The sequence below is a fragment of the Nostoc sp. UHCC 0252 genome, assembly GCF_034931145.1.
Taxonomy (GTDB): Bacteria; Cyanobacteriota; Cyanobacteriia; order Cyanobacteriales; family Nostocaceae; genus Nostoc.
Map to the genome: position 1 here is coordinate 1 of NZ_JAYGHE010000060.1, position 46,233 is coordinate 46,233.

The window sequence follows — 46,233 nt, forward strand, 5'->3', positions numbered from 1 at the left end:
TACCTCTGGAAAAAGAAAAAGCTTCTGTTGGAACAATTCGGTGAGAAATCCGGGAAATGCAAGGCGGGATATCGATACTTTGACAAGATTTACAGCGTGCTGTATTAGTCACTTCAAGCGGGATGAAAATAATCGTAAATTTCTTGAGCCAAACGCGGGCCGATTCCTGGAACCTCAGCGAGTTGTGGGGTTGTTGCTTGGCGAATATAATCAACTGAGCGAAAATGCCCTAGTAGCTGCTTTTGTCGATGATGTCCTAAACCAGGAATTTCATCTAAACGCGATCGCTTTAATTTATCACTACGTTGCTGACGATGAAAAGTGACTGCAAACCGATGCGCTTCATCTCGCAACCGTCGCAACAACTGCACCCCTGGTTGTTCTGCATCAGTTGTCAAGGGTTTAGATTCTCCCGGTAAAAAAATCTCTTCTCGCTGCTTCGCTAAACTCACAACTCGCAAATCTTCTAATAAATTCATCTCTTGCAAAACGGCAATAACTGAAGATAACTGACCTTTACCGCCATCAATCATGATTAAATCAGGCCAATCTGGATTACCCAAACGTGACAACTGTGCATCTTCCGCATACTTACGGAAGCGTCGCCCAATAACTTCAGCAAGACTAGCAAAATCATCCGAATGTCCCGCCGTTACCGTGGGATTTTTAATTTTGTAGTGGCGATAATGCTGTTTAGCGGGTAAACCGTCGATAAACACAACTTGCGAAGCTACAGCATTTGACCCTTGAATGTGAGAAATATCATAACCTTCGATGCGGTGGGGTATATCTGGTAAATCGAGAATGGCTGCTAAATCTTGCATTGCTTGGTGATTGCGATCGCCAAATTTTTGCATTCTTTGCAATTCATACTGAGCATTTCGCTCTACCATCTCAATTAATTCTGCCTTCGTTTGTCGCAAAGGAGTTAAAATCGTGACTTTTTTACCTTTGCGTTGAGTTAAGACATCGGCCAATATGTCGCTATCTGGTAAATCATGCTGTACCAGAATTTCTAAAGGTATTTCCACTGAGTCAGCAGTTTGGTAATGTTCCTCCAAAGCTCGTTGTAAAATAGCTCCTGGTTCTGCGTGAGCGTCAGCCACAAAAGCTAAACGTCCTACCAATTGCCCAGCGCGAATCTGGAATAATTGAATACAAGCGTGTTCTTCGTTAGCCGCCAGTGCGATCGCATCCCGTGAAACTGTATCATCTGGTAAGGATACCTTTTGGTCAGCAGTCAGCGACTTTAACCCAGAAATTTGATCGCGAATCCGCGCTGCTGACTCAAAGTTCAAGTTTTCAGCTGCTGTATTCATCTGTTGAGTCAAAATATCAATCAATTCCTGAGTTCGCCCTTGAAAGACCATCGCTATTTTTTGCACAATTTTGCGATATTCTTCTGGTGAAGTCAGCTTTTGACACACACCCGGACAACGCCCTAAATCATAATTTAAGCACGGACGGTCTTTGAAAAGTGGTTGAGGTCGTTGTCGCTGAGGAAAGATCCGCTTGCAGATGCGGACAATCTCTCGTAATAAACCAGCATCAGTATAAGGCCCGTAAAATTTATCCTTTTCTTTGCCGAATTGACGTTTACGGGTAATAAAAATTCGCGGATATTCTTCTGACCAAGTAATGCAGAGATAGGGATATTTCTTATCATCTTTGAGCAGCACGTTGAAGTATGGCTGGTGCTGCTTGATCAAATTGGCTTCTAGCGCTAAGGCTTCCGCTTCAGTATCAGTGACGATGAATTCAATTTCTGTCACCAACTTGACCATCGTGGCGATGCGTTCAGTCTTGTTGTAGCCATCGCGGAAATAGGAACGAACACGCGATCGCAACTTCCGTGACTTACCTATATATATAATGCGATCGCTCTGATCCCGCATGAAATAAACCCCCGGTTCCGGTGGAATTTCGGCTAGACGATTTTCCAGTCGTTCCGGCTCTTTAACCAGTGGTAGTATTTGAGTAGATATTGTCACAACCAAAATTAGGTAATCTTTCTCTATTTTAAGAAAAATTCTTTTTCCGTGCCGATTTCACAGAGTAATTATCAAGTAAATATGAAGTAGGTAGCCTTTGAGTCCGTAGATGCTTCTAAGGCTACTCTACGAGTTATCCAACTGAGTACCCGTAGGGTAAGTTGGTTTACAACCTAGTACAACACCGTTACCATCTCAATTAACAAGACTTAGGTAAAAATTTCTTTGTAAAGGTAGGTAGCTTCTTTTACAGTTTACTAAACAATTTTCTACAAGGATTATAACTTTGGAGCAGACAATGGTTTATCTACCCTTAGTCTTAGTTTTCATCTGCTACTGTCAGAATAAAAACTTATCTTTTTGAATTTGCGATCAACATTTTAAAATAGATAACAATCTATTATTCAAAACTTTATTTTATTCTTTTACTAATTTTAATATCTTCTTGTTAAAAAGCAAGGGAAACCAAAAGTTTAACTTATATAAATATCAAGTAAATATATTATTAATATACAATATTTTTGAACGTTTATTGAGCTTACAATCTTAAGCGATCTAACGGATTTAGTAAGTTAATTTTACGAATATAATTGGAAATATAGTTATTTAAATAATTTACTATTAGAGCTAAACTATGAACATACAAGACTTTGAAGCCCAGTATCGGGAAGCAATGGCTGAAACTCTCAATGAACTTCAAACCGCCGTTTTGCTGTTAGAACAAGTACAAAATAAAATTTTAACAATTGGTAATTCTATACAAAATATTAGTAAGCAAGTTGAAGAGTTCATCGCTGACCAAAAATCTGAATAAAGAGATGTTTAGCAGAAAAGTTTATCTATGGCTCAAAGTTAACTCTTCTTCAATTGTAAGTATAAGATCCTTCAGCTTTAGAGGTTTGACAAAATAACGACGTGCGCCCAAACTTAGAGCTAATTCTTGATCTGCCTTAAAAGCAAAAGCTGAAACCACAATAATAGGTATTTTTGACAAATCAGGTTTTTGCTGGACTTCTTTTAAGAGTGAATAACCGTCAATGTCTGGCAATTTTAAATCTAATAACATTAATTCTGGCTGAAATTTTTCTATGGTTGAAAAAAAAGCAGAGCCTTCTGATAAGCTTTGAACGTCGTACCCACAGTAACTTAGATAATCAGTCAGCAACAACCTATTGAGATAATGGTCTTCAACTAGCAAAATTCGTTTAACTTTGTGTGACCGCAATGCTTGATCTATATCGAATAATTGTGCTGTCATTGCTACCTATTATCTAATGATATTAAATAAAAGCCACCGATTATTACCATAAACTAAAATGGTAGTGCATTAAAACTGCAAAGCCAATAAAAACTTGACTCCGATAGTTCAGTCAAAAATATTAATCTTTTTTAACTGCACTCCAATACTAATAATAGTATGCTCAAGTATAAAATTAATCAAATATTAAGATTTTCTTTACGAGCATTTCATGATTTAGATTTTTAAACAAAAAACTGATTTTAAAATTTAACTTACCAAGTTTTATAAGTGTAATTGCCTAAGTAATACTAGGCTAGTAGTCATTTGTAGAACAGTTAACATCTGGATTTGAGGGCGAATAATAAAATTATACGAAATTGCTGCTACAAATAGGTTAGTAACTTTTTTGCAAATTGCAAATATTATTAGAGATAGTATAACCTAGATGATTAAATCATCTTATTATATAGAGCTTCTATTGGATTGTGCAAAAAACCTCAGTATATATCTATTATTTCCTGTTTTATCCCTACATAAGTAATTTTATGAATCAAATCAAATTGCTATAGCTGGAAGGAAGTATTTATAAAAAAAAGGGAGCAGTTAGCTCCCTTACTTATTTGTAGTTTTGAACCTGCAACATTAAATAGATGCTTTTTTAAATTTGCGTCGGGTAGTAAACACACCAGCCACACCCAGTAGACCAAGTATTACTGATGGTTCTGGGACTGCTACGGGAGGTACACCCTTGATGGTGACTTCATAATTACCACTGTGCGATAAACCATCAGCACCTGAACCTAAATTGTTGCTTAGTCCGCTTTTTGTAGCAGAAAAGCTGTAAAGTAAATCAGTCTTGCCGTTATAGGTAACTTTAACAACTTCACTAGCTTGAAATTCATTTTTGAGAAGCTTACCCAAGTTTCCTAACAAAGGCGCATAGTAATCTTTTAAATTGTAATGACCGGCTAATCCAATTTTGATTTCGCCACTGATGTCATTTTGATTAACGTAAGAGATGTTAGGGTCGCTAGAGCGTTGGAAACCATTGATGCCTAAAAATGCATTAAAAGCTTGATTACGAGGGATAAAACTTGTTCCTAGACCAGCTGCATCATAAAATTGGTTAAACCAAGTATTTGCAAAGTTATTTGCCCCATAGCTTGTACTCATTCCTGACCCTGTACTAAACCAATCTGTTGCTGTCAGGCTGCTTAAGGTAATACTTTGACCACCAATTTGTCCCGTCAAGGTAGTGTTTTTGTAGAAATCAAAACCTGCTACTTCACTACTAGCTCGTAACTCTACGTTTCCAGTAGGATTTGCAGCATTTCCATCCAGGACTTTTTGTACATTTGCGGGGGTCTTGTCCACGATTTTGGTACTGCTACCTTGGACATCATAGACTAAATAATCATTTGCTGCTGTTCCACCGATACTAGCACCAGTAAGCGTTCCAGCTTGTGCTGGTACAGTAGCGATCGCGCTTACACCAATAGCCATTGAAGCACCAATTACAAGTTTCTGAAAAGTCATTTTCATTTTTTCAAGTCTCTGTCAGGTTTGGAAGTTAAGTTTTAAACTATTGCCGTTTATAGGCTTGGGCTGTCTTGACTACAGGCTTTTTAGCAATCCGACGGCATGAAAACGCCACCGTGCCTTTTTAGCCATCTTTGGTAGCTGAACGTACAAACCCAGTTTAAGAAACAAAGAGACCTGATTGGGTAAAGTTACTGCTGATTATAAATAAAAAGATGACTAATGTTTCTCGATTTTTATACGTCTAATTGCTTATTTTGCTAATTTTTAATAGTATTAAAAATTACATTTGATTATTTTGGGGTTCAGTAATATACGGTCATTCGCAAGGGCGCATAAATGTGCGCCCTTGCTACGTCTTACATCCATACACTTTGCGGCAAAAATCCTTGGTGTTTAGCTTAGAAAGTAATTTAATGAAGGAACTGAGCAATTTTCTCCACAGCAGTTTCCAACAAAGGTGGCTCATGTACCAAGGCAAAACGGACATACCCTTCTCCAGATTTACCAAAGCCAGCACCAGGAGAAGCGGCTACACCAGTTTGTTTGACTAGTTGGGTACAAAATTCTATCGAGTTTTGACTCCAAGCTGAGGGTAATTTTGCCCAGATGTACATTGTGGCTTTGGGAGTAGGAACATTCCAGCCAATGCGGTGCAAAGCAGTGATAAAAGCATCACGGCGCTGCTGGAAGGTAGCTACAGCAGATTTTACCCCAGCTTGAGGGCCAGTCAGGGCTGCGATCGCACCATTCAAAATTCCCCGATACTGATTAAAATCAACGGCGGCTTTTACTTGGCGTAAGGCTTTAATTAACTCGGCATTACCGATGGCGTAGCCAATACGGAAGCCGCCCATATTGTAGGACTTGGAAAGGGTAAAAAATTCAATCGAGACGCTTTTCTCTGGATCGGCTTGCAGAATCGAGGGAACTAGAGATTTTGGATTGGGAGAAGAGTTTACTTCTTCCCCAGTTTCCGCAAATACTAAATCTACGTAGGGGAAATCGTGAACTAGAGCGAGATTATGTTGTTGACAGAAGGCGACAGCTTCTTGGAAGAAAGATAAAGGAGCGATCGCGGCGGTGGGATTGTGAGGATAGCTTAATACCATCATCCGCGACTGGGCTAAAACTGGAGCCGGAATATCAGCAAACACTGGTAAAAAAGCGTTTTCTGCCCGTAATGGCATCGGGTAAATTTGACCACTAGCTAGATAAACTCCCCCGGCATGAGAGGGATAACCTGGGTCGAGCAACAGGGCAAAATCTCCGGGATTGAGCAATGCTAAGGGTAAATGGGCTGTACCTTCTTGAGAACCAATCAGAGGTAGTACCTCAGTTTGGGGATCTACCTTGATGCCAAATTTTTGTTCGTACCAGTTGGCTGCGGCTTCACGAAACCCAAAAGTACCGTTAAACAACAGATAGCCGTGGGTACTGCGATCGTGGAGAGATTGGGCGATCGCCTCGATGACGTGTGCCTCGGCTGGTAAATCAGAAGACCCCAGCGACAAATCAATTACTTGTTGTCCAGCAGCCAAAGCGACTGCCTTGGCTCTGTCCATATCAGCAAATACATTCGATTGCAGGGGTTGTAAACGCTTTGCAAATTGCATATTAGTCATTTGTCATTAGTCATTTGTCATTAGTCATTTGCTATGAACTATTGACTAATTACTATTTAAGTGCGTATCTAAGAGTTCGAGTAATTTATCTTTGCCGATAACTCCCTCAGTGGATATCAAAACTTCCTGGCCTTGAAATAGTCTTAGAGCCGGAACACCTTCCACTTGGTACTGCTTAACAGTGAGTGGATTGGGGTCAATTTCCATTTTCACGACTTTGAGGCGATCGCTATATTTGGTAGCAGCTGAGTTAATCATGGGCGACATCAATTGACAAGGCCCACACCAAGAAGCCCAAAAGTAAACTAATACAGGCTGTTCAGCTTTTAAAACTTCTGTTTCAAACTCAGCATCAGTTATGGTGATTACAGCCTTACTCATTGCAGTCTCCATCAGGTGGCGATCAAAGTTGTCACACACAATACTTTATCCCAAAGTAGCCAATATTCCATAGTCAATAATTCATAGTTATTTTGATTCTTAACTATTGACTAATGACATAAAATCCCACAACCAACAGGCGTGGGACTGGCTCATATAAGTTTTCTGACAATTTTATAATTGATCCAATTGCTTGCGTAGAGAATCCAACTCAGCATCAACCACTTCATTAGACTTAGCAGGAGTGGTTTCTTGCTGTGGTGGTAGTTGCGCTTGAGTGACTGGAGTAGCGGGTGGTAGCATTTGCGCTTTCAAAGCTGCCAATTCATCATCAACATCGCTACTACCTTCCAACCGGGCAAATTGGCTTTCTAAATCAGCACCTGCTAATTCTCCAGCAGACTGGGCCCGAGCTTCTTGCATCAAGACTTTTTCTTCCATCCGCTCGAAGGCAGACATTGCACTACTGGTATTCATGCCACTTACCATGTTTTGAAGTTGCTCTTGAGCTTTGGCAGTGGTGATTCTCGCTCTGAGCATTTCTTTCTTGGTTTTAGCCTCAGAAATCTTGCTTTCTAGCTGAATTAAGTTGCGCTTGAGGGTTTCAACTTGAGTGCTTTGGGTATCTAAACTAGCTTTGAGGGCAGTGCTGGTGTCCGTATAAGTCTTCTTACGCTCTAGGGCTTGCCGTGCTAAGTTCTCATCACCTTTTTGCAAGGCTAATTGAGCATTGCGTTGCCATTTATTAATTTCATTTTGGGCATCATTATACTGTTTCTCACTGCGTTTTTGGGCGGCGATCGCTTGGGCTACTCCCTGACGCAGCTGCACCAAGTCTTCCTGCATTTCCAGGATGGCTTGTTCTAGCATTTTTTCGGGGTCTTCGGCTTTGTTAACCAGGTCGTTGAGGTTAGAACTAACTACTCGCTTAATGCGATCGAATAATCCCATAACTTTGTTTTTCCTTGTTTGGTTTACGCTTTTTGTTGGACAGTCAGCTTTTTTACTTTTTAATAGCTACCTATTTCAATGTAATCTTTCCGGCTGGAATCAGTACCTTATAACAACTCTTAATTGTTAGGATATCTCTAAAGTGGGGTAATTAGCCGAACTTCAAGAGTCTTGAGTTTTGGGTAACTGCTGTTGAGGAGGCCGTACTGTGTTCTGCTTTTCCTCGGTAAGCAGACTGTTGTCCTGTGTGTTTTCTGCCTGATTTAAAACCTGTACCTTCATAGCTGCTAATTCAGCATCTACATTATTAGTAGATTCCAAGGAAGTAAATTGTGTTTCCAAGTCATCGCTACCGAGTTGGGCGATCGCAACTGAATGAGCCTCTATTTGTAAAACTTTTTCTTCCATACGCTCAAAGGCGCTCAGACTGCTGGTAGCAGAAACTCCCCCCAGCATTTCCTGGAGGCGAGAAGACGCTTCCGCAGAACGGGCGCGAGCAATATACATATCTTTTTTTGTTTTCGCCTCGGAAATTTTTAACTCTAGCGATCGCATATCCTTTTTTAGCCTAGCAACTATATCGTTTTGCTGCTCTATTTGGGAAAAGAGGGCTGTAGTAGTTTCTTTGTAGGCTTGGCGCTTAGTCAAAGCTTCGCGTGCTAAAGGTTCATTGCCTTGTTGTAAGGCTAGTTGGGCGCGGCGATACCATTCTTCTGTTTGAGAGTTGGCCGCCGCCGCCTGTCGCTCAGTGCGTTTTTGGGTAGCGATCGCTTGTGCTACACCTTGCCGCAACCGCACCAGGTTTTCCTGCATCTCTAGGACAGTTTGCTCTAGAATCTTTTCTGGATCTTCTGCACTACCAATCAAACTATTGAGATTAGCGCGAATTATCCGCAGAATACGCTTAATTAATCCCATGTCGGCTCTCCATTCACGAAACTCAATGCTGTTAGCGGTAGCGGGGCGTTCAGCCCATGCCTAGTTAAAGTCCTGAGAATAAAAATTTTTGTCTTAGGTGTAGTTATGAAGTGCTGAATGACTAGTTCAACTACTGAGTATAAAAATCTGGTTATGGGACTGTAAACAAACAAGATTTTGTCTCTACTATTGGGCACTCAGGACTGTAATCTCATGGTATCGTAGATTTTTGCAACTTATGGCTGCTGAACCCGTGCCTTAATCCCCCTTGACTGTAATAATTGCATGTGTTTTTGTACTTGCTCTTTAGTCTTAAAAGCACCGAGATAAATTAATTCTTTGTTGGGTGATAAATAAGCATCAGGAATTACTTGCCGTGCTGAAGCATAAGCTGCACCTTTATTATCGATTACGACATGATAGAACCCATCTGCTGCTGGTTTGATTTCTGCATTTGGTTTTGGTGAGGTTTTTACCGTTGATGTGGGAGGCAAATTTAGAGGTGGTAAGGGCTGTACCGTTGGTACTGGTGCTACGATCGGATTTGCCGGTTTTAGGGCTGTATTGGGTTCAGGCGGTGCAGCTTGAGGATTTACGGGACTTTGGGGAAGGACTGGAGCAGGTATTACTGAAAGTGTTGGCTGGACTTTAGGTTGTAAGCCAACTAAATCCTTAGCATCTCTCACATCAGGAAACTCTTGGGCAGCTAGATTGGGATACTTGGGTATAGACGTACTGGGTGGCTGGATCTGAGGTTCCACATTACTCCCAACTTCTTTAGCATTTTCTGGTACGGGAGGTGAGTTTCCGTTAAATAATTTGCTTAAATTCCATTGGGGCAAGCCTTTGGGATTGAATACTACATAACCCAAGGTAAGACTTGCTACCAATAGCAGTAACATCGAGCCGATGCCCAAAGGTGATAGCAGGCTGTCACTAGAATTGCTTGGTTTCTTGGTTTCTGGTTGCTCTTCTGTGAGACTTCGCAGCAGTGCTTCACTAGATTCTAAATAGTCATCTGGGTGTTTAAGGTTGTCATCTGGCTGCAAGAGATTTTCACTCTCAGTATTCTTAACGCTTGTCGGCACAATACTGCTACTAAAGTTGGGCGGCGGTGGCGGAAGTTGAGTTTGTGTTTTAGCAGCATCGGGAGTATAGGGCACATTGAGATTTACTTGTTCAGTATTTACCGTAGCTGAGGCTGGGTTCATCTCAGGATTTACAGCTACAAAAGGTGCTGGTGGTATGTCAATTTTTGCTGTAGCTGGCGATGGATTTCCCTGATGATTCACGGGTACAGGTACAGGTGGCACGTTAGTTTTAATTTCCGTTACTGATGACTGAGTTGCGCCCAATGTTGTAGGAATGGCAGTCAATGACTGAGCTTGACTGTTCATGTAACTTGCAACACGGCGCTGGTTCGATGACACCAAACCATTTCGCGTCCGTCGGTATCGAGCTAACTCTTGATCTAGCGGCACTTCTAAACTTGCTAATGCTGCTGCTAGTGCTGGTTTCAAACCAGGTGTTTTAGACGATTGAGTACCGGAATCGTTCAGGGGGTTTTGAGTCATTGCCTCTGTGCCTCAAGCGTAGATTGTTGGAATTAACTTTATATTTGTGACAATAGTAGCGAAAATTATTTAAATAGATAGATTGGGAATGGGGAATTGAAAAGAGGCAGAGGGGCAGGGTGCAGGGGGAAGAGGGGAAAACTCTTCTCCCTTGCTCCCTGCTTCCCATTCCCTACTCCCCACTCCCCACTCCCCACTTTTAACGATGTCGTTGAAATCAATTAATGATATTTTGGGCGCTTTAGAAAAGCAGGCTAAATGGCAGGAGCAACCATTTCAACTTTTGCTCAAGTGTTGGGCAGAAGTTGTGGGGCCAGTAGTTGCGGCAAACACTCGACCATTATCGATTCAACGCGATGTTTTGTCGGTAGCAACTTCTAGTGCTGCTTGGGCGCAAAACCTGACTTTTGGCCGCACGTCTCTGCTTTTAAAGTTGAATAAAAAGCTGCCAACGCCTTTGGTTGATATTCGCTTCTCTACTGCTGGCTGGCAAAAACCGTCTGTGCAGAGAATACAGCAACAAACGGTTTTACCCGATGAACATCCTAGTTACCTTGGTGATGAGATTAGCCACCCTGATGTTACACCCGCCAAGGATGTAAATACTGCTTTTGGGCATTGGACGAAGATTATGCGATCGCGATCGCATGGCTTACCCCTTTGTCCCCAATGTGAATCTCCTACCCCACCCGGCGAACTCCAGCGCTGGGCAGTTTGCTCTGTCTGTGCTGCTAAACAGTTTTGAAGTAAGTCAGTTTTGAGCAAAATAGTTCAGCGATTATTTCTTGAGCAGAATTTATCTCGAAGTAATTTGCTGCGGCCATCTAGAGAAGTTCTAATTCTTGAGAAAATATATATTTTACAGCTACAATATACCAAACGTGGTAGATAACCCAGGCTATTTATCTGAAATTATATGCCTTCATCTGTCCTTAAGGAGGAAGTTAAAAGGTTAGATAAATCAAAAGCTTTACTTTTACTCTTGATCCCTAATAAGTTTTAGCCAATATCTATAGGTAATCACTCTCCAGATTATTTAAAAATATAACAAGATTATAAAAACATCCTAAAGTTTATTTTTTCGTCGGGATCGCTGAAACCTATAGAAAATAATGGCTTTTTGGCTTTTATCCGTCTTTATATATAGAAGCAAAATATAAAGATGAAATTCAGCCAGAAACGGCACTAAAGATGAATCCAAATGAAACCTATTAAATTTTCAGCATCTGCTTGTAAATATTGCCGTCATTATCAGCCAGAAGGCCGCCGTGGTGGAACGTGTCAGCAGTTGGGAGCGCCAGTTCAAGCAACTTGGAAGGCTTGCTCCTTGGCGCTCCCACCTTTTGCGCCTTCTTGGGAAACTTTGGAAGATGCTTGGACTTTGCCAGATGCAGCACCAGTTTTAGCTTGTTCTTATCCTCTACCTTCAGATTTAGATCATGCTGTTGCCCCTATAGAGGAAATAACCGCCTCTGTATATTCTCAAGAGGCCAAAACTGAAGCAGTGTTTATTTAGCTATCCATTATTACTGAACCAATTTTGTAGTTTGCTGAAAATAAGATTTGTTTTTAAGATATTTAGTGCCATAAACGTTGACATTTACAAAAATCGCACCCTTTATTGAGGTGCGATTTTTGCAATTCTAAGGTAGCCAAGGAAAAGAGCGAAAATCTGGCGGACGTTTTTCGAGAAAGGCTTGTTTACCTTCAGACCCTTCTTCTGTCATGTAATAGAGTAGCGTGGCATTGCCAGCTAGCTCTTGTAAACCAGCTTGTCCGTCACAATCAGCATTAAAGGCGGCTTTGAGACACCGAATTGCGATCGGACTTTTTTCTAAAATCTCTTGCGCCCATTGAATACCTTCCGCTTCTAGTTGTTCCACTGGGACAACACAATTAATTAAACCCATTTCTAGAGCTTGTTGGGCATCATATTGGCGGCAGAGAAACCAAATTTCTCTAGCTTTTTTTTGTCCCACAATGCGGGCGAGATAGCTGGCTCCAAAACCACCGTCGAAACTGCCTACTTTCGGGCCAGTCTGTCCGAAAATAGCGTTATCGGCAGCAATAGTAAGGTCGCAAATTAAGTGTAGAACGTGTCCGCCACCGATCGCATATCCCGCCACTAAAGCAATCACCACTTTCGGCATGGAACGAATCAGGCGTTGTAAGTCCAGCACATTCAAGCGAGGGATGCCAGTATGGTCTACATAACCCGCATGTCCCCGCACACTTTGATCGCCACCTGAACAGAAAGCATATTTTCCATCAGTGTGTGGGCCGTAGCCAGTAAATAGGACGACACCAATAGTAGTATCTTCACGAGCATTACAGAAAGCATCGTACAGTTCAAAGACTGTTTCAGGACGGAAAGCATTGCGTTTATGGGGACGGTTGATGGTGATTTTTGCAATGCCATCAGTTTTTTGATACAGAATATCTTCGTAGTTTTTGGCAGTTTGCCAGTTAATTTGCATTGGTATGTAGTGCGCTGTTGCTTCAAGGATTTTATCGCGGACGTAGGGACATGCGATACCTGCGGTGGGCTACGCTTACGCTAAAATTGCTGTCTCAAGCCTTTACAATTTGGTAATTGTCTGGGTGTGGAGAAATCAAAATGCGACGTGACACCATTTTCTACAAATTATTTAAGCAATTTCCGGGTTTGCTATTTGAATTAGTAGATGAACCACCCCCAGAAGCAGAAAACTACCAGTTTGAATCAGTTGAAGTGAAAGAAACTGCGTTTCGGATTGATGGAGTGTTTTTACCTCCGGCTGATGCAGTTTCCAAAACCGTCTTTTTTGCTGAAGTGCAGTTTCAGAAGGACGAAGACTTATATCACCGCTTCTTCAGCGAATTGTTTTTGTTTCTCTACCGCAACTCTATTCGTTACGATGACTGGTTTGGTGTAATAATTTTTGCTTCTCGCAGTCTGGAACCTTCTTCCTCTTCAATTCACCGTGCTTTGTTAGAAAGTGGTCAAGTCAGGCGGGTTTATCTGGATGAGTTGGGGGATTTGCGAGAACAACCTTTGGGATTAGGTTTGATGTTGCTAACAAATGTTACTTCTGAAACCGAAGCAGTGGAAGGGGCGCGATTTTTGTTGGAGCAAGCACGGCAACAGTCGGAGCAAGCGATAATTGATTTAATTACAACGATTATTGTTTACAAGTTTTCTGACCTAAGTCGACAGGAGATTCAAGCGATGTTGGGACTGAATTTGGAAGAACCACGGGCTATTTTGGAAGCGAAGGAAGAAGGGCGAGAGGAAGGAAAGGTTGAAGGACGAGAGGAAGGAAAAGTTGAGGGAGAAAGAGCGATCGTTTTACGACTATTAAATCGGCGCGTGGGTAATATTCCTGATGTGCTTCTGTCCCAGATTCAAGGGTTATCGGTGGAACAGTTGGAAGCTTTAGGTGATGCTTTGTTGGATTTCTCTACTCTTGCTGATTTGGAAGGATGGTTACAAGATCAACCAAGAGGGTAAGTTTCACGCAGAGGAGAAGGGCGATACCTGCGGTGGGCTACGCCTACGCACTCCGTAAAATAATTATGGCTACAAATAAAGTTTCTCGAACTGAAGAAGCATTTGTAGACGCGCAAGTATATCAGAAGCGGCGGAAGAAAAAGTGCGATCGCTCATCCTGCGACGACTGTTAAAACGACTATTTGGTGAAATTGCTGAGGAACTTTTAGCCAAAATTCAGGCATTATCGCTGGAACAGTTGGAAGCGTTTTAATGGTTAATGTTACTCAAATATATGGCGGAATCGGTTTTTTAACTTCAAACCACTGTATATTTCCACATAAATTACAAGATATAGCCTCACAGTTCATATACCAGTCTTGCGAAGGGCGACTCATAGAATGACTTTCTTGTATCATCGTAAAAGTTTTCAAGCCTGAATACCGCATTAATTCATAAAACCCTTCGCCACAGAAACGACAGCGTGAACCAACTTTACCAGGGTAGAAATGTTCATAGATTAAGCGCCTAACTGTTTCTGATTCTTCTTTTAGCTTGGCAACATTTAGACGCTGATTAGGTTCTTCAACAACTGATTTATCTAGAATTCTTTGTGTTATGTAGTCAAGTTGAGGATTTTGACATACATAAGACAGACTATTAGAATCCTTGTAGTTTTCCCTAGAAAATATTTTTCCGGTAAGCAAGAAATATAATATTTTTCCTAATGCGTATGAATCAACAGCCAAGGTTACTTGTTCGCTACGCCCCCCTTCAAGTTCAGGTGAAATATAGTATCGGGAGCCTACTTGCTCCATAGTTTCTGTTAAGCGGTTATCCTCATCTATAAAGTAGCAAATTCCGAAGTCAAGAATTATTGGATTATTATCTCGATCAAGAATTATATTATCTGGCTTTAAGTCACGATGCACTATACCCTTTTCATGTGCGTAAGCTACTGTGTCACATATATCTGTAAAAAGAGCTAGAGCGTCAAGTGGTTTTAGAGGTACTACTTTAGTCAAAGTAAGTCCTGAGTAGTGTTTTGTTACGAAATAAGGTTCAGGATCTAGAGAAAAGTCCAAAATGGGGGCGATCCTCGGATGATTTAACTTTGTTCCAGCTTTGATTTCCTGCTCAAATCTCTTAATTCGGTTAAGGTTTTTTAATTTTTTAAGAATACAGTTTTCAGTAAATTCACCACTTAAATCTTTTACAAGAAACACATGAGATTGACCACCTTCACCAACTGAGCTAATATTTTCCCATCTATTACCGAACTTTTTTGGTGGCATTTCAAAAACCTCACAAGACACAATACTATCAATTGATGATATTGTAGATAAAAAAATTCCAATGTGGTCAAAACCAAAAATACTAATTGGGCTAATCGTAAATGTACCGAGATAGCTGTTTTAAACAATACGTTTATTTTTGCCTCAATCCTTAGTATCCTAATACCGTTGAACAACACCAGCACTAAAAATTCTTGTGGGAAAGCACTTGTAAATTTTTGAATACCACAAGTGTTTCATATAATCGCTCTATTTTAGCCTGCTATTCAGCAACACCTAATGCAATAGTTAAATTACAATATCTGCGGCAAACTCCCGTAAATTCTCCTGTCGCCACTTAGCGTCATGTTTACGATTTGTCTGCAACTCTAAAACCCGAATTCCTTTCGTTGCTAATGGGTTTAATTTTTGCTGCAATTGCTGCCAAGAAGTAATCAATTCATGTTGCACATTATAAGTAGCGCACAACTGAGCAAAATCAATATCCTGGGGAGTGCCAAAAAACTCTTCAAATGGTGGGTCAAATTTGGCAATGGGTAACATTTCAAAAATGCCACCGCCATTGTTATTGATTAACACAATCGTCAGATGTCCGACAAACTTATTGCGGATTAAAAAACCATTTGTGTCATGCAACAGCGCTAAATCTCCTGTTAACATCACACTACTTTGCTGGCGATGGGCAATTCCTAAAGCTGTGGATAATGTGCCATCTATGCCATTTGCACCCCGGTTAAAGTGCGATCGCACTCCTAAATTATTCGGTTTCCAGAAATATTCCACATCCCGCACAGGCATACTATTTGCAATAAACAGAGGCGTTCCTGGCGGTAAAATCTGAGAAATTAACCAAGCTGCTTTACTCTCAATGATTTCATCTATTTTCTCCATCGTCTGGTCAACAACTAACCTGACTTTAGTTTCTGCATCACACCATTGCTTTCCATAGTCTGAGGAGAAAGATAAATTTCCCTCCTCTACTTTTATGTCTTCTATAGATATCCGTAAATGCGTCGTTCTCCCGTGCAAAGGGTCAAGGTTTTGGTCACTCTTGTCAATTACCCAACGTCGCGGATGGGTTGCATCTATCCAGGTACGTAGTTCTTTACTCGTAGGCATTTCACCCACCTGAATCACCATTTCGGGCGCTAACTGCTTTGCTAGTTGTTGATTTCGCAAAATCAAGTCGTATGTGGAAATTAAATAAGGATTGAGTTCGGCGTAATTTCTGACTGGGGAAAGTCCCTCAGCTAGCACTGGCCATTTGAGAGTTTGGGAAAGGTGCGCGATCGCTCTACAATATTCCTCTGGTTGCGACGGTTGGGCAACACCTGCGATAATAATGCCGCGATCGCATTCTTTCCATTGTTGGGGAATAGGGAATGGGGAATTGGGAATGGGGAATGAGTTTGTTATTCCTGCGAAAAAGTCTTCTGGGTGAAATTGCGATCGCAGATAAGTCAAGTCAATTCCATCAGGAAGAGGCGCTAAGGGATCACGAAAGGGAATATTCAAATGTACTGGCCCCTTTGTAGGAGTTTGCGCTCTTTCCCAGCCATGAATTACCGTTTGTCGCAGGTAAGCTAGCATTCCTAAATCGGCGGAAGGTAAGGCTAACTCTGTTTGCCAATTTGGGTAGTTTCCATATAATCTCAACTGATCTATAGTTTGCCCTGAGTGACAATCTCGCAATTCTGGGGGCCTATCGGTGGTTAATATCAATAGTGGGACGCGACTATATGAAGCTTCAATGACTGCTGAATAAAAATTTGCTCCTGCTGTACCAGAGGTGCAAACTAGTACCACTGCGCGTCCGGTTGCTTGAGCTTGTCCCAAAGCGAAAAAGGCGGCGGAGCGTTCATCAAGAATGGAAATCGCTTCAATTTCAGGTGCTTGTTGAGCAAAGGCGATCGCTAAAGGTGTAGAGCGCGATCCTGGGCAAATGATAGCACAAGTCAATCCCAACCGCTTTAAGGTCTCTGTTAAAATATAAGCCCAAAGTTGATTAACATTTTTAAAGGCGATCGGCATTAAATCAAACATAGCTATAAAACAATCTTAAATTTTAGATTTTGTCTGGGGAAATTCAATTTAAAATCCATCAATGCGGTGTTGGATTCCATCACCGCCAAGCGAGTTTCTGGGAAAGAAAATCTCCAAGCAAACTCGCTCCACTTTCTACAAAATGCACAATTTGCTCTCAAACTTTTATGGACTGCATTCATTTAACGGGAATTCGCGGCTATGGCTACACTGGGTATTTACCAGAAGAACAGGTGCTAGGACAATGGTTTGAGGTGGATGTGAGGTTATGGTTGGATATCTCCACAGCGGCCAAGACTGACGCGATCGAAGACACTTTAGATTATCGCAGCGTCATTAGCTTGATACAACATCTGATCAAAACGTCTAAATTTGCTTTGATAGAGAAATTGGTAGCAACGATCGCAGATTCTATTCTCCAAGAGTGCGATCGTGTAACGCAAGTCCAAGTCACTCTCAGCAAACCTGCTGCACCTATCCCAGACTTTGGTGGCAAAATTAGCATTGAACTGACTAAAGCTAAGTCCAACCTCTAAAGCAAAAAACCTGTTTTTTATCTCAATATCTATAAAACTAGTAAAACAAGGGGGTTTACATGGAGCGTGGGAGTATCTCACAAAGAGAATCTTTCCTGCCATTGCCCCCAGTAAATGCTCGTGGCAAAAAAAGTAAAAATTAGTATTAATTATTTGCGAAACTAGACAAAATCAAGATTATTTGCTGAAATAATGAGCAAAATCCTCTTGTTCTAGAGCAACTTTACAGGTAATTGGTAATCCGATAGTTTCAGGCTTGGATTTGCACTCCAACTCAGAAAGAAGCTATTTGTAGACAAATCTATATTCAAGTCTTTGATTCTAAATAGTTCCTGTTATTTAATTCAATTTTGTTATTGATTAATTTTGGCATAAATACTATACTTAATGTTTATTTTCTTCAGGAAAATTATTATTTGAAGAAGAATTCAGAAGTCAGAATTCAGGAGTCAGAATCAATTGGATGGGGATTAAGACCCCAACCAATTGTAGACACCGTGCAGACGATGGGGTTTTAAACCCGTTTATTCATCTACCAGTCGCACAGAATTCAATTCTGAATTCTGGCTCCTGACTCCTGAATTCTGTTTGATAATTCTTGAAAATCAGTTTTTGATCGCTAGTAATCATATAATAATTGACATTTAATGTTAATGGCATCATATTAACTGCATAGAGTAATCAGAATTAGCTTTAACAAGCGCAGGACTTATGGAAGGTTAATAATATGATGCTATTTGCTCATGTGTAAGTATTTATATCAAGCATACTACAGAGTAGTAAAACATTGTTTATGATAAAACAAGAACTTTTATACAGAGTTGACACTAACAACAAAAATCTGAACCTTAGCAAACAGGTTGTTTTACCATGTTCGCCCGCAAAATCCTAGTTGTTGAGGATGAGGAAATCATAGCCTCAAATATTAGAAATAGCTTACAAAAATTAGGTTATTCCGTCTCAGAAATTACTCAGTCTGGTGAAGAAGTAATAAAAAAGGTAGCAGAAATTCATCCAAGTTTAGTATTAATTGATATCTGCCTAGCTGGGGAAATTGACGGTGTACAGGTAACAGATATTATTCAGAATCGCTTCCATGTGCCTGTAGTATATCTAACAGAGTGTTTGGCAGAGTGTTCTGAATATAAAACATTACATAAAAATCAGTTAAGTGAGCCTTTTAGTTACATAGCCAAACCATTTATTGAAAGTGATTTACATTTTACGGTTGAAATGGCTTTGTACAAACATCAGAGCAAAAAAATATTATACGAAGAAAAACAGAGGCTAACAGCAATTATTAACAGTATGGGCTGTGCAGTGATTGTGACTTATGCAAATGGTTGTATTCAAATGATGAATTCTACAGCAGAACTAATCACTGGGTGGAAGGAAAGTGAAGCTTTGGGCAAAGATTTAGTACAAGTAGTGAGCTTATCTGACAAAGATAAAGGAGAAAAAATTGGAAATTTAGCTACAGATGTAATCGAAACAGGTAAAATTTTAAATTTACCAGAAAACTGTATACTGATTACCAAAGATGGTAAAGAGATAGCAATTGGGGATAATGTTGCACCCATCCGCGATCGCAATGGTAATATTACTGGTGCAGTTTTAGTTTTTCAGGATATTACCAAACGCAAAAAGACAGAGGCGCAACTGATCCGCAATGCGTTTTATGATGGGCTGACAGCGTTACCAAACCGTATTTTATTTTTAGATCGACTCAGACAAACGATTGAGCGTAGCAAACGCAGAAGCGATTATTATTTTGCAGTTTTATTTTTGGATTTAGATGGTTTCAAGGAGATTAACGATCACTTTGGGCATGGAGTTGGGGATGATTTTTTAGTAGCGATCGCTAGACGTTTAGAGTCGTGCTTACGAGGTGGCGATACTGTAGCACGATTTGGTGGTGATGAGTTTACTGTTCTTTTAGAGGATATTAAAGACATTACCGACGCTACCAACGTTGCCAAACGGATTCAAGAAGCGTTGCGATCGCCAATTAACCTCAATGGATATGAATTATCCACTACAGCTAGCATTGGTATTACTTGGAATTTTAATAGTTATGAAGAGCCTGCAACTCTCTTACGGGATGCTGATATTGCAATGTACCGAGCTAAACGGCAGGGAAAAGCTACTTATGCCATATTTAGTTAAGTTAGTCCTTTCTGCTGCCTAAATGTTATGGAAAAGACCGAGAAACAAAAAATGCTCGCAGGCGAATTATATCTGGCGGAAGATCCAGAATTGGCTGCCGAAAGTAAACGAGCTAGTCGTTTGTTGCGAGGTTACAATTCTACAACTGAAGAACAGCCAGAGCAACGCCAGGAAATTTTGCAAGAATTACTTGGAAAGATAGGTGACAAAGTATTAATTGTGCCACCCTTTCACTGTGACTATGGTAGTAATATTTTTGCTGGTGACAGATTATATATGAACTATGGCTGTGTAATTTTAGACTGCAATACAGTTCATATTGGTGAAAATGTCTTATGCGCTCCTTATGTGCAAATTTATACGGCTTATCATCCTACAGAACCAGAAATTCGCCTTTCTGGGAGAGAATTAGCTGCCCCAGTTAACATTGGTAATAATGTCTGGATTGGTGGCAGTGCAATTATTTGTCCAGGTGTAACTATTGGGGATAACACAACCATTGGGGCTGGCAGTGTAGTTGTCAAAGATATACCTGATAATGTTGTCGCTGCTGGTAATCCCTGCCGCGTCATTCGATATTTATCCTAGAGTTTAAAATTTATATCCTCTGGCAATCCAATAAAGCCAGTCTGCGATCGCTTCTTGAGTTTCGCTATCAGCATCAATGGCTGCTATTTCAGATAACTTAGCAGAATATACATCATCATCCTTACCATTAATGTCAGCCACTTCGACAAACATATCTTTTAAGCACTCATCATCTGGGGCCATTCCCAGCACTTCCACTTGTTTCTCCTCGGTAGAACCTGATTTGCGTCCCTTCTTAGTCCATTTAGCCATAAAGGGAAAATTCAGAGCCTCTTCAAGGTAGTAATACCAACCCATAGCCCGGTCTTCTTTGTCTTCAGCATCTACAATAATCTCTGTTTTAATGCGATGCTCTCGGTTTTCGTCGGCTTCAACACTAGGCATAAGATAACGCTCTGCGTATAATGCATTTCGATAATACTACCAAAGTCTTGCCTAAGAATAATTTTTCTAAAAGATAGTTAAATATATAGGATTTACATACAAGATATCCCCCAACCCCTTTTTTGAGGAGGCTTTTAGAGTTGCTCTATTTTTAAGAGAGGTCAAGGGGAATCTAGATTTTAGGTCTCAGTGCGTAAGCTATGGTATATCTTGGTTATACAAAAAACCGCTTGCATTGACAAACGGTTTTCTAGTTATTGTCCTCAAAGAGGAAATTATTTGTTGCGCCAAGATGCGAAGTTATGTCATAGCACCTAAGCGCAAAATTTTGCAGAAATTGAAGAAGAATTCAGGAGTCAGAATGAATAAGTGGGGGATTCAGACCCACCACTCGATTCTTGCGCCACTAAATCTCCGATTTAGTAAGGGAGCAAAAACGCCGTTTATTCATCCGCCACTCGCTTAACCTTCTTCTGAATTCTGGCTCCTGACTCCTGAATTCTGTTCGTTAAACAAGTCTCAAATCAGGATAATTCGACAATACATCATCAGATGTGAGGGTATCATTTTCAGCTTGTGGAGTCCAAAGAACTTCAATTGCCAAAAGCTTTTCGCTAGGGATACTACCAATTTGGCGCAAAGCTTGACGCAAGTCATCAGCACTATTAATTGCTGTAGGAATATCAAACTTACCTAGTGTCGCTGCCAACAAGGTGACGATAATATATTCCCCTGGGCCTTCAGTAAATAGGCGAGTGGGGTTGTCGAGTTCACCAGCCGGAGGTAAAGCATCTTTGGCAAGGGCTGCTTTTAGCTGGTTGTTGACGTTAGAAAGAGTTTCTTCGCTAAACTTGCTGCGTTCTGCCAGTGACAAGCGATTAAATTGACTTTCAGCTGAATTTAAACTGGCTTGTTGAGTACCACCACCTGCATATACAAAGTATTCAGGATGGCGGAGTAAAGCTAGGCTAGCTTCTTGCAGAATTTCTGCTCTCCCCTCTGGGGTGTTAGTATCAGCAGTTTCAGCAATGTGGTTGAGTTCATTTTGCAATTCACGCGCTTGGGCTAACAAACCTACTTGCAAACGAGTTACAGAAACAGACGGATTACTGCTGTAATTTGCTTCTGAAGTTTCACCGCTAGAGACGCGACGGAAAGTTTGCACTAAGAAATTAGCGATCGCAAAGAAGATTAAGATGCTAAATAGACCACCAAATCCTCCCCCAATCCCCCAAAAAGGAATTAGGAAGGGAAAGCCAAAACCGCCACCATAACCACCACCAAAACCACCGCCAGGGTAGTATCCGCCCCCACCAGGAGGTGCATAAGTGCGTGGTGTATAGGTACGACTGGAAGGCGCTCTAAATGAGCCACCACCGATCCGGCCCCCACTGCGGGCTGCTAATGCTCCATCGGCGTGACTAAAAGCCAAAGTTAAGACTAGGCTTAGAGCTAAAAAGGTTTTGAACAGTGGTTTGATGATTTGTTGTAGTTTTTTACGCATAGTACAATCGCTTGGAAAACAGAATTTTTATGATTTCTCCCCATACTGGTAGGAGTTTTGCGGTATATCGCTAACGCTGGTCTGTAACAAGCAAGCGAGGTTGTAGCATTCACTTTATAAAGGCTACATATCCAATCTACCGCGTCTTATCTGGTGTAGACAGCGATCGCAGGGGGGATTTCTCGACTGGGGAACCGTACCTTAAGATATGTTTACAATTACAAACATTTTCGATGTCTACGACGGGCAATTGTGGCAATGTCTTAGACTTGGCACTTCCAGATCACAGTCTTGGATTATACAGATGATTCCAATTTGTGATGATGATTCTGACTAATTTTTTAATACTTCACCCTACTCGTTTGGTCGGAATACGAGAGGATATTTCATCAATAATAGTATTTATATTTACATTTAAATAAATCTTAAGTACGTATAGGCGACAGACTTAAAATTGAGTATGATCCTTATCAGGAAGACTAAGTAGACATAGATATCTCAAAAATACTTATTTAAGCTTTTGGCATTTTGGCACAAGAGTGTAAGTTTTTTAGGATATTCTATTGAACATAAGTAAATGCCGTAATCGTAACAGTTCTTCACTGAGCAACTTGACTATAATTGCTAGATTTGATTGTTCATCATGCACATAAATTTTCGATTAGTGAGCAATTTGTAGCAAAAATAAAATCAGCACAATCAAAAAACAATTTTCCTGGCTAATCTCCTCAAATAAGCTTCAAATTTGTCTACCACATTCCTTTTAAAAGAAATAAAATGATAATTATGGTTTTGAAAGAAATCCTAATGTAAATAAATTAAAAATTATTTTAAGTAAATTTCTTAGTTTATTATGGAACATATTTCTCAACTAACAGCCGAAATTAGAGATAAAGCTGCATACCCAGATATCCTAGTCATAAGTCGGATATTCCGGCCGAAAGAAGCTGTAATTGGGGAATATATCTACAATCGCTGTCTTCAAGATCCAGAACGAGTTATTGTGCTGGCGGCTAGTTGCTCAGGAGATAAAGTATTTGATCAAAGTCAACAGTTTCCTGTGTATCGCTGGTCTTATCCTAGATACGGGTGTAGTGGCTTTATGGGAAATATCTTAAAGCCTTTAATCAATATTGTCTGCTCATTTGTCCTCGCAATCAAACTCTATTTTCGCTATCACTACCGTTATATAGAGTGGGGCCACGGCTACGACTTTCCTTCACTGCTTCTATTGAGCTATTTCTTACCTATTCGCTTTTTTATCTATCTGCACGGGAATGATTTTCTTTGTACTTTACACAATCCTGTGTTGCGATCGCTATTTAAATTAACACTTCATAGAGCCGAAGGTATTGTTTGTAACAGTTCTTATACACAAGACTACCTCAGAACTGCTTTCCGATTAGATACTCCTACCCATGTTATTAACCCAGTAATCAGACCAGAAAAATTTGGTAATAATGTCGAGAGTCCCAGTAGCCTCGATGATTTGCGTGTTCGTGTGCGTCAGGCATACAACATTCCCGAATCAGCAATAGTCATTCTCTCCATCGGCAGGTTAGTAAAACACAAAGGTTTCGACCGAGTAATTGATAACATTCCACTATTACTAACTTTTGGAGTGGATGTTCACTATATAATCTGCGGTGAAGGGCGAAGTGAATCGGAACTGAAATCTCTGGCGCATCGTTTACGGGTAGATAAGCGTGTCCACTTTGCCGGATATGTCCCGGAACGAGAATTAGCCGGTTATTATGCAGCTTGCGATATATTCGCCATGCTAACTTTATTGGATACTAAACCTAACAATATGGAAGGTTTTGGTATGGTTTATTTAGAAGCTAGTTACTTCGGTAAGCCTATAATTGCCTCTCGCTTAGGTGGTATTCTAGACACAGTTCAACCTGAAGAAAATGGGATACTGGTTAATCCCAATTCTGGCTATGAAATGTTTCAAGCCTTCAATCGGTTGTGCAAAGACCAGCAGCTACGCGAGCAACTCGGCCGCAAAGGTAAAGAATTAGCCAAGCGGAGAACCCTTCATCGATCGCTTTACAAATCAGAGGGAAGAAACGCGATTTTATAAAATGAATGTACTTGACTAAGGACATACAGCAGATTGCAACTTGGTGAGGTAAAGATCATCGTAAGGGCACGGCATTGCCCCTACAATGACTCAGATGTTCTAAACTGGAACTACGTTGTAAGCATTCAATGATGGCACAAATCACATTTAAGGTTGAAGCATTTTGGAATTCAGACGCAGAAACTGCGAGAAATAATTCCAGAACTGATCGTTATCAACAAAATTGTCCCTCCTGACTATGTGGGTTCTATCACCTTTGAGTTAACCAGCCATCGACAAGAGTTGATTCAGGTGGCTTCATGGATGAGTGCGTCATTTACTCCTGAGTTGAAAAAGATGCTTTTAGAAGTTGGGTGCTACTTTGAACGGCAGATCATGAAATCTGGTACAGTCCAGTTACAGATCGTCGGTTTGTTGTAGACGGAACCATCAAGTCACGCCATACTGCTAACGGAGTTTTGAAAGCTGGACTTCCCAAAGCCTTTTAGAGGGGTAAAATTACATATCAATGTATTGGAAATGGGGCTTTAGGCTATTAATTGTATTCTTCGGGTTGTGGCTACTCCTCGATTTGGGTTCCCGCGTGGGAGCAGAGATTTTTTGGTTTCAGGAAATCGGCTACCTCCAAGTATTTTTGTTGAGGGTGGTGACTCGTGGTGCTTTATGGGTAGCGGTAGCTGGGGTAACTGCTACCTATCTACTGCTAAATCTGGCTTTAGCACAACGGCTAAAATATTCCCAGTCTCTAAAAATTGAAGAAGTTAGGCGTGAGTCAGCAAAACTAAGCAGTGAATTAACAAATTTTCTTATTCCTAATTATCCAAGACGCAACGAAACTCAGACATTTGCGCCGCAACGCTTTAAAAAATTGAGATTGCGCGGATTATTACCCCTAACTCTGATACTGAGTTTGTTGATCGGGTTGATGCTGGTTCATTATGGTCAAATTGCTCTTTCTTTCTGGAATTCTCCAGTTAATCAGGCTAGTTTACCCGTTCCTACCCTATTTCGGCCAGAGACAATCTGGCAACTGTTGAAGCAGATTTCCTCTCAAGTCTGGTATCTCGGTTTAATTGGGGGAGTAGCGATCGCAATCTTAATCTATCCTCAATTTTTACTCACTGCGATCGCAATTTTGTTCACTCCTACCTTTGCATTCATCCTATTCCAACACTGGCCAAAGGTGCTGCAATTTTTCCACCCCACCTCTTTCAACAGCACTGAGCCTTTATTTGGTCGAGATATCAGCTTTTACATATTTTCCTTACCCTTTTGGGAACTACTAGAATTCTGGCTGATGGGATTATGTTTGTATGGTTTCGTCGCCGTTACCCTTACTTATCTCCTGTCGGCGGATAGTTTGAGTCAGGGAATTTTCCCTGGATTTTCGCCCCAGCAGCAACGTCATTTATATGGTATGGGTGGTTTATTGATGTTGGTAGTGGCTCTGAGTTATTGGCTGAGTCGCTATGAACTGGTGTATTCTACCCGAGGAGTAAGTTATGGTGCTAGTTATACGGATGTGACAGCCCAGTTGCCAGCTTACACCGTCTTGAGCGTTGTAGCTATAGCGATCGCCTTTTACCTACTTTGGCGAACGTTTTTCTGGAAACCTAAATTTCAGTATCGTTCCTTAATATTTTACGGGTTGGGGATTTATCTAGTGCTAGTTGTAGCGGCTGACGTTGTTTTACCTACGGTAGTGCAATATTTAATTGTCCAGCCTAATGAGTTGCAGCGAGAGCAACCTTACATTCAACGAACTATTGCCTTGACACGCCAAGCATTCGATTTAGAAGCGATCGATTCTAGGGGCTTCAACCCTCAAGGAACATTAACTCAAGCTGATATTCAAAATAATGACTTGACAATTCGCAATATTCGTCTGTGGGATCAGCGACCTCTGTTACAAACTAACCGTCAGCTGCAACAAATTCGGCCCTATTATCGGTTCCCGGATGCCGATATCGATCGGTATACTCTCAAAACAGATGTAGCTTCACGCCGACCATCAGCCCCTCAAAACCCACCAGAACCTGAGCAGGAAGCAGCTTCAACAGAACGGCGGCAGGTACTGATTGCGGCGCGAGAATTAGACTACACTGGCGTACCGCAGGAAGCTCAAACATGGGTTAACCGTCATTTAATTTATACCCACGGTTTTGGGTTTACTGTTAGCCCAGTTAATACAGTTGGGGCGGGTGGGCTACCAGAATATTTTGTCAAAGATATTAGCGGTAACAGTAGCGCCCTCACAACTTCCAGTCCAGCGATTCGTGAAAGTATTCCCATTGGGCAACCCCGAATTTATTACGGTGAAATAGCCAATACCTATGTAATGACTGGCACAAGAGTTCGAGAGTTAGACTACCCAAGTGGTAGTGATAATGTTTACAACTCTTACGATGGTCTGGGTGGGGTTCAAATTGGTTCAGCATGGCGACGGTGGTTATTTGCCATGTATTTGAAAGATTGGCAGATGGTGCTAACACGAGACTTTTTGCCAGACACAAGGGTGCTATTCCGGCGAAATGTCAAGCAAAGAATTCAAGCGATCGCACCTTTTTTGAAATTTGACAGCGATCCCTATTTAGTGGCTGCTACTGCAAATCTTGATTTGCCAAGTAATCCCAGCTATCTTTACTGGATTGTTGATGCCTACACGACGAGCGATCGCTATCCTTATTCTGACACTGGGAGCGATCGGATCAACTACATTCGGAACTCGATTAAGGTAGTGATTGATGCTTATAACGGCAGTGTTAGTTTTTATATTGCTGATAATAAGGATCCGATCATTGCCACTTGGTCAAAAATATTTCCCAATACTTTCAAACCGCTCAGTGCTATGCCGGCTAATCTCCGCAGTCATATCCGGTATCCGGTGGACTTTTTCAAAATTCAATCTGAGCGGTTGATGACCTACCACATGACCGACCCCCAGGTATTTTACAACCGGGAAGACCAGTGGCAGATTCCTAACGAAATCTATGGCAGTGAAAGCCGTCCAGTAGAGCCGTATTATTTGATTACTAGTCTACCCACCGTAGCTTTTGAAGAGTTTATCCTGCTTTTACCCTATACTCCTCGACAGAGGACTAATTTAATTGCGTGGTTAGCGGCGCGATCGGATGGCGAAAGCTACGGTAAGTTATTTTTATATACTTTTCCCAAAGAAAGGCTAGTCTATGGGACAGAACAAATCGAAGCGCGGATTAACCAAGATCCAGTAATTTCTCAGCAAATTTCCCTGTGGAATCGTCAGGGTTCAAGAGCCATTCAGGGCAATTTACTAGTAATTCCCATTGAAGAATCGCTGCTGTATGTCGAGCCAATCTATCTAGAAGCCACACAGAATAGTCTGCCAACCTTGGTGCGGGTAGTTGTAGCTTACGAAAACCGGATTGTTATGGCCCAAACCTTAGAACAAGCATTGCAGGGAATTTTTAAACCAGAAGTTACACCAGCACCTGCAATTATCCGTCCTTTTGAAGAAGCAGCCCCTCCTGGTTAAGGATTTTAAAATACATAGTAGGCGATAAGGAGCGATCGCCATTAACAAAATTTATTGCAGCAGACATAGTTTAATGATTCAACATAATGTAATAGACACTAAAAGTTAATCGACATGCTACAAAATAACCAACTAGAGATCGGCCACATTAGCCCTAAAGTGAGGCAGTTGATTAAAATGTACGCCGATGTTAATAACTGTACGCAGTCTGAGATGTTGGAACGCATGGTTTTGGAGTGGAACGCCCAACAAAGTGAGAGTGAACGACCGCCAGGAGATGAAGATGAATAGCTTTCTGCTTCTAGCAAAAGTCTTTCATTAATTTGGCTCTTTAATTATAGAAAAACTTTCTAGAGATTGGGTCTTGTTTGAGGGACTGAATAAAATCCCTCAAAGTCATCATGCTGCCTGTTAAGGTGAATTTGGGAGTGCCATTTTGTGCAACGATTCTCACTTCACCATCTTGGATCTGAATCTTATTTTTAATAGTATCCCATAGAGTCTCGAAGCTATCATCATCCTTGCAACCATTGGCTTCAAGGAATCTTTGACGCACTTCTGTTTTTAGCGCGAGTGCTTCTGCTGCTTGAGTCCGCGCTTCAAAGTGCTTAATTACATCTTTATAAGCACTCTCTCTTAGAGTTTTATTTTCAACCTGAACTTGCTCTAGCTGAGTTTTTATGGCTTGCAGTTGCGAGGCTAAAGCGGCTGATTTCTGGTATTCAAGTTTTAAGGCTTGCTTTGCATTGGCTAACAAAGTTTTATAATCTAGCTGATCGTGATTTTTTTCGGATTGCATTTTTATCTCTTGATCAACAGATTTTAGGTTAGAAGCTCTCGCCAGTTATATGCTAAAAACTAGCGAGAGCTTAGTAAATATTATGTGGATTATCTAAGTATTAGTTAGTTCACCAATAATGGTGATTCAGAGGTAGGATTCTCTTGAATGCTACTCAAACAAGAACTAATATGCGAGCGGATAGCTTTCTCATAAACACTAGTCTGCTGAGTACGTACCCCTATAGCCTGATATGTTAAGTTAATTTCTGGAAATTCAGACCAATGCATCAAAAAAATGTCTTTAGCTGGAGTAATAATTTCATAACTATTCTCTTGTCTTTTCTTTCTAAGTTTACAATTATTTAGTTGCAACTTTTGTCTGAATAGTTTTTCAAATTCTGGAATTAAATCTGAAGTAGTTTTCATGTGTTATACACGTTAAAACGTGTTAAGGATGCAAAGACTATCTGATGATATTACTAAGTATGACACTTCAGATACCTCTTACAATATAGTGTATCAGTTATTGAGTCTTTGAGAATTTGAGATCGCTTTTTCCTTTGCACAAGCAAAGAAGATGGCTGGAGACTGTGAAAATAGTTAGCAGAGACACCCTGATAATTACACTGCTAAATTATTTTTGGACTACAGCCTTGTCGGGCATTCAGTACCTACAGGCTACAGCCTGGGCCTTCAAGACCCTCTGGGAAACTGATTAATTCCAAATACTCTGGATTTTCTACAAACTTTTTAGCAGCTAGCAATCCAGCAATGCTCCAAGTTTGATAAATTCTGGCTTCTTTGCCAATTAAACGACCATTGTTGCCATCGTAGTATTCAGGAAATTTATCCTTAAATAAGCGCCTTTCGGCAATAGCGATCGCTGCTTGAGCAAGTTCTGTTCTACCTGCTTTCTGTGCCGCAGTAACAAATAACCACAGTAAAACGGGCCAGTTACCGCCGTTGTGATAAGACCAAGCCCTGTTCTTAGAATCACATCCTGTAACAATTCTCCACTCTAAACCTTCCATTGCTGGAAAGCAGATTTTAACAGGCATATAGCCGATCAAGTCTTGCCAACGTTGGGCAAATAAATTCATAATACTTTGAGATTCTTTTTCGCTTGCTAAAGAAGCTAAGATTGCCATCAGATTTCCTAGAGCAAAAAAGCGAAAATCTATCCGTCCCGGCCCCAGATTTCCCGCTAAATATCCTCCAGTTTCGGGCAACCACTCGGTCAACCAACTGGGGATTGATTCTGAGTTGATGTTGAATTTATTAACAATTTCTTTACCAAATTCGTTATCCTTGTAACGATAAATTTCTCCCAATCGCTTCAGGTCGAGCCAATAATAGTTGCGGATATGATACTTCAAAGTTCCCAATCGTCTATTGACTTTGCCAAGGTAGATATCGCCACCCCCGTCTGGTAAAAGCAATTCACTAGCAGCCCTGAGAGACGCATAGAATAATACTTGAATTTCTAGAGGATGTTCGTAGACTCCCATGCGACGGTCAATCATAAACGCGCCATCGGGAACTAACATTGTTGGGTACATGGAAAAGCGATGTACCAAGCAAAGATCCAAAATTAACTTGATTCCTGCTTGAAAATCTGGCTGACGCGCTAGAGTCAAATCGCCTGTAGCTTTTTCATAGGCGCGTAGCAAGAGAATCCACCACATACAAGAATCAATTGGGGGAACACGAGCGATCGCCAGTTCACCAAAATCAGCGACCAAAAATTCCTCATTCCCATTGGAATGTACTTTGAAACTTGCAGGCATTAATCCCGCTCCCGGTTCAAAGCAGTCTATTTGCTTTTCATGACTTTGTAATTTCAGTGTTTCTACTAAGAAATTACGCACAATCTCTGCTTTGCCGTGCATGAGAAACACTAAGGCAGAAGGGACAAAATCGCGGAGAAAGCACTGGTCATAATTGAGTGCATCTGACTCCGCATCTCTGGCGGCTACAGTACCAATGGGTTTCCCCTGGTAATAAATTATCGACTCTTCCAACAATTCCCAGGCTTCTGCTTCCAGTTGACTTTTCTTATCGATTGCGCTAGTCATGGGCTTTGAATTCAACTAATAATTATGTATCGGTTCAACTGTGGAAAGTACGCAAGCCTACCTCAATGAGGGGGCAGGGAGCAGGGGGCAAGGGGGATAGAACAGAAAGGGGGTTCGACCCAACTCTTGGAGAGGCTGCGCCAAAGGTAGAGCTACGGGCAATGCAGAGCTACGTAAGCACCCTGCCTGTTGCGTTAGCTTCCCGTATGGTACAATAACCACGCTTGTTGAAGTAGGAGATTCAAACCTATATTCTGCTATGCTTCACAGTAGGAAGAAGAGGTCATGTCCCCTTGCTCCCTGCCCCCTGCTCCCCTGCCTCTTTTTCAAGCTGACCAGCTTTCTCGGAAGTCAGCATACAGAGTTAATCCACCATCTATGAATAGGGTTTGTCCGGTGATGTAGGCGGCTTCATCGGAAGCTAAAAAAGCTACTGCGGCTGCCATCTCCTCTGAGGTGCCAGCACGCCCCATTGGGATGTGACTTTCCACGATCGCCTTTTTTTCGGGGTCATCTATCCAGGCTTGATTTATTGGCGTGACTGTTGCTCCGGGAGCAACGGCATTGACACGAATACCAAGGCTTGCATATTCCAATGCTAAAGTTTTGGTCAGGTTTTCCATACCGCCTTTGCTAATGGAATAACTGATATACATCGGTCGCGGAATAATTTCGTGAACGCTGGAAATATTAATAATCACCCCCGGACGATTAAGAGAAAGGAGGTGTTTAATAGTTTCACGGGCGCACAGATAAGCACCCCGGAGATTGACTGCAATTACCCGGTCAAAGTCTGCTGTAGTAACTTCGTGGGATGGACTTTCTACTTGAATACCAGCATTGTTAACTAGAATATCTAAACTGCCAAATTCCTTTACTACAGTGTTGACCATCTCAACGATGTCTGATTCTTGAGAGACATCCCCGTGAACAAGTAGCGACTTCACACCACAATTTTTGATATTCCCGCAGGCTTCTTGTAATGCCATCTCTTCTGTGTCTACCGCAGCTTCAGGGCTTTTGCGGTAATTGATGGCGATGTTGCACCCTTCTTGAGCGAGTTTGATGGCGATCGCTTGACCAATACCTGAAGTTGCACCTGTAACTAAAGCGTTCTTTCCCTTTAACCCTATCATATTTCCTAACCCTGCTTGAATTTGAACTCAGTCAAACAATTTTGGATTTTAGATTTTAGATTATTTTTTGATATATCTAAAAATACTGCTGTCAATCCCCAATGGAGGTAATTTAAGTTTAAAAAATGTGAATTTCTAAAATCAATCTCAAAAATCAGACTACAGATCCAAGTGATGGAAACTCAACTTGAATCTGATGCCTTTTAATTACGCTAGCGAGGTCGCGTATCCCTACGGGGAAGTAAGCTACGTAAAGCGTCTAGTAGAGAGCGCCATTACGAATTAGTTAGTCTTTATTCCTAATTCGCTGATGTTTTTTCAGGAACTACCCAATAGTAAACAGTTTTGCCTTCTACATTGAGAGTCTGCTGTGGTTTCCAATCACCCATATCGAAGGCGTGGGAGACGATGCGAGTCCCAGGCTTGAGTTCACTCAATATCTTCGGACGAAGTTTGAGGTTAACCTCTGGCAATAAGTAAAGTGTAACTACTGTTGCTTCACTAAAATCAGTGGTGAACAAATCTTGCTGGACAAACTTAACGCGATCGGTTACTCCTGCCTTTTTAGCATTTTCATTAGCTTCTTGGATGCGCTCAGGGTTAATATCTATGCCGACACCGCGCGTACCAAACTTTTGTGCCGCAGTAACGACAATTCTTCCATCACCGCTACCAAGGTCGTAAAGCACATCGTTCTTACCCACTTTTGCCACTTCCAACATTGCATCTACCACTGGCTGGGGTGTAGGTACATAAGGAACATCGCCAGCGCGTTCTTGTGGTTGAGTTGTGGGAGTTGTCGCAGATGGTGTTTGTGTTTCAGTCTGACCGGTCAAAGTAGAAGTTTGTGTCCCAACTTCCGAATTTTGCTGTGTTGGCGTACACCCAGCAATTCCCAAGCCGGTAATACTAACCCCTGTAACCAGTAAAAACAGAATTTTTTTGAAGTTCATGAATTTTCTCCTTCGTTCAGTAGCTCGTAGTCAGTAAAAGAACTGATGTGAGGTTTAGGTTGCACAATCCAAAATCCAAAATCCAAAATTGTACTAAGTCTTACTTTGGCGATAGTTACTCCAGAACAACACGGGGATACCTGCTGCCACAACTAAAACACCTGCAACTGCTCCCACACCTGTATAAGCCAAGCTGGAGTAGAGCAAGTAACCGCAGACTGCACAAAAGAGTAATGGTGTAAAAGGATAAAATGGTACACGGAATGGTCGTGCTATGTGAGGTTCACGGATTCGCAATACTAGCAGTGATATGCCGGAAAGCAAAAAGAAGAACCAAAATATTGGGGCGGTGTAATCCACCATTGTTTCAAAGCCTTTGCGGGTGATCGTGCCCAAGAAAACCAGTGCTAGGGCGATCGCTGCTTGCAAAAATAAAGCATAGGTAGGGCTACTGGGACGTTGTTTCCAGTGTCCCATAAAACCAAATAGCGAAAAATCCTGTCCCAGTGCGAAATTGGTACGCGCTCCGGTAAAGATTGTGGCGTTGGTTGCTCCTAAAGTAGCGATCGCAATCAATACACTGATGAATAAGGCTCCCGGTTCGCCCCAAAGAGAGCGCATTAAATCCGCGGCTACTGCTTCCGACTGGGACATATTTGCTAATCCTAGTCCCCGCAGATAAGCCAGATTGATTAGCAGATAAATGGCAGTGATGATGCCAATACTCCACATTAGCGATCGCACTATATTACGTCGTCCATCTTGAATTTCTGCTGAGATGTAAGCAGCCTCATTCCAACCGCCGTAAGATAGCAACACAAACACCATCGCCAGTCCCCAGGTTCCTGATGATGCAGATTCTACAGGGGCGGCAGCAGCAGAATTAGGAATGGCGGTAAGCCCAAGAATTACTACTAGCAACAAACCCAGAACTTTCGCAGCACTCAGTAAGTTTTGTGTCCACTTCCCCTGCTGCAAACCGATGATGTTCAAAGCAGTTAAAAGTGCGATCGCTATGGCTGCATAAATAGAAGAGGAAAACGTTCCTAGCCGCCATATCTGAGAAACATAATCGCCAAAAACAAATGCCAACAGAGCAATAGAACCAGTTTGGATCACCGTCATCCGCGCCCAGGCGAACAAAAAGGCAACTCCCCGCCCGAATGCACGTTTCAAATAATAGTAGACGCCACCAACATCAGGATAGACAGTAGCCAACTCTGCATAGCACAGCGCTCCTACCAAAGATACTACACCACCAATTAGCCAAAGAATTAGTACAGCAATATCACTACCTGCTTCTTTTGCTACTAGAGCCGGGGTTTGAAAAATCCCTGCCCCGATGACAATACCTACAATCAGAGCTACTGCGTCTGGTAATGTTAGTGATGGTTTAGGTGCTGCTACTTCAGTTGTTTCTTTCTGCTGAAGGAAACTGTAGTCTTTACGTCTACTCACGTTACTTCCTTACTAGTGTTGAGTGGGCACTCTCCGCTTTGTTTCATATTTTTTTGCACTGCTTTACCTATATCTCTATAGTTAAAAACAAATGTGACTCAAAAATGACAATTATCACGAATATGTCTTCGAAGGGTAATATCCATCTCACCACATTTAGATCATTCTCCCTACAGCGATCGCTTTAATTCTCTTGCTGGACAATAATTATTTATGTTTTTCAGAACGATGGCAACTCAATCTTAAACAAAGAATTATGTCCCAGTTTCCTGTTAAGGCTCAGATGTCTACCTGACACCTCCAATTTTTATCATAAATATTTCCATTGTTGTGTCTTAATGCTGGTAAGAACTTAGTCAAACCTACTTAATAAAACATCTTTCGCAAGTAGGATTTATAGGAATCTAAAGAATGATTGACTAATGGCGCGAATTGTGAATCACTTTATCAAGCAGTTAGAGACGGCAATTAACTAAAACTTTAGATTAAGTAGTGCAAGAAGTAGCACACAGATACCATTTCAACTTAAAGCTAAAGCTAACCAATCCACAGCTACACAAACAAAGTCTGCCTAAGAAAAAGTTTAAGGTTTAAAAATCACAGAGGTGGGTAAAGCTTCGTGTAGATAATTTTATAACCGCCCTTTTCATATTAAGTTGACTATAGCATTTCTCGTTCTAGTGAGTTACCAGAGGAGCATCCACTTTTGGCGGATTGCCCTCAGACTAGAAGTCTGGGGCTATACAAACTAAACCCGCCTTCGCGGGTTTCAGAGAGTCCGCGAAGGCGGACTTCGTTTGTGTAGCCGCGATTTCCAATCGCCCAGTATTTCTTCCAAAAGTGGATGCTCCCGTTACCAGGTAGGGGCATATAGCTATGCACTCCTATAAATTTCTGTACCTGATATGATTAGGAACCGCTAAAATTTATCCATAATTAATAAAAATCTAATCTCTTTTAACCTTTAATTATCTAATATCTACTACTAGGAAAAAGTAGAATATCTATTAATTCACCTACGATCAAACCCAATACCGCCAAAACTGTTAATATCCAAAACGAATCTAGTTTATTGAAACCAGAAAAACGCATTTCCAAATCAGCTAAAAGGGTTGTTGCTAAAGGTATAAGAAAAAGCCTTAATAAGAACGACCAAGTTGCGACTAAAGTAATTGATATACTTAAAAATAATATAACAACTAATGCTTGAGATCCAAATTCAACTAAACGTTCTAACCAAAAAATACTTTTTCGCACTACAGCTATCACTATGGCAGCTATAAAAGCTCCTACCAACCAAATAATATGATGAGCCGCAAGATACCATCCCAGGAGAGCATAAGCCAGCCACAGTAATAATAAAGGCATTAAAGGAATCCTATTAAAAAATTCTATATTCATATTGACAAAGCTTAGAAAAATACCAAGTTAATATCTTAATTATAGTCAAAGCTTGTTACCATCAAAATTCCTGAATACACTAAATTTTAACAGTATATTTTTCTATCGATAGGGTAAATTTAAGTAATCCTATTTCGTTATCACGATATATATATTAAGAGATATAAACCTTAAAATCTAATAAAGGTTATAGCAACCATAGCTGATTAAGTAGTAAATTTTATACTAGTACTCTGGTTCAACTTAGTTTGATGCGATCGCTTGTAGCTTAAAGTTAAGACAGTCAAGCTTATGAAGCAGTCAGAATATAGGGCTGGCGCAAAACTATACGTATAGAGGAAATTCATCAATTTCTTTAAGAACAAAATCAGGGTTTTGCCCATTTTTTCTGTAAGCAATGTGATATATTTATCATGCGTATGTTTATTAAATACGTATGATATTTAAGACTAGAAATGAATTAGTTTAGAACAAGAGTACTAAATTTAAAAATACTAACTATATATAAGTAAATTGAGTTTGACTCTCAGCTATTTGTCATGAAATTTGATGAAGATATGATGACAATTTACTGTGTACAACTTTGACAACTGTCCACAATAGTGTTGCATGTCTCAAGCTCATGGTAATATTATTTTACTGTCATGAGATATTATTTTATACATTAAATTTCAACCATGCTGAAAGAGCTAGTTAGGTGTGCTACCTCCAACGAAGAAAAAACTATTCAACCCACTGAGAAAATTACCAAAATCCTTGCTATACAAAGCATATAGGTTTTGTAGTTTTGCTGATATTAATGCACTAAAGAGCTAGTAAAGCCCTTTTTTAGGAATCACTACAGCCATAAATAAGGCATAGAAACGTCTTAATAAGGGTCAAAAATTAAGCAAGAGTAAATAGAAAAGTTTGATGCAATATCAATCGCTTTTTGTATACGTAAAAGTATCAAAAAGCCCAATTTGTATTGTCTGTCCAACACTAATACTGTGTGTTTCCTTTAGAGGCTTCTTCTTTTTGTACTTAGTTACCTATATACACAACGTTTTTTAGGTAAATGAAGTACACAAGTAGGGGCATAGCACTGCTGTGTCCTGAAGATCATCTGTACCTTACCAACTTCCAATCTGCTGTAAAAGCTATTTCATTAGTGATTAAGCAGATATTGAGCAAATGAGACAAACACTTAAATTGAACAAATGATCTAGCACTCCTAAATCAATCCTGATTTAGTAAAGATTTGATTTTTAACAACATAAGCAAAAGTAACAGGAAAAACATGAATATCATTGTTCGTTTGTTTGGTGCGATCGTTCTTCAAGTATCTGCATTAGTTGCAATGTCTAGCACGGCCATGTCTGAGGACAAACCTCTGCGTGTCAATACTCAAGAGACTCCTGCTGTTTCTCAACAGAAAACAATACAGAGGATTTGCTCTTTAGATCCCATTGAGGATTTATTACCTCCACTACAGACTAAGGCTAATGATTCTTTGCTTTCTTACCTTGCAGGACAGGGTTTTACACAAAATCAAGAGGGTTCTTGGGTTTGTTATGCGAACGATCCGAAAAAAGAAGGGCGTTACTTTACTCTGTTCAAGGTTAAACGAGTTGATAACAGGCTCATCGCCAGTTCTTTTTTAGATGAGGGCAATTTGATTCAGGGGCAGGAAAATCGTAGCTTGGACTTCTTTATGATGCTGATTGAGCGTCATCTGAATAGTAGTCAAGAGAATCGTCAAGGTATACGTCGGTATTTAGAAGCCTTCGTTTCCTTAGTAAAAGAAGGGAAGATCAAACCTACACGTCGTGCGTTTCTCTTCGACCAACCAAACCGGGCATTGGTCTTGTATCACACACTCTCATCAGGAAATCTTAAAGGTACAGGAATCACGATCAATATTTATTTACCTAAGAGTTGAAAGAGTTGAATTAGGCATTAGGGATTGAGGATAACCAAAGCTCAATGCTCAATGCTCAATGCTCAATCAAATTGCTGTCGTTTAATGGAGGTGCATTTTGCCTAAATCAATTTTTCAAAGAATTGCGACATCGAAGGCAGTTCGTATTGCAACCATCGCATTTTCATCTGTAGCGGTGGTAATCACTACGTGTCAGTCTGCTTTTGCACAGCTTAATATTGGACGCTATGGTATCCAACCAGGGCTGGAGTCTGAGTATCTTCAGTACCAAATCAATAACCAGAATTTGAGCCAGATGCGAGTCATTCCCGGATGTGATGTGGGATTTGGTCTGACTTGTAATAAAACTGGAGCAGTAATCCAACGGTTAGTAGACTTGAACGGCGGGACTAGCTATGAAAACCTCTTGATACGAGCAGCCGGTGGGGAGAAAAACTTTCAGAATTTCGCTACTTTTTACGGTAACAATCCCAATCTCTCTGCGGTTCCTTTCGCCTCATTTTGGAGAAATGAATCTCCCGCGATTATGGATAGCTCTCAATACCTTCTTGGACAACGTTTTGGTCGCAATCCAGTAGAAGGACTCGGACTTGCAACCAATCAGTTCTACTGGGCACCATATTCAGGTGTTAATAACTCGGTCAGCCTTCGTGATGGATTACTAGACTTAAAATTATCATACGGACGATTGTTGTTTGAGGAAGCCTCAAAAATTTCCGACATTCAGGAACAAATTCAATCTTTAGGTCTGTCGCCAGAGATGACCAATTTTTATGTAGATAAAATCTCGACAGGCTTGAATGCATTGAATTCTGGAGATCGGAACCAACTCCAAAGGAGGATTTTTGAAATATTATCCTATCCATACTCCGAAGATGGTGGGGAACTCGGACGACCCAACAACGGCATTCCACAGGAATTTAATCAGCTTTTGGCAGAAGAGATACCAGGAGATATCTTGGTGAGTAATAATCCAGTGCCGTTGGATGGAGAAACAATAGCCCTTGATATCTCTGGGTCTGAGGGAGAGGTCGTCGTAGCAGACGGTGATAATTCCTTTCCAGTTTGGCCAATAATCGGGGCTGGGGGTATTATTGCAATTCTGTTTCTATTACTTGATGGCGATAATTCTTCTGCTCAAGCATCTGTTCCTTCGCCTCAACCATCTATTGTCCCAGGAACTACACCTTTGTCTCTCACTGACAAAGGCGAATGTGATTTGACTCCTGGTGGTAATGGTTCCGATCACACACAGATCATTGAGGTTCCATGTAATCTCACTCCTAAACCCCCTACAGAAGTAAAGAAGGTAGTAGAGCCATCAATGATCAAAGCGCTTGTATTGTTAATCGTTCTACTATGCATAGTCCGTTACAGACACCGATCTTTAAAATCTGTAACTCATAATTAAGCTGTTACGCAAATAAGATTGCACATCAACTGGTGAGGTTGTCCTAAGTCATTTGTCCTTTGTCTTTTGTCCTTGATAAGAGTGTTCCAAAAAATAAATGATCCAAAACCCGTCATTGCGAGCGAAGCGAAGCAATCGCAAGGACTGGGATTGCTTCGCTTCACTCGCAATGACAATTGAGCATTTTTTTACTTGGAGTACTCTAAACACAAATGACTAATGACGGCCTACATGGAAAACAGTGCAATATTTAGGCGCGTTAGCTTTACTTAGAATTTATAGCGGTTCCCAATGACATAAAGTACAAGGTAGGGGCAGCTATGCACCCCTACCTTGTACCTCACTAGAACGAGAAATGCTATGTACCATTTCTGTTTGAACATGCGCCTATAATACTGATGCAATACAGACTGTAGGGGCAACTCATGAATTGCTCCTACTTAAATAGGCTAACAACAGAATAAGCAGATCCTTTAAGTAGATAAACAAAGTTAATTACACAATGTCATTGCGAATGCAGCGAAGCGAAATGAAGCAATCGCAAGGGCTGGGATTGCTATCTCTACGAGACGCTCCGCGAACGCTTCGCTCGCAATGACTGTAATTAATTTTGCGTGGTTACTTAAGTATATTCATTCCAAGCGACGGGAAAGGAATAGTCTGAAAATGCTGAAAAATCATGATTTTCGCTGCGGGTTTCTTCATCCAGAACTTTGACAACTTTGTTATAAATATCTTGTGCTTGTTGTGGGGAATCACCAATACTGGTTAATCCCAACTTGCCAAACTGGGAAAGGCAACCCATCAGATGAAATACTGTGCCTGTTTCTGTCCCACTGTCAAAGTGCAGTCTATGGTGAGCGATGATATCCATCAAATCATTAGGCAATAATCCCTGATAGCGCTCTTTTTGGAGATTATCAGTGGCGATGTAGTATTTGGGACGACCTTGCTGACTATAAAATAAGCCTGTGGAAAGGTCATAGCGACCGTTCGTTAATAATTTCAGGGTCATGAATGGATGAGTTGTACCGCCTTTACGCAGGTTAATTTCGATCGCCTGAATATCCCACTCTCCGTTACCCTTGTCCACAGCGATAAAATCTACGCCAAATCGCTCTAAAGTACCTTTTTCTGCTAGCTTTCTGCCAACCTGTATTCCCAATTGCTGTAATTGCAATCGATACCTTTCATCAGCCGGAAACCGACAACCAAGATAAATCTGACCGTCTGGGCCTCCGAGAATTTGGTCGTGGGTTGAAAGGATTTCCACTTCACCAGTCGGTGTAATCCGTCCTTGAACACTGGGCGATAGTTTAATTTCGCCTTCCACAAATGCTTCGGTGATTGCCCCCAATTCAGGGATTCTTTGTGAAAAATTATCCCAAGTCTCAAGCTTTGCTTGAAAGCGCATTGTTGAAAAGCGATCGCTAATTGCTGCTACCCTTTCAGCATGAGTTCCAATACCTGGTGCTAAATTCTCAATCGGTCTAAGATCCAACAATGCATTTCCCTCTCCTGAAATGCCTTCGTTGAGTTTCACTACTACCCGCTTTAATGTCGGTTGTCGTTCCCACAAATCACTGGTAGCTTCTGCCAAATCTGTGTGGTTCCAAATTTTTTCAGTGCCATCAGGATGCGGTACTCCACTCTCAGCGAAAATTTGCCTACTACCACTTTTTGTCCCCCAAATTTGTAAATTTGGTGCGGCAGCATACAATGGTACACCCAATTTTACAGACAATTCGCCTTCCCATTGGGAAGAGTTGTAGCAAATCATAAATGATTTATCTAGCCTCAAAGCTTGATGAATCCGCTTTAGCAGGCGGGGGCGTTCTAAAATCTTTTGGCTCAAAGGCTTAAGGGAAGAATCGTAAGTAGAAAGTAGCACCAAGCGATTGCGAGCATGAGAAAAAGGAATTCCTGGCAACAGTTGTAAGTAATAATCAATAATACTAGGATGTAGCGGTACTGATGTTACATAAACCAGCCGAGTCCGGGGATTTTGCAATCGAATTAGAGAAAATAGTAATCTTTCTTCATAATGTTCACAGCCTTCGATCTTTTGGAGTTCGCGCTGGTCGAGACTCAGGGAAGGAATAATTAAAATATCCGCTTCACTATTGTCAAATGACTCGCTAGTTTTCCAGCGATCGCTTAGAGTTAATTGTAAGTGGCGAAACTTGTCAGCCTGTTCTAACTCTGAAATATTTAGTATTGCCATAACCCCTGCCCTCTAATGATCTCAATTTAGCGCACCATGCAGGCTTTTGGCCTATTATTTTGGGGACTACTCTTTAAGTATTTTTGTAAGGAATTTAGTTTGTCAGAAGGCAATTATACAGATATCATTCTAAATAAATATTAACATTAGCTCTAATCTTTATCATAAAAGTAAATATTTTGCAATTAGAACTTTAAGAAATAGAATTCACTTACTTTCACTACAGGAAATAGCTGAATTCTTTATCTGACATAAATATAATTTATGAGCTAATTTCAGTAATTCTCATTTATTTAATTTTTTTACGTCTTAGGGTTGAGCAGATTTCAGCTTACTTTACCTCTGGAGAGCGATAAAGTACAGCAAGTTAATAGTTAACTTAAAAACAGATGAGAAAGATAAATTCTTCATCACATCAGAGTTGTGTATTTGTTTTTCGTGGTCGGGTGTTCGGGTGTGAGAATAAATGCATACCACGTACAATTGCCAGCAATAAATCCCTTTGGCAATAGCATTTGGAGTATAAACTCCTAAAATTGTAAGTTGCTATGAAAAGCCAAAGCAAAAAAAATAAACCTTGGGTTGAATTTTTGATCCAAGGTTTAATTTTGAAAATAAAGATTTGGGAGATATGAAGTCTAAAACTTCAATGCCAAATTCTTAATGCCCAATCCAATTAACAAGGGAAAAACTATGGCTAAATCAAAAGAGAAAAAAGAGCAAACATTACAACCGCCACAGCAGCAAGAAGCACCAGGTGTTGAATCAGAAATGACACCAAAACCGAAAGCAGATGATGCCCGGTATCAAGGTAGTGACAAGTTAAAAGATAAAGTAGCATTGATTACTGGTGCTGATAGTGGCATTGGTCGTGCTGTAGCGATCGCATTTGCTAAAGAAGGTGCAGATGTGGCGATTCTTTACCTCAATGAACATGATGATGCCAAAGAAACAAAACATTTGGTAGAAAAACAAGGCCGTCGTGCAGTAACGATTGCAGGCGATATTGGCGATGAAACTTTTTGTCAGCAAGCTATCCAACAAACAGTTGGTGAATTTGGCAAACTCGATATTCTCATCAATAACGCCGCCGAACAACATCCTAAAGAAAGTATCGAGGAAATCACCAAAGAACAATTAGAGAAAACTTTCCGCACCAATATATTCTCGATGTTTTTCATGACTAAAGCTGCACTCAAGCATTTGCAAGCGGGCAGTTCTATCATCAATACTACATCGGTAACAGCTTATAAAGGTAGCCCACAACTATTAGATTATTCCTCCACAAAAGGTGCTATTGTTGCCTTTACTCGCTCCTTGTCACAAAATTTAGTGTCAAAAGGAATTCGCGTTAATGCTGTCGCCCCAGGGCCAATTTGGACACCTTTAATTCCCTCAACTTTCCCCGAAGAAAAAGTTGAAACTTTTGGCAAACAAGTACCAATGCAACGAGCCGGACAACCAGAAGAAGTTGCGCCTAGCTATGTATTTTTAGCTTCTGATGATGCCTCTTATGTCTCTGGACAAGTGTTACACATTAATGGCGGAGAAGTTGTTAATGGGTAGATGAAATTAGGAGTTAGGAGTTATATATTCTTAATTTATAACTCCTAACTCCTCACTTTTAACTCTCAATTCCTAACTCTACCCTCATGGTCTTCCATTGGAGGGATGAGTCAATATTGAAATATTGATAGTCTACCTAAGAGCGTACATTTAAGAAATAATAGCTAAGTCTATGGCATCTCCTACACCACTTCATGGCACAGAACTAGTAGATTGTGCTAGAGCAAATGCCAGCCAAGGAATCGAAACTGCTGCTTATCAATGTGGCTATGGTCAAGACCTGAACAAATTTGCCCGAGAACTCAGGCAAGCTTGTGAAGGAATGAATTTACAAGTAAAAGAACTCAGTGAATTAATTACTGACCAGGATATGATACTGGAATTAGGCACTGGCGAAATTGTTGCCCCATTAACGGAATCAGAGTTGTAAAAATTAGTCATTTGTCATTTGTAGTTTGTTATTTACTAATGACTAATGACTCTCTTCATAATTTTAAAATCACCCGCGCTAAATTGAAGTAAATCAAAACGCCTACCACATCAACTGCTGTGGTGATGAATGGTGCCGACATTAAGGCCGGATCTAAACGGAGGTAGCGGAATAGGAACGGCAGTGCTGAACCGGAGATAGAAGCTAAAATAGAAATAGCTACCAAACTAGTACCTACAGCGATCGCTACTTCTAATCGTCCTTGCAGAAAATAAGCCCAGACAGTAGCGATCGTCCCTAACATACCTCCTAATAATGCGCCTGCGATCGCCTCTCGGCCAACTACCTGCAATGCGCCAAGCGATCGGATTTCATCGGTGTTCATCCCGCGAATCACCACTGTAGAAGATTGAGCGCCCACGTTACCACCAGTACCAGTCAACAAGGGAATAAACGCCGTTAGTGTCACCACTTTTGCTAAAAGGTCTTCTTGCGACTTAATAATCGTTCCTGTAATCGTATTGGTTACAAGTAAAACCAATAACCATACAACCCGCTTCCGAGCAATTTCTAATAAATTCATCTGAAAATAATTGTCACCCCCCGACTGCACACCACCACCCAAGGCATAGATATCTTCGGTGGTTTCTTGTTGCAGAATATCAAACACATCATCCACGGTGACAATACCTACTAGACGCTGTTCTCGATCTACTACAGGCACAGCCAGAAAATCATATCTTTGGATTAATCTTGCAACTTCTTCCTGGTCTGTATCAGTGTGGACAAACACCACATCACGGGTCATAGTTTCGCCAATAATTTGCTCAGGCTGAGACGTTACTAACTCCCGCAACGATACAATCCCCGTTAAGCGCCTTGCTGCATCCATGACATAAAGATAATAAATCATCTCACTGGCGTTAGCTAAGTTGCGAATTCGCTCTAGGGCTTGAGATACTGTAAAGTTTTCTTTCAGTGAGATTAACTCTAGTGTCATGATTCGCCCAGCAGTATCAGCTTCATAACCCAATAGTTGGGCTGTAGCTTGGCGTTCTGCTGGACTCAGTTGTTCTAGTAGGCGATTGACGACTTTTGCTGGTAATTCATCAAATAATCTAGCTCGGTCATCCGACGACATTTGATCGACGATATCACGGACTTCCTGGCTTTTAAGTTCTTCAATTAATCGTTCTTGAACACTGTAGTCGAGATATTCATAAACCTCGATCGCCTCATCCTTAGAAAGCAAGCGGAAAGCCAAAGCGTGCATCGCTTCTGGCAAACCCTCAATCGCCTCGGCAATATCCGCAGGCTGCACAGGTACGAGAATAGCTTTTGCTCCCTGCAAGTCTCCTGTTTCTAGGAGCATTTGCAGCTGAGTCCGCACTAAATCTCGCAATTCCCTGCGTGAGACATTCTGGATGGTAGAGTTTAAATTGTTTGTCTCAGTCAAAGTCCACTTTCCTCAGCCAGTTTGAACAAGGTTGCTGCCCTTAGTCTAGGGGAAAGTGGGAATGTGCAACGTCAAACTTGTAATTTTTCTAACTTTGGATAAATTAACTCATCTCAGCCCTTAAAGAGATGATTAAAAGCCAGATGTGTCGTATGGACAATTCATGTAGACGCAAAACGGTACAGCGCCGTCTTCTCCCAAAGGGAGAGCCTAATGCCTTCTCTGCGAGCGACTTCTGCCAACGCGGAGCGTCTCGTAGAGAGGGGGGTTAGGAGCATCCCAATTTTGCAAATTTACTAAAATCTTTACAAGTCAATTGCGAATGAAGCGATCGCTTTGCTTCACTGTGTTACGCTCGCAATGACAAATTATGTTTTTACACATTTGGGATGCTCCCAGAGGCTTTCCCTCATAAGCGACTACTGAACCCGTTCGTCGAAGATGTTCCTGTAGGGTAGGGACTCCCCCAGAATATTGCCCCTACAGCGCAGATTTATTTACCATTAAAAAATAATTAATAAAAATTGAAACCACATATTTAAGTTGATACATAACATGAGTCTTTTGTATAGTACGTAAGTATTTGATTTCTGTAAGTTAATCAAAAAATAACCAAAACTTTAGTCTTGCTTTAAAAAAGTATAAAGCAATGTGAATATTTAAAGAAAGTTACACAAAATAGATAGACATAACACAGTGCTATGGTGTCAAATATTTAATTGATTGAACCTAGAGCAATGTGCAAAAAGGCGCGTGTAACATTACACCTCTTAATACTTAAGCATGTATATTCTGCAATCGAGTGTTGCTTCGTCTTAACTTTATGTACCTACATAACAGTGAGATTAGAAGCTCTAAAGAAAGGTGATTTATCTTTTTTAAATTCGCCGAGCCAAATTGATATACATTGGAAACTTAGCTTTTTGTCGAAATAAGACAAAGATTTATAGGGACTAACACACCCTTCAGGTAATCTCATCTCTAGCGTTTTTTTATACACGTTTTTCTACATACCTGCTTTGATTGAAGATGTGGCAAGGTATATCAATTCATACTGGTTTATTTTGAAGTTGATACAAATAAACAGCAAAGGAGCATAGATACCAAGAAATAATTTGTATCGGCTATTGAAAGAAATAGTATAGGCATTAATGAAGAAGAATTCAGAAGTCAGAATTCAGGAGTCAGAATCAATCAGTTGGAGATTCAAACCCGCGACTGATTGAAGACCACCAAATTTGCAATTTGGTGGGGGTATTAAACCCGATTATTCATCCGCCAGTCGTACAGAATTCATTCTGAATTCTGACTCCTGAATTCTGTTCGATAAATTTTAAATATATTAATAAGCAAACAATGATTTTCTTATCAATATATTTAAGTAAAATCATCTCAATTTTTTTGAACCCATTCAACATAAAACTAATTCATAAGAATTAACGATGAATTAGTTTTAGACTATTGCGAGGCATATATCTCAATGATTGATTCACGGGATCTTAATCAACAGTTGTCAGCATCGGCAAGCGTAATAGATACTCCATCACCTCTACAAAGCATTGACTCACAAGTATCTACTAATGCTCGGGCTAGCGCCAGCGCAGTCTCTGTGGGAAAT

Annotated in this window: 38 protein-coding genes; 16 read left to right on the forward strand and 22 right to left on the reverse strand. The window is 40.8% G+C overall.

Features of this window, described 5'->3' with window-relative positions; translation table 11 throughout:
• Positions 1–113 precede the first annotated feature (113 nt).
• Complete coding sequence (gene uvrC / locus VB732_RS26185; protein ID WP_323233806.1) at positions 114–1,991, reverse strand: excinuclease ABC subunit UvrC; 1,878 nt, start codon at positions 1,989–1,991, stop codon at positions 114–116.
• A 634-nt stretch (positions 1,992–2,625) separates the two neighbouring features.
• On the opposite strand from uvrC, the gene VB732_RS26190 reads away from it, so the two are divergent.
• A complete protein-coding gene (locus tag VB732_RS26190; protein ID WP_323233807.1) occupies positions 2,626–2,805 on the forward strand; it encodes a hypothetical protein in 180 nt (59 codons plus the stop codon).
• A 21-nt stretch (positions 2,806–2,826) separates the two neighbouring features.
• On the opposite strand, the gene VB732_RS26195 is transcribed toward VB732_RS26190, so the two are convergent.
• From VB732_RS26195 to VB732_RS26225, 7 genes are all read right to left on the reverse strand, one after another.
• Entirely contained in the window at positions 2,827–3,249 is a 423-nt protein-coding gene (locus VB732_RS26195; protein ID WP_323233808.1) for a response regulator, read from the reverse strand.
• 624 nt (positions 3,250–3,873) lie between these two features.
• A complete protein-coding gene (locus tag VB732_RS26200) occupies positions 3,874–4,767 on the reverse strand; it encodes an NF038130 family PEP-CTERM protein (RefSeq protein WP_323233809.1) in 894 nt (297 codons plus the stop codon).
• Between the two features lie 416 nt (positions 4,768–5,183).
• Positions 5,184–6,386, reverse strand: coding sequence for an LL-diaminopimelate aminotransferase (locus VB732_RS26205; RefSeq protein WP_323233840.1), 1,203 nt, complete (start codon positions 6,384–6,386; stop codon positions 5,184–5,186).
• 54 nt (positions 6,387–6,440) lie between these two features.
• The gene (locus tag VB732_RS26210) at positions 6,441–6,776 is read right to left on the reverse strand and encodes a thioredoxin family protein (RefSeq protein ID WP_323233841.1); all 336 of its coding nucleotides are present in this window, start codon (positions 6,774–6,776) and stop codon (positions 6,441–6,443) included.
• A gap of 174 nt (positions 6,777–6,950) precedes the next feature.
• Complete coding sequence (locus tag VB732_RS26215; protein ID WP_174712453.1) at positions 6,951–7,727, reverse strand: PspA/IM30 family protein; 777 nt, start codon at positions 7,725–7,727, stop codon at positions 6,951–6,953.
• A gap of 162 nt (positions 7,728–7,889) precedes the next feature.
• A complete protein-coding gene (locus VB732_RS26220; protein ID WP_323233810.1) occupies positions 7,890–8,645 on the reverse strand; it encodes a PspA/IM30 family protein in 756 nt (251 codons plus the stop codon).
• A 236-nt stretch (positions 8,646–8,881) separates the two neighbouring features.
• The gene (locus VB732_RS26225; protein WP_323233811.1) at positions 8,882–10,219 is read right to left on the reverse strand and encodes a hypothetical protein; all 1,338 of its coding nucleotides are present in this window, start codon (positions 10,217–10,219) and stop codon (positions 8,882–8,884) included.
• Positions 10,220–10,424: 205 nt separating this feature from the next.
• Between VB732_RS26225 and VB732_RS26230 the strand changes: the two genes are divergently transcribed.
• Both VB732_RS26230 and VB732_RS26235 read left to right on the forward strand, forming a co-directional pair.
• Positions 10,425–10,964 carry a DUF721 domain-containing protein gene (locus VB732_RS26230; RefSeq protein WP_323233812.1) on the forward strand — a complete coding sequence of 180 codons (540 nt, stop codon included), beginning with the start codon at positions 10,425–10,427 and terminating at the stop codon, positions 10,962–10,964.
• 456 nt (positions 10,965–11,420) lie between these two features.
• Positions 11,421–11,735 (forward strand): hypothetical protein, encoded by a 315-nt coding sequence (locus VB732_RS26235; RefSeq protein WP_323233813.1) that lies wholly within the window; start codon positions 11,421–11,423, stop codon positions 11,733–11,735.
• Positions 11,736–11,862: 127 nt separating this feature from the next.
• Here VB732_RS26235 and menB read toward each other — a convergent pair whose 3' ends face one another.
• A complete protein-coding gene (menB, locus tag VB732_RS26240; RefSeq protein WP_323233814.1) occupies positions 11,863–12,696 on the reverse strand; it encodes a 1,4-dihydroxy-2-naphthoyl-CoA synthase in 834 nt (277 codons plus the stop codon).
• A gap of 140 nt (positions 12,697–12,836) precedes the next feature.
• On the opposite strand from menB, the gene VB732_RS26245 reads away from it, so the two are divergent.
• The gene (locus VB732_RS26245) at positions 12,837–13,709 is read left to right on the forward strand and encodes an Rpn family recombination-promoting nuclease/putative transposase (RefSeq protein WP_323233815.1); all 873 of its coding nucleotides are present in this window, start codon (positions 12,837–12,839) and stop codon (positions 13,707–13,709) included.
• Between the two features lie 142 nt (positions 13,710–13,851).
• Positions 13,852–13,962, forward strand: a complete 111-nt coding sequence (locus VB732_RS26250) for a DUF4351 domain-containing protein (RefSeq protein ID WP_323233816.1) — start codon at positions 13,852–13,854, stop codon at positions 13,960–13,962.
• 13 nt (positions 13,963–13,975) lie between these two features.
• On the opposite strand, the gene VB732_RS26255 is transcribed toward VB732_RS26250, so the two are convergent.
• The gene (locus VB732_RS26255) at positions 13,976–14,983 is read right to left on the reverse strand and encodes a serine/threonine-protein kinase (protein WP_323233817.1); all 1,008 of its coding nucleotides are present in this window, start codon (positions 14,981–14,983) and stop codon (positions 13,976–13,978) included.
• Positions 14,984–15,271: 288 nt separating this feature from the next.
• The gene (gene menD / locus VB732_RS26260) at positions 15,272–17,026 is read right to left on the reverse strand and encodes a 2-succinyl-5-enolpyruvyl-6-hydroxy-3-cyclohexene-1-carboxylic-acid synthase (protein ID WP_323233818.1); all 1,755 of its coding nucleotides are present in this window, start codon (positions 17,024–17,026) and stop codon (positions 15,272–15,274) included.
• A gap of 167 nt (positions 17,027–17,193) precedes the next feature.
• Between menD and folB the strand changes: the two genes are divergently transcribed.
• The 3 genes from folB (at position 17,194) to VB732_RS26275 (ending at position 20,316) form a co-directional block, all read left to right on the forward strand.
• Positions 17,194–17,562, forward strand: a complete 369-nt coding sequence (gene folB / locus VB732_RS26265; RefSeq protein ID WP_323233819.1) for a dihydroneopterin aldolase — start codon at positions 17,194–17,196, stop codon at positions 17,560–17,562.
• Between the two features lie 870 nt (positions 17,563–18,432).
• Entirely contained in the window at positions 18,433–19,728 is a 1,296-nt protein-coding gene (locus tag VB732_RS26270) for a diguanylate cyclase domain-containing protein (protein ID WP_323233820.1), read from the forward strand.
• A gap of 27 nt (positions 19,729–19,755) precedes the next feature.
• On the forward strand, positions 19,756–20,316 hold the full coding sequence (locus VB732_RS26275; protein WP_323233821.1) for a sugar O-acetyltransferase: 561 nt from the start codon (positions 19,756–19,758) through the stop codon (positions 20,314–20,316).
• 3 nt (positions 20,317–20,319) lie between these two features.
• Here the strand turns inward: VB732_RS26275 and VB732_RS26280 are convergent, their stop codons facing one another.
• Together VB732_RS26280 and VB732_RS26285 are read right to left on the reverse strand one after the other, a co-directional pair.
• Positions 20,320–20,700 (reverse strand): calcium-binding protein, encoded by a 381-nt coding sequence (locus VB732_RS26280; RefSeq protein WP_323233822.1) that lies wholly within the window; start codon positions 20,698–20,700, stop codon positions 20,320–20,322.
• Positions 20,701–21,208: 508 nt separating this feature from the next.
• Positions 21,209–22,204 (reverse strand): DUF1517 domain-containing protein, encoded by a 996-nt coding sequence (locus VB732_RS26285; RefSeq protein ID WP_323233823.1) that lies wholly within the window; start codon positions 22,202–22,204, stop codon positions 21,209–21,211.
• A gap of 853 nt (positions 22,205–23,057) precedes the next feature.
• On the opposite strand from VB732_RS26285, the gene VB732_RS26290 reads away from it, so the two are divergent.
• The 4 genes from VB732_RS26290 (at position 23,058) to VB732_RS26305 (ending at position 28,095) form a co-directional block, all read left to right on the forward strand.
• The gene (locus tag VB732_RS26290) at positions 23,058–24,290 is read left to right on the forward strand and encodes a glycosyltransferase family 4 protein (protein WP_323233824.1); all 1,233 of its coding nucleotides are present in this window, start codon (positions 23,058–23,060) and stop codon (positions 24,288–24,290) included.
• Positions 24,291–24,443: 153 nt separating this feature from the next.
• Positions 24,444–24,710, forward strand: a complete 267-nt coding sequence (locus VB732_RS26295; RefSeq protein WP_323233825.1) for a hypothetical protein — start codon at positions 24,444–24,446, stop codon at positions 24,708–24,710.
• Between the two features lie 88 nt (positions 24,711–24,798).
• Positions 24,799–27,804, forward strand: a complete 3,006-nt coding sequence (locus VB732_RS26300; RefSeq protein ID WP_323233826.1) for a UPF0182 family protein — start codon at positions 24,799–24,801, stop codon at positions 27,802–27,804.
• Between the two features lie 114 nt (positions 27,805–27,918).
• Positions 27,919–28,095 (forward strand): hypothetical protein, encoded by a 177-nt coding sequence (locus VB732_RS26305; protein ID WP_416235778.1) that lies wholly within the window; start codon positions 27,919–27,921, stop codon positions 28,093–28,095.
• A gap of 40 nt (positions 28,096–28,135) precedes the next feature.
• Here VB732_RS26305 and VB732_RS26310 read toward each other — a convergent pair whose 3' ends face one another.
• The 7 genes from VB732_RS26310 to VB732_RS26340 form a co-directional block, all read right to left on the reverse strand.
• Complete coding sequence (locus VB732_RS26310) at positions 28,136–28,603, reverse strand: hypothetical protein (protein WP_323233827.1); 468 nt, start codon at positions 28,601–28,603, stop codon at positions 28,136–28,138.
• Between the two features lie 104 nt (positions 28,604–28,707).
• Positions 28,708–29,010: a hypothetical protein gene (locus VB732_RS26315; RefSeq protein WP_323233828.1), complete on the reverse strand. Its 303-nt coding sequence runs from the start codon at positions 29,008–29,010 to the stop codon at positions 28,708–28,710.
• A 245-nt stretch (positions 29,011–29,255) separates the two neighbouring features.
• Positions 29,256–30,659: a glycoside hydrolase 100 family protein gene (locus VB732_RS26320; protein ID WP_323233829.1), complete on the reverse strand. Its 1,404-nt coding sequence runs from the start codon at positions 30,657–30,659 to the stop codon at positions 29,256–29,258.
• A gap of 326 nt (positions 30,660–30,985) precedes the next feature.
• Positions 30,986–31,795: a glucose 1-dehydrogenase gene (locus VB732_RS26325; protein ID WP_323233830.1), complete on the reverse strand. Its 810-nt coding sequence runs from the start codon at positions 31,793–31,795 to the stop codon at positions 30,986–30,988.
• 299 nt (positions 31,796–32,094) lie between these two features.
• The gene (locus tag VB732_RS26330) at positions 32,095–32,748 is read right to left on the reverse strand and encodes a class I SAM-dependent methyltransferase (RefSeq protein WP_323233831.1); all 654 of its coding nucleotides are present in this window, start codon (positions 32,746–32,748) and stop codon (positions 32,095–32,097) included.
• A 93-nt stretch (positions 32,749–32,841) separates the two neighbouring features.
• Positions 32,842–34,206 (reverse strand): APC family permease, encoded by a 1,365-nt coding sequence (locus tag VB732_RS26335; protein ID WP_323233832.1) that lies wholly within the window; start codon positions 34,204–34,206, stop codon positions 32,842–32,844.
• A 972-nt stretch (positions 34,207–35,178) separates the two neighbouring features.
• Positions 35,179–35,607: a hypothetical protein gene (locus VB732_RS26340; protein ID WP_323233833.1), complete on the reverse strand. Its 429-nt coding sequence runs from the start codon at positions 35,605–35,607 to the stop codon at positions 35,179–35,181.
• Positions 35,608–36,886: 1,279 nt separating this feature from the next.
• On the opposite strand from VB732_RS26340, the gene VB732_RS26345 reads away from it, so the two are divergent.
• Positions 36,887–37,528 carry a hypothetical protein gene (locus VB732_RS26345; protein ID WP_323233834.1) on the forward strand — a complete coding sequence of 214 codons (642 nt, stop codon included), beginning with the start codon at positions 36,887–36,889 and terminating at the stop codon, positions 37,526–37,528.
• A 97-nt stretch (positions 37,529–37,625) separates the two neighbouring features.
• Positions 37,626–38,939, forward strand: a complete 1,314-nt coding sequence (locus VB732_RS26350; RefSeq protein ID WP_323233835.1) for a hypothetical protein — start codon at positions 37,626–37,628, stop codon at positions 38,937–38,939.
• Positions 38,940–39,561: 622 nt separating this feature from the next.
• Here VB732_RS26350 and VB732_RS26355 read toward each other — a convergent pair.
• Entirely contained in the window at positions 39,562–41,163 is a 1,602-nt protein-coding gene (locus tag VB732_RS26355; protein ID WP_323233836.1) for a peptide ligase PGM1-related protein, read from the reverse strand.
• A gap of 693 nt (positions 41,164–41,856) precedes the next feature.
• On the opposite strand from VB732_RS26355, the gene VB732_RS26360 reads away from it, so the two are divergent.
• Complete coding sequence (locus VB732_RS26360) at positions 41,857–42,729, forward strand: SDR family oxidoreductase (protein ID WP_323233837.1); 873 nt, start codon at positions 41,857–41,859, stop codon at positions 42,727–42,729.
• A 172-nt stretch (positions 42,730–42,901) separates the two neighbouring features.
• On the forward strand, positions 42,902–43,159 hold the full coding sequence (locus VB732_RS26365; RefSeq protein WP_323233838.1) for a hypothetical protein: 258 nt from the start codon (positions 42,902–42,904) through the stop codon (positions 43,157–43,159).
• A gap of 55 nt (positions 43,160–43,214) precedes the next feature.
• Here VB732_RS26365 and mgtE read toward each other — a convergent pair whose 3' ends face one another.
• Positions 43,215–44,615, reverse strand: coding sequence for a magnesium transporter (gene mgtE / locus VB732_RS26370; protein WP_323233839.1), 1,401 nt, complete (start codon positions 44,613–44,615; stop codon positions 43,215–43,217).
• Between the last annotated feature and the right edge of the window lie 1,618 nt (positions 44,616–46,233).

Bases quoted from the DNA above. Each gene is read 5' to 3' on its own strand.
- VB732_RS26225 (WP_323233811.1), bottom strand. From the start codon at position 10,219: ATGACTCAAAACCCCCTGAACGATTCCGGTACTCAATCGTCTAAAACA.
- VB732_RS26365 (WP_323233838.1), top strand. From the start codon at position 42,902: ATGGCATCTCCTACACCACTTCATGGCACAGAACTAGTAGATTGTGCT.
- VB732_RS26275 (WP_323233821.1), top strand. From the start codon at position 19,756: ATGGAAAAGACCGAGAAACAAAAAATGCTCGCAGGCGAATTATATCTG.
- VB732_RS26270 (WP_323233820.1), top strand. From the start codon at position 18,433: ATGTTCGCCCGCAAAATCCTAGTTGTTGAGGATGAGGAAATCATAGCC.
- VB732_RS26340 (WP_323233833.1), bottom strand. From the start codon at position 35,607: ATGAATATAGAATTTTTTAATAGGATTCCTTTAATGCCTTTATTATTA.
- VB732_RS26195 (WP_323233808.1), bottom strand. From the start codon at position 3,249: ATGACAGCACAATTATTCGATATAGATCAAGCATTGCGGTCACACAAA.
- VB732_RS26290 (WP_323233824.1), top strand. From the start codon at position 23,058: ATGGAACATATTTCTCAACTAACAGCCGAAATTAGAGATAAAGCTGCA.
- VB732_RS26230 (WP_323233812.1), top strand. From the start codon at position 10,425: ATGTCGTTGAAATCAATTAATGATATTTTGGGCGCTTTAGAAAAGCAG.
- VB732_RS26215 (WP_174712453.1), bottom strand. From the start codon at position 7,727: ATGGGATTATTCGATCGCATTAAGCGAGTAGTTAGTTCTAACCTCAAC.
- VB732_RS26285 (WP_323233823.1), bottom strand. From the start codon at position 22,204: ATGCGTAAAAAACTACAACAAATCATCAAACCACTGTTCAAAACCTTT.
- menD (WP_323233818.1), bottom strand. From the start codon at position 17,026: ATGTTTGATTTAATGCCGATCGCCTTTAAAAATGTTAATCAACTTTGG.
- VB732_RS26190 (WP_323233807.1), top strand. From the start codon at position 2,626: ATGAACATACAAGACTTTGAAGCCCAGTATCGGGAAGCAATGGCTGAA.
- VB732_RS26355 (WP_323233836.1), bottom strand. From the start codon at position 41,163: ATGGCAATACTAAATATTTCAGAGTTAGAACAGGCTGACAAGTTTCGC.
- VB732_RS26325 (WP_323233830.1), bottom strand. From the start codon at position 31,795: ATGATAGGGTTAAAGGGAAAGAACGCTTTAGTTACAGGTGCAACTTCA.
- VB732_RS26245 (WP_323233815.1), top strand. From the start codon at position 12,837: ATGCGACGTGACACCATTTTCTACAAATTATTTAAGCAATTTCCGGGT.
- VB732_RS26205 (WP_323233840.1), bottom strand. From the start codon at position 6,386: ATGCAATTTGCAAAGCGTTTACAACCCCTGCAATCGAATGTATTTGCT.
- VB732_RS26310 (WP_323233827.1), bottom strand. From the start codon at position 28,603: ATGCAATCCGAAAAAAATCACGATCAGCTAGATTATAAAACTTTGTTA.
- VB732_RS26220 (WP_323233810.1), bottom strand. From the start codon at position 8,645: ATGGGATTAATTAAGCGTATTCTGCGGATAATTCGCGCTAATCTCAAT.
- VB732_RS26300 (WP_323233826.1), top strand. From the start codon at position 24,799: ATGTATTGGAAATGGGGCTTTAGGCTATTAATTGTATTCTTCGGGTTG.
- VB732_RS26280 (WP_323233822.1), bottom strand. From the start codon at position 20,700: ATGCCTAGTGTTGAAGCCGACGAAAACCGAGAGCATCGCATTAAAACA.
- VB732_RS26305 (WP_416235778.1), top strand. From the start codon at position 27,919: ATGCTACAAAATAACCAACTAGAGATCGGCCACATTAGCCCTAAAGTG.
- VB732_RS26235 (WP_323233813.1), top strand. From the start codon at position 11,421: ATGAAACCTATTAAATTTTCAGCATCTGCTTGTAAATATTGCCGTCAT.
- VB732_RS26330 (WP_323233831.1), bottom strand. From the start codon at position 32,748: ATGAACTTCAAAAAAATTCTGTTTTTACTGGTTACAGGGGTTAGTATT.
- VB732_RS26200 (WP_323233809.1), bottom strand. From the start codon at position 4,767: ATGACTTTTCAGAAACTTGTAATTGGTGCTTCAATGGCTATTGGTGTA.
- VB732_RS26255 (WP_323233817.1), bottom strand. From the start codon at position 14,983: ATGCCACCAAAAAAGTTCGGTAATAGATGGGAAAATATTAGCTCAGTT.
- VB732_RS26360 (WP_323233837.1), top strand. From the start codon at position 41,857: ATGGCTAAATCAAAAGAGAAAAAAGAGCAAACATTACAACCGCCACAG.
- folB (WP_323233819.1), top strand. From the start codon at position 17,194: ATGGACTGCATTCATTTAACGGGAATTCGCGGCTATGGCTACACTGGG.
- VB732_RS26320 (WP_323233829.1), bottom strand. From the start codon at position 30,659: ATGACTAGCGCAATCGATAAGAAAAGTCAACTGGAAGCAGAAGCCTGG.
- VB732_RS26210 (WP_323233841.1), bottom strand. From the start codon at position 6,776: ATGAGTAAGGCTGTAATCACCATAACTGATGCTGAGTTTGAAACAGAA.
- menB (WP_323233814.1), bottom strand. From the start codon at position 12,696: ATGCAAATTAACTGGCAAACTGCCAAAAACTACGAAGATATTCTGTAT.
- VB732_RS26315 (WP_323233828.1), bottom strand. From the start codon at position 29,010: ATGAAAACTACTTCAGATTTAATTCCAGAATTTGAAAAACTATTCAGA.
- VB732_RS26345 (WP_323233834.1), top strand. From the start codon at position 36,887: ATGAATATCATTGTTCGTTTGTTTGGTGCGATCGTTCTTCAAGTATCT.